Raw genomic sequence first — 48,696 nt, 5'->3', positions numbered from 1 at the left:
GGATGGCGGACCTGCTGGCTGCGGAAGAGCGCGGCGAGGTTCCCGCGGCCGAGGATCTCGGCGCGCTACGTGATCGGTTCGATCCGCTGGGTGGGCGCACGGCGACGCGGCGACGAGGACGACGAGCGCGCGGTCGATCCACTCGGACGGGTCGCCCGAGACCAGTGAGCCGACGACCGCGATCAGCAGGGCCACGACCAGGACGCCGGGGACGAGGGGGCGCGCGACGCGGTCGGCGAGGCGCTGCGAGGCGCCCTTGCGCTCCTGCGCCTCCTCGACGATCCGCACGACCCGGGCCAGCGAGTTCTCTCCGGCGTGCGCGGTGACCTCCACCTCGAGCACCCCGGACCCGTTGATCGCGGCGGCGAAGACGTCGTCGCCCGGCCCGCGCTCGGCGGGCACGGACTCGCCGGTGATCGCGGAGAGGTCCAGCGCCGAGCGGCCCGTCCGGATCGTCCCGTCGGTCGTGATCCGCTCCCCGGGCCGCACGACCAGCACGTCACCGACCCGCAGCTCGACGGGGTCGACGGCCTGCTCGACCCCGTCGCGGCGCACCGTCGCGCGGTCGGGGACGAGGTCCATCAGCGCGCGCAGCCCCTGGCGGGTGCGGGTCATCGCGTAGCTCTCGAGCGCCTCGGAGATCGAGAAGAGGAACGCGAGGGTCGCGGCCTCGGCGAGCTCGCCGAGGAGCACCGCGCCGACCGCCGCGATCATCATCAGCGTCCCGACCGACAGCCGACCGCGCAGCAGCGCCCGGGCGGACTGGGGGATGAACGTCAGCCCGCCGGCGATCAGCGCGAGGACCTCGAGGACCGTGCCGATCGTCCCGGCGCCGGCGGCGTGGAGCACCAGGCCGGCGGCGAGCAGGGTGCCGGAGATCGCGGCGAGCCGGATCTCGCGGACCTCGTGGAGCCGCTGGACCGGCGCGGTCGGGTCCGGGACCTCGATCTCGCACCCGCAGGCGTCGACGATCGTCCGCGTCCCGACGGGCGGTGCACAGCACGCGCACTCGTCCGCGGAGGCCTCCGGCGCGGCCATCTGCAGCTCGAGGAGGGGCCCGGTCCGCTCCGGCGGCGGGCCACCGCAGCACCCGTCGCTCATGCGGTCACCTCGCGCGACACCAGCGCGTCGAGGAGCCGGTCGCCGGCGGGGGTCAGCGCGTACATGACCATCCGCCCGTCGCGCCGGGAGTGCAGGACGCCTGCGGTGCGCATCTTCCGGACGTGGTGGGAGACGACCTTCTCGGGGCGCTCGACGATCCAGGAGAGGTCGCAGACGCAGAGCTCCCCGCCGCCGCGCAGGGCCATCGCGAGCATCACCCGCGTCGGGTCGCCGAGGGCCGCGGCGCCCAGCGCGAGCTGCTCGGCGGCGGCCTGCTCCAGGCGCCCGTGGCGGAGGCCCTCGGCCTTCTCGAGGTCCAGGCAGAGGAGGTCGCAGGCGTCCGACATGCGGACATCCTAACGATCGTACGGACGTACTCCACCCGGCGTCACGGCGACGGGGTCGCGACGACGATCGCCGGCCGGGCGTTCGCGGGCCGCCCGGGCGCCGCCTATCCTTGGGCGATGCCGCATCCCTCCGAGCACTCGTCGGCCGCCCGGCCGCTGAGCGCGACCGAGGCCGAGGGGCTCGCCGCGTCGCTGCAGGCGTTCGCGACCGCCAGCCGCCTGCGGATCCTCTGGGCGCTCCTGGACGGCGAGCGCCCGGTGGACGAGCTCGTGCAGGCCTCCGGGCTGTCGCAGAGCGCGACGTCGCACCAGCTGCGACTGCTCCGCGACGCGAACCTGCTGGCGTCCGAACGCCAGGGCCGGCAGGTCTTCTACCGGCTGCACGACCACCACCTGCCGGACCTGCTCGCGGCCATGCGCCACCACCACGAGCACGTCCTGATCGCCGGCGCCGCCGACGACGGGCCGGTCGTGCCGGAGCCCACGGCCCGCCGCGCCTGACGGGGCCGGCCGGGCGTCAGGCCGGCCCGACGGCGTCCGCGCCGCGGGAGGGCATCCGCTCCGCGACCGTCGGATGCCGCCAGAGACGGGCGGCGATGACCGCGGCCACGGCGGCGACCCCCGCCAGGATCCACGCGACGGCGTCGAGCCCGAGGACGGAGCCGAGCACGCCGGCGACCGGGTAGGTCACCAGCCAGCAGGCGTGGGACAGCGAGAACTGCGCCGCGAACAGCGCCGGGCCGTCGCCGTCGGAGACCGAGCGCTGCACCAGGCGCCCGGACGGCGTCTCGATCAGCGCGAGCCCGATGCCCAGCAGCACCCAGACCGCCAGCAGCGCCCCGTAGCCGGAGAGCGTGGCGGACAGCGCCAGGCCGACGGGCAGCACCGCCCCGCCGGCGAGCAGGGTCGCGCGGTCGCCGAGGAGCCGGAGGGCGCGCGGCATCAGCAGGGCCGCCGCCATCGACCCGACCCCCGCCGCGCCCAGCGCGATCGCGACGTCCACGTCGGAGCTCCGGCCGAAGTGGTCGCGGACGAACACGACGGTGTTGACGATGACCATCGCGCTCGCGGACGCGACCGCGACGTCCAGCGCGAGCAGCGCCCGCAGCCGGGGGACCCGGAGGTAGCGGCGGGTCCCGGAGCTGACGCGCTCCCAGCCCGAGCCCGCCGCCGAGCGGGCCGCGCCGGCGGCCGCGGGCAGCCGGATCGACCCGACCAACGCGGCGGAGCAGAGGAAGGCGATCCCGTTGATCGCGAAGAGCGCGTGGAAGCTCACGACCAGGAGCGCGGCGGCGGCGAGCGCGGGGCTCACGAGGTTCTCGAGCTCGTACGCCACCCGGGACAGCGACAGCGCGCGGGTGTAGCGCTCCTCGTCGGGGAGGACGTCGGGGATCGCGGCCTGGAACGTCGGGGTGAACGCCGCCGAGCACGCGTTCAGCACGAAGATCAGGACGAGGACCTGCCAGACGTGCGTGACGAACGGCATGGCGAACGCGCAGGCCGCCCGCGTGAGGTCGGCCGCGATCAGGAGCCGCCGGCGCTCGACCCGCTGGAACAGCCCCGCCACGACGGGCGCGACGACGACGTAGGCGACCATCTTCAGCGCCAGCGCGACCCCGAGGACGACCCCGGCGTCCCGCTCCGCCAGGTCGTACGCCAGCAGCGACAGCGCGACGGTCGCCAGCCCCGTCCCCAGGAGCGCGACGACCTGCGCCGTGAACAGGCGGCGGTACGTCCGGTCGCGGAGTGGCGATGCCGGGGGTGCGACCGCGACGGACACATGCACAGGATTGCATATGCACGAACGTTGCCGATGGGGCTTGCGCTCGTCCGCCGCGAGGCGCCGCGACCCTCAGTTGTCCGGCGGGGCCGCGGCCTGCCCGAGCGCGAGCGGCGCGAAGGTCGGGACGCTCACGCCCTGCGCCGCGCCGAGGTGCTTGAGGCCGAAGAGGTCCTCGACCGTGCGCAGCAGCGCGTACGGGCTCGCGGCCGTGGCGTCGGTGGTGCCGCCGGCGGTCCACGGGGACACGAGCACCGCGCCCGTCCGCAGCGCGGCGGCGGTCGCGTCCTTCGTGGCGCCCGCGGCGGCCGCCGGGGCCCCGTCGTACGTCACGACGAGCAGGCCCGCCGCGCGGTACGCGGGGGAGGCCAGGATCTTCGGGACGACGCCCGCGAGGAACGCGTCGGCCGCCGCGGCGCCGGTCGTGCCGCAGTCCTCGCGGGAGCCGTCGTGGCAGAGGTCCGGTGCGATCAGCGAGAGGGCGGGCGTGTCGGCGCGGCGGCGCAGGTCGTGGTCCAGGACGTCGAGGCCGACGTCGTTCTTCGCGCAGTCGCCGAGGTCGACGAGCGTGTGGAAGTACGCCACCGGGTTCTTGCGGGTCGCGTACGGGTCGTCGGGCCGGGCGCCTACCGCGGGGTCGGCGCTGAGCGTCGGGTCCGCCTCGCCGGGGCCCGGGCGCCGGCAGGTCCGGCCGTCGCCCATCCCCTGGACGTAGGCGCGCCAGTCGTGGCCGGCGCTCCCGAGCTGGTCGGGCAGCGTCAGCGCGTCGATCGGGTACACGCAGCCGGACGCGTCGATCGTGCCGTCCTGCGCCGCCTTCGTGCCGGCGGGGAAGTCCGCGTAGGTCGGGCACTCCTGCGTCGTCAGCGGGTTGGGGGGCTGGCCGCCCAGCAGCGCGACCCCGTTGGGCAGCGTCGCGGTGCCCAGCAGGCCGTAGCCGCTCAGCAGCACGCCCTTCGGCGCGAGCGTCTTGACGAGGTACGAACCCGCCGCGGCCGGGCCGAACGTGGCGTCGTAGCCGGGGCTGTGGAGGCTGATGACGAAGACGTGCTGCACCTTGCTCCCGACGGGCGGCGCGGTCGACGGGGTCGTCGGCGTGTCGTCGGTCGTCGTGTCGCCGGCGCCGTCCGTCGCGGCGTCGTCCGTGGACGCCGCGGGGTCCGCCGACGCGTCGGCGGTGGCCGAGGCGGTGTCGCCGTCGTCGCCGGACGCGTCGGCCTTCGCGTCGCCGGTCGCCGACGCGTCGTCCCCGGCCGTCGCGCCGGCCGCCGCGGTGGTGGTCCCGTCGGGGGCGATCCCCGCTGCGCGGCGGACCTCGATCGGCGCGCCGCGCAGCAGCGCCGCGGCCTCCGCCTGCGACGGCCCGCCGCCCCCGGCGCCGAGCACGACGCCGAGCGTGGACAGCGACGAGACCGCCACGAGCAGCGCGAGCGGCCACGCCGTGACGCGCACGCCCCGGAGCTCCTGCAGCCGCTCCCGCAGCGCGCGGCGGTCGATCACGCGGCCACCGCGCTGCCGCACTGCCAGCAGAACGCCGCGGCCCGCGCCTGGGCGGCGTCGCAGACCGGGCAGCGGCCGGCGATCCCGGTCTCGCGGCTGTGCAGGAGCCGCTCGACCTGGCCGAGCTCGGCGTCGACGCGCTGCAGCTCCGCGGCCTTGGCGGTCAGGACGTCCATCCGGACGGCGTCGCGGATCGCCATCTCGTAGAAGAGCCCGCCGAGGTGCGACTGCAGGACCGCGTAGCGCTCGACCAGCCGGTCGCGGGTGGCGATCAGCTCCGGGTCGACGACGGCGGCCTCGGGCTCGTCGGCCGGCGGCGCGGCGGGGCGCCCGGTGAGGCGACCGAGCAGGCTCACGGCTGGCCCGCCGACTGCGGGGTGGCCGGGGGCCCGGCGTCGGGGTCCGGCTGGACCTCGATGACGTCCGGCAGGTTGCGCTGGGACTCCACGTAGCTCTTGCCCGTCTCCTGGTTCAGCTTCCGCACGACGGCCTTGTCGCGTGCCTTGGTCGTGGCCGTCGAGACGTGGTGCTCGACGCTGTGCGCCTTGCCGCCCGCGCCACTGCCGACGACGGCCTCCGAGCGCTTCTTCGCCTCCGCGTCGGCCTTGGGATCCGCCTTCGCGTCCTGCTTCGCGCCCGCGGCCGCATCGGCGCCCGCGGCGGTCGTCGCGGTCCCGCCGGCGCCCGCCCCGCCGCCGACGTTGACCACGGTCGGCTGCTGCTTGCGCAGCGCGGCGGCCAGGTCCCCGTCGTCGCCGGAGCGCCCGGCGATCACGCCGATCCCGACCGCCAGCGGCAGCGCGGCGAGCACGGCGGCGGTGCCGATCCCGACGCCCTTCCGGCGCGGTGCCGCGGCGACCGGCCGCCGGCGCTGGGACGCGGCGGCGAGGTAGCGCGCCGCCGGGTCCTCGGCCGCGCGGTTGGGCGCGCCGCAGACGATGCAGTAGCGCTGCCCGGCCTGCAGCGGCGACTCGCAGTCGGCGCAGGCGTGGAGGGCGGGGACGGGGCCCGCGGTGTCGGTCGGTGGCATCAGGAGAACAGGGTCGGGGCGGTGACGACGCGGACGACGGCGCCGCGCGCGTCGCCGATGAGCGGGATCGACGCGCGGGCGCTCGCGTCGCTGCCGAGATGGTCGAGCGGCAGGCGGCCGACGGCGACGACGCGGCCGCCGCGGCGCGCGACGGCGTAGAGCTCGAGGCCGTACTGCGGGACGTCGGTGTGGCTGCGGACCGCGACGGGCACGGCACCGGCGGACGCGGCGCCGCGGGTCACGACGTCGATCCGCGGGACGGTCCCGGCGCGCGTCGGGGGCCGTTCGGCCGGGCCGACGACGGCGAAGGCCGTGCCCCGGAGGCGCCGCGCGCGGGGGAGGACGTAGACCCACGTCGCGATCCCGCGCGGGGCCGCGGCCGGGGCGTGGGTCTGCCAGTACGGCAGCGAGGGGCGCGCGTTCAGCACGACGCGCCGACCCTGCGGCGTGCGGACGCCGACGGCGATCGGCAGGTCGTTCAGCGGCGCCGTCCCGCGGTTGCGCAGGCGCACGACCACGGCGGCGACCAGCCCGTCCCGGCGCAGCACCGAGACGTCGCGGACCTCGACCCGCGGGTCCGCCCGCACAACGGTCACGGCACGGCGCGACAGGAGCGTCCGGTCGACGACGACCTTCGACCGGATGCTCTTGGTCTGCGTCGACACGCAGCCGGTCAGCGACGCGCCGCCGAGCACGGCGACGCCGGCGAGCACCAGGGCCCGGGCCGGCGATCGGCCGGGGTCAGCCGAACGCGCCACTGACGTACTCCCTCGTGCGCTGCTCGCGTGGGCGCCGGAAGATCTGCGCGGCCGGGCCGTACTCGACGAGCTCGCCGAGGTACATGAACGCCACGTGGTCGGCGATCCGGTGCGCCTGCTGCAGGTTGTGCGTGACGATCACGACGGCGACCTCGTCGCGCAGGCGCACGATCAGGTCCTCGATGACCGCCGTGGACCGCGGGTCCAGCGCGGAGCACGGCTCGTCGAGCAGCAGCACCTCGGGCCGGGCGGCGAGCGCGCGGGCGATGCAGAGCCGCTGCTGCTGGCCGCCGGAGAGCCGCAGGGCCGGGTGGTCGAGCTTGTCCTGGACCTCGTCCCAGAGCCCGGCGCGGGTCAGCGCGTCCTGCACCTGGACGCGCAGCTCCTTCTTGGGCGGCTTCCGCGACCCCTGCTCGCGCAGGACGTAGGCCACGTTGTCGAACACGCTCATCGGGAACGGGTTGGGCTGCTGGAAGACCATCGTCACGCGCCGCCGCAGGAGCGTCGGCTCGAGCGTCGTGATGTCGGTGTCGTCCAGCGCGATCCGGCCGGTCAGCGACGTCGCGCGGTTGAGCTCGGTCAGGCGGTTCAGCGACCGCAGCAGCGTCGTCTTGCCGCAGCCCGACGGGCCGATCAGCCCGAGCACCTCGCCCTGGCGGACCGGCAGCGACACGTTCCGGACGGCGGGGATCCCGGAGTAGGCGATCGACACGTCCTCGATCGCCATGCGGTCGATCGCGAAGCTCGACGCGCTGACCCGCCGCCGCGGCGCGGAGACGAGGCCGAGCTCGGCGGGCTCGCCGCCGGCGGGGGTGCCGACCGGAGCCGGCGCGTCGACCGGGGCGGGCGCGACGGACGGGGCCGCGTCGCCGACGACGCGGGCGGCGTCGCCGGGCGCCAGGCGCCGGACGGGGGGAGGGGTCGTGTCGGTCATGAGAGCTTCCGGGCGCGGCGCCTGACGACGTCGACACCGACGTTGAGCAGGAGCACGATGATCAGGAGGACGAACGCCGCGGCGTAGGCCTTCTCGGGCTGGTTGCCCTCGCCGGTCGGGGCGTTGGAGTAGACGTAGCTCGTCAGCGTCGAGCCGGTGCCGCTGAGCACGTTGTAGCCGCCGGGTCCGTCGCCGCTGTCCATCTGCAGCGTTGCGCCGAGCAGGATCACGATGATCGCGGTGTCGCCGATCGTCCGGCCGATGCCGAGCATCGTGCCGGTGACGATCGACGGTCGCGCGGTCGGCAGCAGGATCCGCCGGATCGTCGCGGCCTTCGTCTTGCCGACGCCGTAGGACGCCTCGCGGACGTGGCCGGGGATCGCCTGCAGGCCCTCGCGGGTGGCGCCGACGATCAGCGGCAGCGCGACGAGCGAGAGCATCGCGCCGGCGGCGAAGAACGACCGGCCGAAGACGACGCCGTCGTCGGTCGTGCGGCTGAGGAACCCGAGCGCGGGGTGCGAGAACAGCAGCGTCCCGAAGAGCGCCAGCACGATGCTCGGGGTGCCCGCGATCATCTCGACGCCGGACTCGACGGAGCGCGCCAGCGGGTAGGGCCGGCCGTACTCGCTGAGCCACACGGCGACGGCGATTCCGACGGGCAGCGCGATCGCGATGGCGATCCCGGACACGAGGAACGTGCCGATCAGCGGGTCGAGGAAGCCGCCGGTGTCGGCCTGGGTGAAGCCCGCGGTCGGGCGGGAGAACAGCAGCTCCGGCCGGACGTAGCGCGCGCCCTGGACGAGCATGAAGCCGACGATCGCGACGGTCACGGCGCAGAACGCCAGGCCGAGCGCCCAGCAGATCGCCAGGCCGATCCGGTCGGTCAGGCGCCAGGTCGAGCTGGACTCCCGCGCGTCGCGGTGGGCGGCGCGCGGGGGCTCGCCCGGCCCGGGCGCGTCGCCGGCGGACGGCGGGACCGGCGGTGCGACGGTGCTCACGAGCGCACCCCGTACTTCTTCATCGGCTGCTTGGCGAGGTGCCCGGCGAGCGACAGGAGCGCCGCGGACACGAGCAGCACCGAGGCGATCGCGAACAGCGTCGACGACATCGGCGGGTTCGAGAGGTCCTCGGAGTTGGAGATGATCGTCGCCGCCAGGGGTCGCGACGGCTCGACGAAGAAGAGCAGCCCGTCGAGCGGGTTGGGCGCGAAGCCGACGGACCCGGAGACCATCGCGAGCATCACGGCCTCGCCGAGGGCGCGGGCCGTCGCCAGGACGGTCCCGGCCACCAGGGCGGGGCGCGCGGTGCGCACGGCGATCTTCCAGAACGTCCGCCAGCGGTTGACGCCGAGGGCGAGCGAGCCCTCGAGCCAGGTCTGGGGCACCGAGCGCAGGCCCTCGGAGAAGATCGCGATCATCAGCGGCGCGATCATCACGGTGAGGATCAGGACGGCCGCCAGGAGGCTGAACCCGGTCAGCGGGATCTGGAACGCGACGGACGCCTTCTGCCCCTCCGAGATGAGGTGGTTGCCGATGAACGGCGTGATCACGAGGACGCCGATCAGCCCGTAGACGACGGACGGGACGCTCGCGAGCAGCCGGATCAGCGGGTCCAGCACGGCCCGCATCCGCGGCGGCGCGAACTCGACCGCGAACACCGCGACGAACAGCGACGTGACGAACGCGATGACGACCGCGCCCCCGGTGATGAGGATCGTGCTCCAGATCAGCGGCCAGGCGTGGAAGGTCCACGTGAAGTCGCTGTCCTTCGTGCCGGACTGGCCGGACAGGGAGATCTGCCGGATCTGCTCGTCGACGTCGCCGCCGGGGCCGAACCACGCCAGCCCGTTGTGCTGGAAGGACGGCCACGCGCGGTGGAGGACCACCACGAGCATGCCGGCGATCACGACGAGCACCCCGCAGACCAGGGCGCCGAGCAGGATGCCGACGCGCCGGTCCGACCAGCGGGGTGGTCGCTCCTCGTGATGAGGGGCGACGGAGACCACTACTTCTTCTTGTTGAAGGCGGGGACGGCGCCCGACTTCGTCAGGACCTTGCCGGCGGCCGCGCTCGTGCGGACCCAGTCCACGAACTTCTGGACGTTCTTGTTCGGGTTCGTCGTCGGGAGGACGAAGAAGATGAAGCGCGTCAGCGGGTAGGTCTGGTTGCCGATCGTCTTCGCGGACGGGGCGATGCCGTTGATCTTCAGCACGCGCTCCTTCTTCGTGACCCAGGCCAGGCCGTGGTAGCCGATGGCGGCCTGGTCCTTGGCGACCGCGTTGGCGACGAGGCCGTCGGAGAGGAACGGCGTGACGCGCGAGGCCGGGGCCGCGCCGCCGAGCACCGCGGTGTTGAAGAACTGGTACTGACCGCCGTTGCTGTCGCGGCCGAAGGCCGAGATCGTGCTGGTCAGGCCCGAGCCCGCGACGGAGGACCAGTTGGTCGCCACGCCGGAGTAGATGTCCTTCAGCTGCGGGAGCCCGATGGACGTCAGCTTGTTGGCGGGGTTGGTCGCGACGACCATGCCGTCGAGGAAGCCCTTGACGTACGTCGTGCCGGCGTCGCTGGGGAGCGGCGTGCGGGCCTGGCCGGCGAACTGGCTCTTGCCCTGCTGCACGTCCTTGACCCCGACGTTCCCACCATTTGCTGTGTACACGAAGCGCACGTTGGGGTGCTCGGTGCGGTAGGCCTTGAACAGGGAGAGGAAGTACGGCTGGGCGGCGACGGAGCCTGAGCCGATCAGCGTGACCTTCTTGGCCTTGGCGGCCGAGGCCTGGGAGGGGACGACGGCGAGCGTGGCGGTGACGGCCAGCGCGGCCAGTGTACGAGGCTTCATTGTGGGGTGCATCCTTTTCGATTCGGGTCGGTGCGAGCCGACGGCGGATGCATAGTAGGGAAATCGAATGGGAATTGCCCAAATACAAAAACCAGGGTGCGAAAACGCGAACTCTGAGACACGGAAAACGTGAACCGGAATGGGAAATCCGGCTCAGCGAATATACGACATACGAGCGTTTACGCGCCATCTTGTTTAAAACAGGGAATTTCATGTCAGGCTTCACGTAATCGTGCCGCGCACGATCGGCGGGCACCGTCCGCCGCGTTCGATCCACAACGGAGTCCCCGTGCCCAAGACCCCGGCCGCCCTCGCGGCCCTCGCCCTCACCGTCGGTGCCGTCGTGCTGACCCAGGCTCCAGCCGCGTCCGCCGACTGCGCTCCCGGCTACGTGACGACGAAGACGAGCTGCGTCAAGATCCCGCTCCCGTCGGGCACGGACGTGACGCGATCAGTGGCCGCGGACGTCCAGCCGTTCCTCGACGCCGTCGGCGGCCAGCGCTTCCTGCACGCCGGCAACCGCCTCGTCCGCATCGGGTCGACGGCGCCCGGCACGTACGCGGTGCGGGTCACGGCGTCGACCACCGTGCCGACGCTCGTCTTCACGGCCGACCGCGTCGTCACGGGCACGACGAGCAAGTCCGTCGGCCTGCGGATCAAGCTGACGCCCGAGGGTCGCGCCTACCTGCGCCGCCGCACGGCGCAGAAGGTCCGGCAGGTCACCCTCGGCATCGACGTCACCTACCAGGCGCCGACCCCGCCGGCGACGGCCGCCGGCCCCGGCGTGGCCCCGGCGCCGGTCACCACGACGGTCGACGTGGACCTCGACCTGGGCTGAGTCGCGGCCTTCCGCGGGGGCCGCCCGGGGCCGGGCGGGCCCCCCGGGAGGGCGACCTGCGCGCCCCCCACGCGGTCCCCCAGTCGGTGGATGGTCCCCGGGGGCCGGCGCCTCTTCGGCCGCGCGGACGACGACGAGCGGGCCGAGGAGCGTGCCCGGCGACGCCGGTCAGATCGCCTTGCCGGGGTTCATCGTCCCGGCGGGGTCCCACGCGTCCTTGATCGCGCGGCCCAGGGCGCGGGCGTCGCCGAGCTCCGCGTCGAGGTGGTCGACCTTCAAGAGGCCGATCCCGTGCTCGCCCGACACGGTGCCGCCGAGCTCCAGCGCGAGCGCGACGATCGCGTCGAACGCCGCCCGGGCACGGCGGACCTGGTCGGTGTCGCGCTGGTCGTAGACGACGGTCGGGTGCATGTTGCCGTCGCCGGCGTGCCCGAACGTGCCGATCAGGACGCCGTGCTCGCGCGCGATCTCCTGCACGCCGGTCAGGAGGCGCGGGATCCGGGGGACCGGCACGGCGACGTCGTCCAGGAGCGTCGCGCCCCGGCGCTCCAGCGCGGGGTAGGCGAGCTGGCGGGCGACCGTCACCATCCGGCCCTCGTCCGGGTCGTCGGTGACGACCGACAGCGTCGCGCCGGCGGCGTCGCAGAGCTCCTGGATCAGCGCGATCTCGCGCGCCCCGGCCTCGTGGCCCGCGTCGGAGCGCGCGAAGAGGACGGCCTCGACGTCCTCCTCGTAGCCCAGCGGCTCGAGCGCCTGGACGGCCGCGAGGGTCGTGCGGTCCAGCAGCTCGAGCATCGACGGGCGGGCGCGCCGGACGATCGCGACGACCGCGTCGCCGGCGGCCTCGACGGACGGGAACGTCGCCGCGAGAGTGCTGCTCGGCGGCGGCGCGGGCAGCAGCCGCAGGGTCGCCTCGGTGACGATCCCGAGCGTGCCCTCGGACCCGCAGACCAGCCCGGCGAGGTCGTAGCCCGCCACGCCCTTGCGGGTCCGGTGACCGACGCGCACGGTCCGGCCGTCCGCGAGCACGACCTCGCAGGTCAGGAGGGCGTCGCGCGTCACGCCGTACTTGACGCAACAGAGCCCGCCGGCGTTCGTCGCGATGTTGCCGCCGATGGTGGAGAACTCGCGGCTGGCGGGATCGGGCGCGTAGAACAGCCCGGCCGCGCGCGCCGCGTCGCCGAGGACGGCGTTGACGACGCCCGGCTGGACCGTGGCGGTCAGTCCCTCGGCGTCGAGCTCGACGATCTCGGTCATGCGCTCCAGCGAGACCACGACGCAGCCGTCGATCGCGTTGGCCCCGCCGCTGAGCCCCGAGCCGGCGCCGCGGGGCACGACCGGGACGCCGTGCCGCGCCGCCGCACGCACGGCGGCCTGCACCTGCCCGGTGCTGGTCGGCCGGACGAGCGCGGCGGGCACGCCCGCGGGCAGCAGCCCCGGCGCGGCCTGGTCGCGGCGGTACGCCTCCAGCACGTCGGCGTCGACGACGACGTCACCGGCCGCGGCCAGATCGTCGAGCAGGGCGGTCGGAGGCGACACGGAGGAGCTCATCGCGCGGTCCGCAGGTAGAGGTCGCGGACGTGGTCCCGGACGAGCCGCTCCGCGTCCTCGGCCCGCCCGTCGTCGACCGCGTCGAGGATCGCCGCGTGCTCGCGGCGCAGGCGCGCCAGCTCGTCGTCCGGGTCCGGCAGCCGGTGCAGCGCGACGCGCAGGTGCTCGGACACCGATGCACGGACGGCGAGCATCACGAGCCGCAGCGCGCCGTTGCCCGACGCGTCCGCGAGCGCCAGGTGGAACGCGACGTCGGCGACCTCGAAGCGGTCGACGTCGTCGCCCGCCTCGTCCATCGCCCGCAGCGCCGTGCGCGCCGCCGACAGGTCCGGGGGCGGGCTCCGGACGGCCGCGGCGGCGCACGCGGCGCCCTCCAGCGCCCGCCGCAGCTCGATCAGGTCGCCGAGCGGCACCTGGCCGAGCTTCAGCAGCGCGGTGAAGGCGTCCCCGACGGGGCCGGCGGAGAGGACGTCCGCCGCGGTGACGCGCAGCGGGGCGGTCGGGCCGGCCGCGACGACCAGGCCCTGCGCCTGCAGCGCGCGCAGCGCCTCGCGCACGGTGGTGCGGCCGACGCCGAAGCGGGCGCAGAGCTCGCGCTCCGACGGCAGCACGTGCCCGGCGCCCAAGTCGCCGTCGAGGATCGCGGCGCGCAGCTGGCCGGCCACCTGCTCGTAGACCGGTCGGCGCACGACCTCCTGGAACGACATGTCGCGCAGCATAGACCACTTGTCTGCTGGTCAGACAAGCTAGGATGCTTCCGCCATGACCGCCACCTCGTTCGTGCACACCTGCGTCCGCGTCCTGGATCCCGACGCCGCGCTCCGCTTCTACGGGCTCCTGGGCTTTCAGGAGCGCGGCCGGCTGAACTTCGACAGCGCCTACAACGTGTACCTCGGCCTGCCGGGCGGCGAGGACACGCTGGAGCTGACGGTCAACGTCGGGCGGACCGAGCCCTACGACCTCGGCGACGGCTACAACCACATCGCCCTGACGGTTCCGGACATCCACGCGGCCCTCGCCGGGCTCGCCGAGCACGGGCACCACCCGGAGAAGCCGGCGTTCCACCCGGGCGGCCGCGAGGACCTGCCGCTGATCGCCTTCGTCACCGACCCGGACGGGTACCGGATCGAGCTGATCGACGGCGCGACGTTCCCGACCCCGCAGGACGGGCCGCACCCCTCGATCGCGGGCTGACCTCGGCCCGCGCCGACGGTCGGGCCCCGTCGCACCGCGCGGCATGGCCCGCCCGACCGCGCGGCGTGGCGTGGCCCGCCACCGCGGCGCGGCCCGCGAGCGCCGCCTACGTCGCGCTGGGGTCGTAGGCGAACGGGTCGTACGGCAGGTCCGGGTGGCCGCCCGGCGCGTCCAGCGGGTAGGTGCGCAGCTCGGCGGTCTGCTGGTCGAAGGCGACGGCGCGATCGAGCGTGTACTCCTGGTCGGCCGGGATCGACGCGCGCAGCTCCGACAGCTGCCGCGAGACGAAGCCCATCGCGGTCATCGTCTGGATGCGCGTGGCGAACAGCTCGCGGCCGACGTGCAGCGCGTTGTCGCGCAGCGCCTCGGCCAGCGTCGGCGGCAGGTCGTCGATCCCGGCGACGTCCTCCTTCGCCCAGCGCGCGAGCTCGTTCACGGAGCGGTCGACGATCGCCACCCGCGAGTAGAAGCCGTAGAAGAGCTGGTGCAGCGCGTCGGGCCGGTCCGCCGCCGGCAGCCCCTGGGCGAACGACCGCAGGCTCGACTCCAGCGTGGGCGGCTCGCCGGCGTGGGCGGGGGCGGCGTGCTCGTGCGTGGTCGACATGCGCGCGAGCCTCCCAGCGGCCGCGGGCCCGGTCAAAGAACACGGGTTCTCTCCCGTCGCGCCGCCGCGGGCCCGGGGTCCTCCGCGTCGCGACGGACGGTCGTCGCGGCACAGCGGCGGATCGTCGTGTTCGTGCCGTACGTCCGGCTACGTGGCGCGCATCCACTTGCATGACGCACGCGGCTCTGCGTAGGGTGACTTCGTCGCCGCTTACTTCTCGTTTACCCGAGGAGTGATGGGCGCAGATCCCCCCCCGTCCCCCGTTCCCAGGAGGCGCCCTGTGCGTCCTTCACCCCTTGTCGTCGCTGCCGTCTTCGGTGGCGTGTCCGTCGCGGGCGTCGCGTCCGCGGCCGCTCCGCGGCCGTCCTCGTCCGGGCCGCAACCGCCGCGGCTCTCCGTGCAGCTCGGGGAGAACATGAACCGGGCGTTCCGGGAGACCGGGACGCCGAACCCGCCGCGGCGGTCGACGCCGCCGAAGCGCTCGAAGGAGGAGCTCGAGCGGTTCGAACGCTCCCGAACCGCGTACCGGGGCCGTACGACCGCCGCCGCGGTGCGGAAGCAGATCGGGACGCGGTCGCCGGCGCTGGTGTCGACAGGTGCTGTGGTGCCGAAGGCGAGCGAGATCGACGAGGTGATCGGCCAGAACGCGATCCGGGTCCGCGGCAAGGACGGCAGGGCGGAGGGCGTGATGCTCTCGAGCCTGCCGCTGGCCCAGAACACGGGCGACGACCCCAACGACCCGAAGTGGAAGGTCGCCGACCTCGCGTTCGACGAGAACGCCGGCCGTTTCCAGGTCAAGCGGCCGCTCGTTCCGGTCTCTGCCCCCAAGACTGCGGGCGGGTCGCTGCTGATCGGCAACCTGGCGGTGCGCCTGGCGCCCAAGGGATCAGGGGCCGAGGGTGTCGCGTCGGGTGAGAACGTGGTCTACCCGGACGAGTCGCGGGATCGAGATCTGCTCGTCAGGGCGTTGCCGATCGGGGCCTCCATTGCGGCCAGCCTCAGAAGTCCGCTTGCTGACCGGTCGATCTCGATGCCCCTGGATCTGCAGAAGGGCGAGAAGCTCGTCAAGGACGCGGGCGGGTCGGCGAAGATCGTGGACGACCAGGACCGGACGGTGGGTGCGGTCTCGATCGCGACCGCCAGGGACGCGGACGGCCAGTCGGTCCCGATGACCACGAAGGTCGACGAAGCGGCGTCGACGATCACCTACACCGTCGACCCGGATCCGGACGAGACGGCTTGGCCAATCAACCTGGATCCGGACCTGTTTTACGATGTGAACTGGCGGACGGGGTCGACGAACTACGACGGCTGGTTCAACCTCAGCACCCCCAGGGGCAACGCGGCGCAGCCGTTTCAGTACTTCCAGAGCGCGGAGAACCTGCCGACCTCGCAAGGCGGCCTGGGGATCTTCACCCCGGCGAGCACGAACTACCAGCAGATCCAGCCCGGCGTCTTCGGCGAGGCCGGCGCGTGGGGCCGCTTCGCCCCGGGTGACCCGGACGCGCCGGGCACGATCGAGGCCGGGACGGGCCGCAAGCTGTCCAGCGAGCACGCGATCTGGTACCGCTTCGACGCCGGCTCGCTGGTCTTCGGGTACGTGCCGACGGTCTGGTACCACGCCTCCAACTACCTGCGGCCGCGGATCGGGTTCCTCGACCGCGACGGCAACGCCGACACGAGCTCGCACTGGCAGGAGCAGACCGGCACGAACACGTGGGGTGCGGAGAACCCCGGGTACGTCAACGATCTGGGCAACGGCACCAACGGCGCGTCGGGCCGGATCTACCTCACCAACCCCGACAATCCGGACTCCGGGTCGATCGCGTCCAAGACCGACAACATCATCGGTGTCGGCCTCGTCGACCAGGTCGGCGACGCCGGCGGCTGGTGGCCGGACCGCCCGTCGACGTCACTGGCGATGGGCTGGTACCGCGCCTACGCCGTCGACGCGGTCGACCCGACCCTCACGGTCACCGGCCTGCCGACCGGCTGGGTCGACGCGCTGCCCAGCGTCAAGGTCAGCTCCGTCGACCACGGCGTCGGCGTCCAGCGAATCGGGCTGCGCGACGACTTCGGCAACGTCCTCTCCCAGGTCAACGAGGACTGCCCACTGACCGCGAACAAGGTCTGCACCTGGAACGTCGACAACCAGGACCTCCCGATCCCCGACCTCGGCGAAGGGATCCGCACCGGCAACATCGTCGCGCTGGACGCCGGGGGCCGCTACAAGGCCCAGAACGTCCAGATCCAGCTCGACAGCAGCGCGCCGGACCTCACGCTCGCGGGGGATCTCTTCACCCAGCGCGACACCGAGATCGGCCCGACCGAACCCCGGGCGCTGACGATCAACACCGCCGACGGCAACCCCTCCGGGGCACCGGCAGAGCAACGATCCGGCGTCCAACGTGTTGAGGTCTATGTGGACGACGATCTCGTGCATAGCGTCGACCAGACCGTCGCCGGCGACAGCCAGCCGCTGAACACGAGCTGGACCCCGCCCGCCGGGACCTTCACCGCCGGCGACTACGTGGTCCGGGTCGTCACGACCGACCGTCTCGGTCACGAGAAGGACGCCCAGTTCACCGTCCACGCACCATGCTGCGGCCAGCCGCTCACGGATCAGGACATCGACGCCGGCGCCCGCGCGTATCGCTTTGGTGACTTCAACGGCGACGGCGCCGCGGACGTCGTGCTCGTCGACACGTCTTCCGGCGCAGCGACCGTGCGCCTGGGAACCGGTGACGGCACCTTCGGACCCGCAGCAGGGTGGGGAACGCTCGGCGACGCGGTGCAGCGGACTGCAGTCGGCGACTACAACGGTGACGGGCGTGCCGATCTGGTCGGCCAGACATCATCCGGAACGCTGCTGCGCGTGGACTCCAACGGGACGGCGTTTGTTGCACCTCCGGACGTCACGGCCAGTTCCACCGAGTCGAACTGGCCTGCATCCCGTTCGCTGCAGATGGCCGACATCGACGGTGACGGTTTCACCGACCTGTGGGGCGTCGACGCCTCCACCCGAGTGCTGTGGGTTGCGGAGGGCACGGACCTCGGCTTCCTGCCCGCTCGGGATCTCCTGACGATCCCGGGAACGCGCGACGTCGACGTCGCGGATCTCGACGGCGATGGCGCCGGAGACCTGTTGACCTACGAACCCTCCGACGGCGTCGTCCGGTTCCGACCGGCGCTCGAGGACGAGATCGGCTTCGACGCGTCGCAGACGTGGGGCACCGGGCCGCAGGACGCGCAGCTGACCTTCGGAGACGTCAACCGCGATCGCCTCGAGGACATCGTCTTCCGCGTCGCGCAGAGCGGCGAGCCCGACCGGGTGTTCGCTCGGGCCAGCAGCATCGAGGGTGGTTTCGCCCCCGGCGACATCGAGTTGGGCACGATCGCCCAGCCGTTCGCGATCACATCGCACGACCTCGATGCCGACGGGCGCAGCGACGTCGTCGGAACACGGTTGAACGGCACGACGCTGGAAGTGCGCTCGACCGCGTCGCGTGCACCGGGACTCGAGCAGGACCTGCCATTCCCCGACGACCTCCCCGAGGACGAGGATGATACGGACAGTGCACCGTCAGCCCGCGCGACGGCGGCAGCCGCCAACGATGGCGTGACCCTCACGCCGGCGGAGATCAGTGCTCAAGACGATCGCAACCTGCTGTGGAAGCGCGACATCGGCGCCACACCGGTCAGCGACGTGCTCGACCAGCTGAAGCATTTGGGAGTCACCAAACTGCGGATCTTCGTGTGGTGGGGCCAGGTCGACCGGCTGCACCCGGACGCGATGACGACGCCCGTCGTCGAGGGCGACCCTCCGACTCAGACGCCAACTGACCGCATCACGCTGTCCACCTATCCGGACGGAACGACCCCCAAGCCTTACCCGACCGTGCCCGCCGGGATCGCATTCGACGACACGCAGCTGAACCCGGCCGGCGCGCCTTCCGGCGCTGCGGCCAAGCGGGTCGAGCAGCGTTGGCTGTGGGGCCCCTACGACGACCTGATCAAACTCGCGCACCAGCGAGACATGACGGTACACGTCACGCTGTCGGGCGCCACTTGGTCGTCCTACACCGAATGCGACAGCGCCGCGCTGCAGACTCTCGGGACCTATGCACCCCGCGGATGCGTCGGCAGCGGAGCCGGCGGTGGCCAGTTCGCGCAGAGCGCCGAGCACTACCGCCCGACGGGATGGAACCCGCGGCCGCAGGACTACCGACATTTCGTGCAGGAGGCTGTTTCGCACTTCAAGACACTGCCGGACGGCGCAGGCGCGGCTGTGACCTCGGTGGGACTGTGGAACGAGCCCAACGCCACGCTAAAGGGGAAGCCGTCGCGGTACCTCGCTATCACGGACGAAGAGCCCGGCGGTGCGCTGCGAATCCATCCGAGTCTCTCGAACAGTAGCCCGTCGTTCATGCGCACATCAGACGAGACCGTGGCGGTTGACGGCCTAGGACGCAACAGCGCAGAGCGCTACGGCGAACTCTACGCGGCCGGGTACGCGGGAGCGAAGGCGGCAAGCCCGCAGATCAAGGTCGCGTTCGGCGAAGTCACGCCGAAGACCAACTCGTTCAACGGCGGCTCCGGGAAGACAACCCCACACAACTGGGTACGCCAGGCCCTGAATCGCGCGAAGGCTCGCTGGACCGCGGAGGGCAACCCCGGTGCCGTCCCGATCACGGACGCGTTCGCGGTGCACCCGTACCAGCCCAAGAAGGCGCCGTGGGAAGCGTCGCCTGACGACCCCTACGGTGTGAACGGGGTGACCGGAAAGGTCCGAACCAACGGCAACATGTCGTTGCGCCGACGCCTCGACCGCTACGCGAAGGACCTGAAGATCCTCTCGTCGCGCTCGACGGCCGCCGGGACTGCAGGAAGCCGTCCGCCGATCTGGGCCACGGAGTTTGGATACTACAACTACAATCCGAACAGCGCCAAGGGTGTCGGAACTGACTCGCATGCCGAGATCGAGCGAGTGCGCTGGATCCGCGATGCCCCGAGCGCGGGATCGAAGAAGCGCGGCACCCTGCAAAGCCTCATCACAGACGGCAAGGTCCGCATGGTCAACTTTTGGAACGTGATCGAGCGGCCCCCAGCCATGCGCGGAGCGCCGCCGCTGGCAAGCCGAGGGTCGGACCAGGACACCGGATTCCTCGGGTCGGTCCCCCGCACGATGAGTCCGGGAGTCGAGAACGCGGAGTGGGCCTATCCCGGACCGGTGCTCGCGGTACGCGGTTCGCGAGGCTACGGACGCCAGGCGGGTTCGCTGAGCCTCAATCATCCACAGTCTCGGTTGCTTGGATGCGAGATCCGCAAGTGGATCACCGACAAGGCACACCGAAACGCGAAGGCCTACACCGCTGCTGCGACGCCGATGGCAGGCCAGCGGGCGTGCCCGAAACTGGGAGGCTGACCGGTGAACATCAGGGGCTGCCGCAGCGTGGTTGTTGCCGGGTTGGCGGCCGGGGCTGCCATGGGAGTCGCGTCCCCGGTGCAGGCACGGTCTGGGTTCGTCCTGAACGACGCCGTCGGGCCTGATTCCTACGGGCCCAGGGTGGCGCTCGCTGAGGGACGAGTGTGGACTACGCGGGTGGTCTGGCGCTCGAGTGTCGGGGCGACTGCGGAAGTGCGCTCGCGATCTCTCGCGGGAGGTCGTGGCCGCGTGTGGCGAGTCGCTCCGCCAGCACCTCCGACTCCCGAGGGCACAGACACCGCGTCCTGGAGCTACGTCACGACCGATGGCCCGATAGTCGGCGACGGCAGGCTCTTCCTGCGGACGACGCGGTGCGCATTTCGCGACAGCGGCTCTCCGTGCGCCCCTGACGGGCAGCTGGTGCTCGATACGCGGACCGGTCACACGGTTGAGAGCGGAGCAGCGCCCACCGGACGAGTGCAGGGGCCGCGACCGGTGCGGGCTGTGCCTGGGCCGATCGTTGGCGATCGCCGGACGGTGACGCGGTTGGAGGACGCGGTGTCGGGACGGGTGCTGCCCTGGGTCCCGCCCGCAGCGCAGGTACAAGCCGCGGGACGCTACGTCGCAGAGGGTCCCGGGCTCGCGCGCAGTGGCGACTTCTCGGGGGTTCGCGACGTCATCGAGGTGCGCGAGCTGTCCTCGGGGCGGGTGCGCTACCGGGTGTCGGTGGGCCGGATCGCCGGGGCGCTGACGGTCGGGCGCAGCCGCGACCGCGACGTCGTCGAGCAGCTGACGCTGCGGCCAGACGGATCGTTGGGCGTGTGGGGAACGCTGGCGCGCGCTGGTCGGGCGCGCGCCGTGTACGTGGATCCGCGTGGGCGGGTCCGCTACGCGTCGCGACCCGTAGACCGGGCGAAGGTCGTCGCGACGCTGCCCACGTCCCGCCGAACGGTGGTCCGCCTCGACGCGCGCCGGTGCCGCGGGGTATGGGTCACCGACGCGACAGGCAAGCGCGGGCATCGCTTGGATCGCGAGGCCGCCGGGCGGCTGCGTCCTCCGCCGACCCTGCCGGAGCTCTTCAACGGCCGCACCGCGACGTGGGACGGCGGCTCGCTAACCGAGCCTGACAACCGCGCAGTGCGGTCGCGTGACGTGCTCGTGCGCACCCGCTTGGATCGCGAACGACTGTCCTCACGGCATGCCCCGCGATGCCCGTGAGGCTCTCGTCCAACGAACGTGTGAAGCGGCGCAGCGCGCCAGTCGACAGTGGCAACCTGGTCGACGGAGCTATGGCCGGGGCCCGGCCACCGGTTCGACGGGCTACAACCACCCCCGGTCCCGAGGCCGGGTACGCCCGGTACGGCGGGCTGCAATGGCCCCAGACGCGCGTCCTGGGCTGGGCGATCTGGCAGTACGGTGGCGCGTCTCCGAAGACCGCGCCCAATGGTGAGACCTGCACCAAGAAGACCAGCACGGACTACAAGTGACCATGAGCATGCACCGGATGTGGGGTGTGGCGACCGGTGTGATGGTCGGGGCGCTCGCTATCGGGGTCGGCGGCGCATCGGCGGCGTCGTGGCGCGCGTCGATCGATACGCCGTTTCCGGCGTTCGCGTCGAACACCTCTGGTTCCGATTCGCCGCACACGGTGGTCGCTGACGGGCACGTGTGGTGGCTGAGCTACGGCGGGCGATACCGCTCGCCGACGTATCCGGTGATGTTGCGCTCGCGGTCGCTGGGCAGCGGGACGACCCGAAAGCTGCGACTCGACACGGTCGCGCTAACGCATCCCGCTCCCGCGGTCGATGCCGTCGGGAGGACGACCGAGTTTCCGCAGCCCAGCGTTCAGCAGTTCAAGGTTCGAGACGGCCGCGTCTACGTGATCGGCGGCTGGGGGCCCGGCCCAGGCACCGACGGGCCCGGGGCGGACCAGACGTTCTACGCGGCGTTCTCGACGGAGACCGGCAAGCCCGTTCTCGATCAGCCGATCCGGGTGTCGGAAGGTGGTGGGTTCGGGCGGCGCTTCATCGACGGCGACCCGGCCGTCCTGGCGCTGGAGACCTCCAGTGCGGTGGCGTCCGGACCGTCGCTGGATCCTGCCATGTTCGCGGCGCTGCCGGTCGATGCTGCTGACGTCCGAGAGGTCGCCGGACGGTTCGCGTTGTCCCTCGCACCGACTGACCGGCACGACGATACGCAGATCCGGGGCACTGGGACCGCGACGGTCAGGGATCTGAGGACCGGAAAGACGCGCTACCGGGTTACGGCCCGGACGATCGCCGACGCCGCCGGTGGGGAGCTCAAGCGTCAGAGTCGGCTTGAACCCCGACGGCTCCCTGAGCACCACGGTCAACGCACGCGGCGCTCGGCCGTTGCGGGCCGTGGTCGTCGACTCGTCTGGGCGGGTCCGGCGGGTCGGCCGGCCGCTTCGTCGCGTGGGCTCGATCGCGGCGGTCCGCAACGGGCATCTGTGGCAAGCGAAGCGCCGGTGACGTTGCCCGCGCCGACGACGCCGTCCGCTTGCAGGCGAGGACCCGAACACCTTGCAATGTGGAGGCTGAGCACATGGGCACGATGACGCGGTCGCGATCGGCTGTCGTGGTCGTGGCGCTGTCTTGGGCGGCCCTGGTGGGCGCTCCGGACGCGGTCGCGAACTCGTGGTCTGTCGGCCTGCAGGGGAGCGCGTTGACGCTGCCGGAGTCCGGCGGGGGCGTGTTCGTCGACCGTGGTCGCGTGTGGTGGTTGACGAGCTCTGTGGTTCGTCGGCCCGGCGGCACCACGGAGGTCGGGATGCGGTACGAGCTGCGATCTCGTCCGCTTCGCGGAGGTCCGACGCGCCGGACCGGGCTGGCGGTCACCGCGCCCGCTGACGCTGCGTACCCGCGTTTCGTGGCGTCGCAGGTCGTCGTCAGCGACGGCGGTGCAGCGATCAGCGGGCAGTGGTCAGAGCCCCTCGACCCGGGATCCGGTGCGGTACCGCGTCGCTTGCCCACGGCCCAGTTGCTTGTCTTCGACGCCACCTCCGGGGCGCCGCGCAGCACCGCAGAGTACGACTCCACCAGCTCCGGCCTGGTCTTCGGCCCGACGCCCGTGTTCGGTCGCCGTCAGACCGCGGACGGCGCGGCGTCGTTGGTCAATCCGATCACCGGGCAGGCACTCGCATCGAACGTCCCGGGCCGCAGCGCCTTCGCAGCCGGCCACCGGCTCCTGGACTTCTCCACCACCAAGGGTATCCCGGCACGGGAATGGTCCAAGGGCGCGGGGACGCTCACCGTCACCGACCTGAAGACCGGTCGGCAGCGCTACCGGCTCACCGCAACGCAGGCCCTTCGTGGTGCCGATGCCCCACGCCGCACGACCACGGATCCGCGGCTCCAGGTCGACGGCTCGCTCGCGCTGCTCCTCACACCTGCATCGAGGACCGGCACCTACCGGCCGGCGTGGGTGGACTCGCGTGGACGGAGCCGCCACGCCAACGTCTGGATCCACGATGTCCAGGGCATCTCGACGACCGCGGCGCACCATCGTGTCCTGGTGAGCGTCTCGCGGTCGGTGCGCGGAAGAGCAGGAGCGCGGTCTTGCAGCGCACTGTGGCTGGGAACCCCCAGCGGAAAGCGTTGGCGCAGACTCGATGACCGACGGACGCGGTTCGATGGCTCGCTCGATGTCGTGTCCTGGGAGAACGATCGGCTGGTCATCCGCCTCACGACCGCGCGCCGACCGGCGGACCGGGTACGCGTCATCGACCGTCCGGGAAGCCTGGACCTGTCGCGCACGGCTCGTCCCACGTGCTGAACCCGAACGACGACGGAAGCCCGAACCCGAGCAGCCTCAGGATCCCTGAGCCGCGACCGGACGACCCGAACACGCCCGACGTCAACGAGTCGACTTGCAACCAGCCGTGATGCTCCGGCGAACCCTCTGGATCGTCGTCGTCACGGTCACCGCGTCGAGCGTGCTGGCGGCTTCGTCCTCGGCGTCGATGAGCATCGACAGCGCGAGCTCGTCCCGCCCGCTGACGGCTCGCTGCGGATCGACGTGGATCACCGACCCGACGGGCAAGAAGAGCGGCCGTCGCCTCTCGTCGCCGACGCAAGGCCGCGCACGGCACGGCCTTCCGGTGGACTGGGACGGACGCACGGCCGTGTGGACCTACCCGACCCCGGAAAGCGCGGTCCGCGGCAACACGATGGGCCTGGACCGCCATCTCAACGAGCTGCGGTTGTCATCGCGAGACCTGCCGCGTTGCGCTGCTTCCGAGTGACGACCCGGCGCTGAACCATCCGGAATCCCTGTTCGCGAATCCGGCCAGCGATCCGTCGGCGTGGCCGGATGGCGTGCCGGCGGCCCTCCCCGACACCGCGTGCCCGTGAACGGTGCATGATGCGTAGCGTGCGAGTGCTCCTCCAGCCGCGGCGGCGACGGGTCGTGGTCGCGATGGCAGCCGGCCTGTTGACGGTGCTGGTGCCGTCGGTCGCGTCGGGAGCGCCGCGCGCCCGGGGGTTCGAGATCCCGGCCCCCACCGGATGGCACGTGGCCGACGAGCCGCAGCAGGTCGCGGGCCGGGTGACCGTCTCCGACGGCCGCGTCTGGATCGCGCGGGTCAAGGGCAAGCGGGAGTCCGTCGCGACCGGCGGCGGAATCCTCGAGGTCATCTCCCGCCGCCTCACCGGCGGCGGAGAGCGCCGTTGGCAGCAGAAGCTCCCCGTCGATGGTGACCCGAGCGTGCTCGCTGACGTGGTGGTGGACGCGATCGCCGAGAGCAAAGGGCGACTGTACGTTGAGGTCTTCCGCTGCGCACCGCCGCACGAGACCGATAGCCCCGACCTCGATCCCGGCACGCCCTGTGAGGGCACCGGGCCACGGATGTTCACGTTCGATGCCGCGACCGGAGCCCCGCTGGCCGCTACCCCTCCCGATGGGACGCATCGCGTGGTGCCCGTACAGGGCGGCGGGACGTTGCTGAACCTGTTGCCGCCGTTCGACCCGACCGCGACCGATCGAATTGGCACGTTGACCGATCCCCTCACGGGCCAGGCGCTTCCCGGCCCGAGCCGCGCGAGCCTGCGACTGCCCCCCACGGCGGCCGGCCCCTTCTACACGACGTGGCCGATGTCGGGCGATACGACAGACTTCGCCGTAGTCGATACCAGATCAGGCGCCATCGATCATCGGGTGTCTGTGGCGTCGTACTACGCCAAGACCGGTGTGCGGTGGGCACCTGATTCGGACATGGAGGTCCTCTCGACCCTGCAGCCGGACGGGTCGATCGCGCTGGCCGCGCAGCCGGTCGAGCTGCCGTTGTTTCATCGCGGCCTCTACGCGGCGTTTGTTGACCGCTCCGGACACGCGCGCCGGATCGGCGGGAAGTTCCGGGCGGCCTACCGGGTCTCGGCGATCGCGGCGGCCAGCCGAGCGATCGTCGCGTCGGAGGGCGGCACGGTACGGCGCAAGGGCCGCACCGTTCGACCGTGCTCGGGGGTCTGGCTGAGTACCTTGTCCGGCTCGCGGGGCGCAGAGATCAGCGGCACCGGGAAGCTCGAGGTGTCCGGCGCCCCGTACTACTGGGATGGCACGACGGGGGTCTGGGAGCGCCGCCGCGGCAAGGGCCGCTACGACATCGTCGTACGCCGCCTGTCCGGCACGACGCTCCACCGGGCCGATCGTCCCCGATGCACCACGCGCTGAGGACTGTGCGGTCGAGAGCGAGGCGCTGATGGAGCCCGACGATGGCCGGAAGCGTCGTCTGCCCGTGTGCGCCTCGATTCTCGCCTCGATCTCCGCAATGCGGCGCCCCATGCCTGACAACACACTGAACCACCCGACGAATCGGTGCGTGGCCTGCAAGGCGGTAGCGACTTGGAGTTTCCGCTTGGCATCAGCCGCGCGTCTCGACCGACGGGGCCCTCCCGAACTGCCTATGACGCAGCGGAACCTCAGCGTTGGTCGTCGTCTGCTGTCCGCACTCGTTGCGGCGGCCGCGCTGCTCGTCGGCCTCGTGACGACCTCGCCGGCCGGGGCGTGGACCAGTTCGTCGTATCTCGGCGGCGTGGTGCACGACGGCCGGGTCTGGAATGCGACGATCCCGGACGGCGACGGTCAGCCCATCCTGCTGCGATCTCGTCCGATCGACGGCGGGCCCGGTCGTCTGCTGCGGATTCCACTCCCGCCGCAGCCGACCGACGGCCAGCATGCTCCGTACCCGTACGTCGAGCTCCCGCGGTTTCGCGGAACGACGGCCTTTCTCCAGGTGCGCTGGTGCGACAACGCCCCGGAGCGCTCCTGCACCGGTGCGGTCATCGAGACCGTCGACGCCACCACGGGGGCGGTGACCGGCGTGATCCAGGGCGAGATGGCGGCCACCCACGACACGACCGCCTACCTCTACGGGGCCGTGACACCCAACGGGCGCACGTTCCTGCTCGATCCGTTGGACGGCACCCGTGCTGGGGTCCTGCCGAGCCACAGCGCGGCGACCGCCGTTGTTCGTGGTCGGTTCGTGCTGACGACCTCCGGCGGCGACCGGTGGGTCGACGAGAGCTACCGACGCGGCTCCGGCGCCAGCACGGTTCAGGTGTTCGATCTCAGCACCGGCAGCCGGCGGTTCGCCGTCTCCGCCCGCCGGATCGCTACCGCCGCGGGACCGCATGCCCAGATCACCGGGCTGGATCTCATGGATGACGGCTCCATCGGCGTGCGAACCACGCGCACCCGCAAGAGCGCCACCCTGCGACCGGTCTACGTCACGCCTCCCGGCCGCGTTCGAGCGCTGCGCCACCCGGTACGTGGCGCCGCGTACGTCCTTACCGCCCCGAGTCGTCATCGCGTCCTCGTCGGCGTCGATGACGAGCGCTCCTCGACCACGAGCTGCTCCGCAACATGGCTGACGGACGACCGCGGAACGCGCGCCCGACGGCTCTTCTTCGCCCTCGGCGCGGCGAGCGACTTCCCGGCCTCCTGGGACGGCGACAACGCGACATGGCCGGCATTCGCACGCCGTACCGACGGTCACCTCACCACCCGCTTCCGGCTAGAGCCCGACCTCCGTACCCGTCACCTCAACGCCACGACCCTCCCCGCATGCACCGCCCGACGCTGACCCGAGGAGGACGTCAGGCCGCACGGTGGGCCGCCCGGCAGAAGTCTGAACCCGGCCCTCGTGCGACGCAGTCACGTCGCGTCTGGTGGTGTCGGTCGGGTTCGTGTTCGGTGAGTCGTGCCTGATCGGTGTACGTGGTCGTGTGGTGACCTGCGCGGAAGCAGCGCGACCGGACGAGCCGGCGACGCCCGATGGACGGGCGCCCCGTCAGGCCGGGGCGGCCAGCCGCTGCCGCAGGCGGCGGACCCGCGCGACGGCGAGGGGCCGGCGCCGGTCCAGCGGGGAGAGTCGTCCGAGGAAGCGGCTCCAGGCGATCAGGTCGCCCTCGCCCCCGGACCCGTCGACCCAGGCCCACAGCGCGTCGACGCCGTCGGACTGCAGGACGGACTCGCGCACCCACGCGAGCAGGTCCTCGCGGACGCGCACGACACCCGGCGCCTCGGACTGCGGCAGCAGGCCCTCGCCGTAGCGCTCCGCGGCCTCGCGGACCGCGCCGGTGGCGAGCAGGTCGTGCACGGTCCGCAGGTCGCACGAGCAGGCGGCCGTCAGCCGGTAGGGCTCGGACGTCAGCCACGGGCCGAGCAGCTTGCGCAGGCGGGAGACCTCGACGCGGACGGTCCCGGGCTTCGCGCCGTCGCCGTAGAGCCCGGCGCCGAGCCGCTCGACGTTCAGGCCGTCGGGGCTGGCGGCGAGGAGCGCGAGGATCTCGGCCTGGCGCGGGCGCAGCGGGACCTCGACGCCGGCGGCGACCGCGCTCGGCCCGGTCGGGCTGAGGAGGTCGAGCCGCAGCGGGCCGGGGCCGGCGGGCGCGCCGCGCCGCCGCGGCGCGGGCCCGGCCGACGGACCGACGACGAACGCGCCGCCGTGGTGGAGGCTCTCCACGTCGGTCGCGGAGGCCCCGGCGACGGCGAACCGGCCGTCCTCGTCCGTCCGCTCGACGCGCAACGCGTCGCGTCTCCACGCGGCGTTGGCGGTGATGATCCGTCCGTGGGGCGAGACGAGGGCCCGGGCGCCGCGGCCGGTGGACACGCGGTCGCCGTAGCGCTCGACGAGCCGCGCGTCGTCCTCCTGCATCGACGAGCGCAGCTGCATCTCGACGGCGCGGGCCGTCGCGACGGCGACCGACAGCGCGTGGGGGTGGACGGTGCTCATCCGGCTGGTCAGGTCGATCACGCCGAGCAGCGCGCCGCTGTCGGGGTCGTGCACCGGGCAGGCGGAGCACGTCCAGGTCTGGACCTGCTCGTGGAAGTGCTCGGCGGCGAAGACCTGGACGCCGTGGTCGGCGGCCAGCGCGGTGCCGACCGCGTTGGTGCCGGCCCCGGCCTCGCTCCACAGCGTCCCGGGCGCGAAGTTCATCGCCTCGGCGGCCCGCCGGACCGTGACGGGGCCGTCGACCCAGAGCAGCATGCCGCGGGCGTCGGCGACGACGACGAGGTGCGACCCGTCCATGATCGGGCTGAGGCACTCCTCGATCAGCGGGCGGACGGCCTGCAGCGGGTGGGAGCTCCAGCGCGCCGCGGTCTCGTCCTCGTCCGCGACGACGGGGGCGACGGCGTCGCCCTGGTGCGCGACGCCGGCATCCTGGCAGCGACCCCACGACGCGGCGATCGGCGCCCGCACGCTGAGCGGATCCGACGGCGGCCCGTCGGACTCGACGAAGCCCTCCCACGCCGTGCGCAGGAGTCGTGCCCGCGACTTCGGCGGGGTCCTCTCGTCCACTGCCAGCCAGGGGTTGGCCATGTCCTGCCTCCTCGGGGCCACCGTAACGCCGTCCACGCGTGCCGACAAGGGAGAACCGGACGACCGACACACATACCCGCGCCGCGGCCCGCGCATGCGACGACGGTCCGCGATGTAGCGCGGGTGCAACAGGGCGCGGGATAGACCGAGGTCACACGCGACGCGGCCGGGCTCCCCCCAGGGCCCGCGGCGGCTCCCTCGCCGACGCGTCGTGCCCCACCCCTGGACGGACGGAACCATGGATCGCACGCATCCCGCGCCGGAGGCCGGCGCACCCATCACGGAGCGCAATGGCGGCACCCTCACCACGGCCCGGAGCGCGCTCCAGGTGCTGGCGCTGTTGCAGGAGCGACCCGACGGCGTGAAGGCGGAGGAGGTCGCCTCCGTGATCGGCAAGAGCCTGTCGACCGCGTACTACCTCCTGCGCGCGCTCTGCGAGGAGGGCTTCGCCGCGCACGACGACCGCGGAGGCCTCTACCGGGCGGAGTTCCGGCCGCCGCCCGGATCCGGGTCCGCGGACGGGGTTCCCGCCCGCGAGCTCTCGCTGGCCGCGCTGGCCGACGAGCTCTTCGCGCGCACCCACAAGCGCTCCTACGTCGGGGTGCTGGACGGCGGCGCGATCGAGATCGTCGAGGTCCGAGGCCGCCAGGGCCTGCCGCGGCTGCCCGGGATGGGCGACCGGATCTCCGACGCCGCCCACGCGTCGGCGATGGGCAAGGTCGTCCTGTCGCTGATGCGCGACGTCGCCGTGGACCGCTACGTGCAACGCGGCCTGAAGGTCGTGGCGCCGGCGACGATCACCGACCCGGCGGTCCTGCGCGCCCAGCTCGCGCAGGCGCACCGGGACGGGTACGCCACCGACGTCGAGGAGCTCGCCTCCGACTTCTGTTGCGTCGCCGCGCCGGTCTTCAACCGCGGCGGCGGGCTGCGCGCGATCGCGGGCATCTCGATGTCCCGGCGGGCGTTCGACGAGTCGCTCGACGTGCTCTCGCGGGCCGTTCGCGAGGTCGCCGGGACGAAGCTCGCGCTGCCGGCCCGCCCGGCGCGTCCCCGGACGTCGTCCGAGACCCGCTCGAACGCCGGTCGCGTTCCAAGCATGGTGGGAAAGACCAGCGTTTCTTGACCCTGGAGACGCCCCCGGCGTACGTTCATCTCATCGGAAACACCCACCCCGGCGAGGCGCCGGGACGGGCCATCCGCCGGCGGTTCCCGAAGGACGAGCGGGCATCGCCGAGGCACACGAGGACCCTCATCCACCGCACCCGAAGCCGGCGCCCCCTGGGCGCGGCCGACGGCCCCTTCCTGCACCGCAACGAGGAGCAACCCAGTGAGCCGCGCGAGCATCACCAAGGCGCACGAGAAGATCCAGGAGCTCTCCTGGGATCCGACGTTCGTCACCCCCGTCGAGAAGTACGCCACCGACTACACGTTCGAGAAGGCGCCGAAGAAGGACCCGCTCAAGCAGGTCCTGCGCTCCTACTTCCCGATGGAGGAGGAGAAGGACAACCGCGTGTTCGGCGCGATGGACGGCGCGATCCGCGGCAACATGTTCCGCCAGGTCCAGGAGCGCTGGATGGAGTGGCAGAAGCTCTTCCTGGCGATCATCCCCTTCCCGGAGATCTCGGCCGCCCGCGCCATGCCGCTGGCCATCGGCGCGGTGCCCAACCCCGAGCTCCACAACGGCCTCGCGATCCAGATGATCGACGAGGTCCGCCACAGCACGATTCAGATGAACTTGAAGCGGCTGTACATGAACCACTACATCGATCCCGCCGGCTTCGACATCACCGAGAAGGCGTTCTCCAACTGCTACGCCGGCACCATCGGCCGCCAGTTCGGCGAGGGCTTCATCACCGGCGACGCGATCACCGCGGCGAACATGTACCTGACGATCGTGGCGGAGACGGCGTTCACGAACGTGCTCTTCGTGGCGATGCCCGGCGAGGCCGCCGCCAACGGCGACTACCTGCTGCCGACGGTCTTCCACTCGGTGCAGTCCGACGAGTCGCGGCACATCAGCAACGGCTACTCGATCATCCTCATGGCGCTCGCCGACGAGCGCAACCGCGAGCTGCTCGAGCGCGACCTCCGCTACGCCTGGTGGAACAACCACGCCGTGGTGGACGCCGCCATCGGCACGTTCATCGAGTACGGCACGAAGGACCGCCGCAAGGAGCGCGACTCCTACGCCGAGATGTGGCGCAAGTGGATCTACGACGACTACTACCGCTCGTACCTGCTGCCGCTCGAGAAGTACGGCCTGACGATCCCGCACGACCTCGTCGAGGAGTCCTGGAACCGCATCTGGAACAAGGGCTACGTCCACGAGACGGCGCAGTTCTTCTCGACCGGGTGGCCGCTGAACTTCTGGCGGATCGACGGGATGGACGACACCGACTTCGAGTGGTTCGAGCACAAGTACCCGGGCTGGTACGACAAGTACGGCGTCTGGTGGGAGCGCTACACCGAGATGTCGAAGAAGGCGGCCGGCGGCGCGCCGATCACCTTCAACGCCGGTGCCGACTACGAGTACCCGCACCGCTGTTGGTCCTGCATGGTCCCGTGCCTCATCCGCGAGGACGCGATCATGGACGAGGTCGACGGGCAGGTCCGGACCTACTGCTCCGAGGGCTGCCACTGGACCGACACCGTCGCGTTCCGCCCCGAGTACCACGGCCGGCCGACGCCGTCCATGGGCAAGCTCTCGGGCAAGCGCGAGTGGGAGACGATGTACGACGGGGTCGACCTCGCCGAGGTCGTGCAGGACCTGGGCTACGTCCGCGACGACGGGAAGACCACCATCCCGCAGCCGCACCTGGACCTGGACCCGGACAAGATGTGGACGCTGGACGACCTCCGCGGCTACACCGTCGGCAGCCCGAACGTCGCGCTCAACGGCCTCAGCCCCGAGGACCGCGAGACCGCGATGCAGAAGTACCGCCGCGGCGGCCCCGGCGGCCGGCCGGCCCGCGAGCCGATCGCGGCCGACTGACCCACCGCAGTCCGCGCGCCGGCGATCACCCGATCGCCGGCGCCCCGCGGGACGCCCGCCGCCTCACCGGCCGCGTCCCGACCACCGCACGACACGCCCCGCAGGGGGCGGGGGAGCCCCATGGGCGACAAGCACACGATCCGGCTCCAGCCGGTCGACATCGAGTTCGAGGTCGACGAGGACGAGACGATCCTCGACGGCGCCTTCCGCCAGGGCCTGATGCTCATGCACGGGTGCAAGGAGGGCCAGTGCGCGGCCTGCAAGTCGTTCGTCCTCGAGGGCGAGGTCGACATGGACAAGTACTCGACGTTCGCGCTGCCGGACTTCGAGGAGGAGGAGGGGTGGACCCTGCTCTGCAAGGCCCACGCGGTCTCCGACGTCGACATCGAGCTCGTCAACTACGACGAGGAGGTCCTGCGCAGCGGGATCCCGACGAAGGAGGTCGTCGCGACGGTCGCCGCCCTGGAGCCGCTGACGTCCGACATCTGGCGCCTCGTGCTGGACCTCGACCCCGCCGACGAGTTCGTCTACAAGCCCGGCCAGTACGTCGACATCGTCGTGCCCGGCACCGACGACGTCCGCAGCTTCTCGATGGCCAGCGTGCCGTCGACGCCGAACCGCCTCGAGTTCATGATCCGCCACTACCCCGGCGGGAAGTTCGCCGGCGGCTTCGCGGACGGCACGCTCCACGCCGGCACCACGTTGAAGGTCAAGGGCCCGTTCGGCAGCTTCACGCTGCGCGACCGCCCCGAGCGCCGGCTTCTCTTCATCGGCGGCGGCGCCGGTATGGCGCCGATCGTCTCCCTCCTGCGGGCCCGGCGCGAGACGGGCTGCACCAGGCGGTCGGTCTTCTACTACGGGGCCCGCGGGACCGCGGATCTCTTCCAGGTCGACGAGCTCGAGGGCCTGCAGCAGCAGCTCGCGGACTTCGCGTTCGTCCCCGTCCTCTCCGACGCCGACCCGGGGCCGGGCTGGACCGGCGAGACCGGATTCGTCACCGACGTCGTGCAGCGCCTCGAGGGCGACCTCGCCGACGTCGACGCCTACCTCTGCGGCCCGCCGCCGATGGTCGACGCCGCGATGGAGCTCCTGCTCGCGCAGGGCCTCGCGGAGGACCACATCTACTTCGACAAGTTCACCACCAGCGCCGAGACGGAAGGCAGTTCCCTATGAGCACGACAGAAGCGACGCCCGAGGCCACCGAGGCCCCCGCGGGCCGCAACGTCCCTCGCCCGGTCTTCACGGACGCGGAGGCCGGGGCCAAGGAGTTCCCGTCCTCGACGAGCCGGAAGTACAGCTACTTCGAGCCGCGCAAGCGCAAGGCGTCGGTGTACGAGGACGTCACGGTCGACGTCCAGCCCGACAACGACCGCCACCTGCTGCAGGGCTGGATCTACGCCTTCGCCGACGGCTCCTCGGGCTACCCGAAGGAGTGGACGTCGCTGCAGTCGAGCAACTGGCACCGGTTCCTCGACCCGAACGAGGAGTGGGAGCAGACGATCTTCCGCAACGCGTCGAGCATCGTCCGCCAGGTCCAGGCCAGCGTCGCCAACGCGTCGGCCGCCGGCTCGTTCGACACCTGGGCCAAGAGCTGGACCCGTGTCGTCGAGCAGCACGTCGGCGCCTGGGCGCACGCCGAGCACGGGCTCGGGCTCTACGTCTACACCCCGGCGCAGCGCGACGGGCCGACGAACATGATCAACAACGCGCTGTCGGTCGCGGCGACGCACAAGCTGCGCTTCGCGCAGGACCTGATCCTCTACAACCTCGACCTCACCGACAAGGTCGACGGCTTCGACGGCCAGGCGCACATCGCCACGTGGCAGTCCGACCCCGTCTGGGCGGGCGTCCGCGAGCTGGTCGAGAACATCACCGCCACGAGGGACTGGGCAGAGCAGTTCTTCGCCACCGCCCTGGTCTTCGAGCCGCTGGTCGGGGAGCTCTTCCGCAGCCACTTCGTGATGCAGGTCGCGGCGATCCACGGCGACTTCGTGACCCCGACGGTGATCGGCGGCGGCGAGGCCGACGCGGCCCGCGAGCAGCGCGGCGCCCGGCACCTCTTCGAGCTCCTGGTCAAGGACGCCGAGCACGGCGACGCGAACGTCGCCCTGCTGAACGAGTGGACGGCCAAGTGGGCCCCGCAGGCCGAGAACGCCGCGCGCCTGCTGCAGCCGATCTGGTCGCAGATCCCCGAGAAGACCCTGCGCTTCGAGGACTCCTACGACCGGGCGCGCGCCCGGTTCTCCAGCCAACTCTCCGACCTCGGGCTCGCGACGCCCGAAGGAGCCTGAGCCATGAGCAGCACCGAGCAGTTCCGGGTCGACCGGACGATCTCCGACAAGGTCGGCGTGACCCTGATGAACAACCAGGTCGGCCACGTCGTGGCACAGATCATGGAGCCCAAGAAGGGCATCACGATCACCGAGCTGCCCTCGATGATCCGCGTCGACGGGATCGAGACGATCGAGTTCGTCTACGCCGAGATCGCCGAGGCGCTCGGCTGGGAGGACTTCGGCAACGACGACTTCGAGGAGATCATGTCGACCCACTACGGGCGCATGATCGTGCTCGACGACAAGATCCTCATGCTCTCGAGCCCCGAGGCCGCCGCCCAGTACACGGGCTTCGACCTGCCGGTCGTCGACTGAGCGGGGCGCCGGCCGCCGTCGTCCCCACCGCGGGGACGGCCCCGGCCGGCGACCGCCGAGACCCCCTTCGCGGGCCGCGCCGACGGCCGGCCCGCCGACACCGCGGCCGGACGCCCGTCGCGTCCGCCGCAACCCGCCGCCGGGCTCTCCCGGCCCGGCGCCGCAGCACCCGTTCCGCAGGCACACACCCCCTCACAGGAGCAGCACCATGTACGAGAAGGATGGCGAGCAGTACTTCATCGTCGACAGCCACCTCCACTTCTGGGACGCCAGCCCGGACAACTGGATCCCCGGCCAGGAGGAGTACGCCAAGGGCTGGATCTCCTGCTTCCACGACTACCAGTCGCTCGGGCCGCCGGAGACGCACGACACGATCGAGAAGTTCCGCCTGCAGACGGTGGAGGACTTCGAGCAGGACGTCTTCGTCGACGGCAAGGTCGACTTCGGGGTGCTCGAGTCGACGTACCTGAAGGACTGGTACGCCAAGGGCTTCAACGCGATCGAGCAGAACGCGGTGCTGCTGGAGCGGTTCCCGGGCAAGCTGCGCGTCAACGGGCGCTTCGACCCGCGCGACGGCGAGGCCGGCCTGCAGCAGCTCGAGCAGGACGCCGAGACCTACGACCTGAAGGGCGTCAAGCTCTACACCGCCGAGTGGAAGGGCTCCTCGCGCGGCTGGAAGCTCGACGACCCGGCCGCCGTGCCGTTCTTCGAGAAGCTCGTCGAGCTCGGGATCCACAACGTCCACGTCCACAAGGGCCCGACGATCTGGCCGCTGGACAAGGACGCGTTCGACGTCGCCGACGTCGACCACGTGGCGACGAGCTTCCCGACGCTGAACTTCATCGTCGAGCACGTCGGACTGCCGCGGATCGAGGACTTCTGCTTCATGGCGACGCAGGAGCCCAACGTCTACGCGGGCCTCTCCGTCGTCACCGGCGGCCTGATGCACGCCCGGCCGCGGTTCTTCGCGAAGGTCATGGGCGAGCTGCTGTTCTGGGTCGGCGAGGACAAGATGCTCTTCGGGTCCGACTACGGGATCTGGACCCCGAAGTGGCAGATCGAGGGCCTGCTGGACTGGGACTACCCGGACGACACGTTCTCGGACTTCCCGCGCTGGACCGACGCCTCCAAGCGCAAGGTCCTCGGGCTGAACGCCGCGCGGCTCTACGACATCGAGGTCCCCGCGCACCTGCAGCTCGCGCCGGACCAGGGCACGCCGGCGGCCCAGGACGACGCCAAGCTCGTCAGCGGCGGCGTGCTGTGAGCACCGCCGCCCGGGTGCTCGAGGCGCTGGGGGAGGTGTACGACCCCGAGCTCGACGAGCCGATCACGGACCTGCGCTTCGTCACGTCCTGCGACGTCTCGCCCGACGGCGACGTCGACGTCCGGCTGCGCCTGCCGACGCCGCAGTGCGCGCCGAACTTCGCGTTCCTGATGGTCTCCGACGCGCGCACCGCGATCGTCCGCGTGCCGGGCGTGCGGACCGTCCAGGTCGTGCTGGAGGACCACTACACGGGCCGCGAGATCAACGACGCCGTCAGCAGCGACGGCGGCTTCGAGGAGGCCTTCCCGGGCGAGACCACGGGACAGGTCGATGCGCTGCGGTCGCTGTTCCACCGCAAGGCGCTCGTCGCCCGGCAGTGGCGGATCTACGAGCGGCTCGTCGCCGCCGGCGAGCGGCCCGGCGAGGTCGCCTCGTGGCTCCTGGCCGAGCTCCCCGCCGGCGACCGCGACGTGCAGCGCTGCGACGAGCTGCGCCGCGCGCTCGGGATCGACGTCCGCCCGGAGTCCCCGGCCTTCGTCCGCCCCGACGGCTCGCCCGTCGCCGGCGACCTGGACCGCTGGCGCCGCGCCGGTCGGCTGATCAACACGAGCCTCGAGACCAACGGCGGCATGTGCCGCTCGCTGCTGCAGAACCGGCACGGCCTGGCGCCCGAGGAGGTGCACGCATGATCGCCGCGCGGCTGCACCAGTACCACGAGGCACTGCAGGTCGAGTCGATCGCGGAGCCGAAGGCGACCGAGCCGCACGACGTGATCGTGCGGGTCGGCGGCGCCGGGCTCTGCCGGACGGACCTGCACGTGCAGGAGGGCCAGTGGGCGGCCAACTCGCAGGTCGAGCTGCCGTACGTGCTCGGGCACGAGAACGCCGGCTGGGTCCACGAGATCGGCTCCGCCGTCACGAACGTGGCGGTCGGCGACACCGTGATCCTGCACCCGCTCGTCACCTGCGGCCTCTGCCGCGCGTGCCGGGCCGGCGACGACGTGCACTGCGAGAACAACGTCTTCCCGGGGATCTCGGTCGACGGCGGCTTCGCCGACCTGATCAAGACCAACGCCCGGGCGGTCGTGAAGCTCGACCCGATCCTGCACCCGAAGGACATCGCCGCCCTGGCGGACGCCGGCCTGACCGCGTACCACGCGATCAAGAAGGCGGCGAAGCTGCTGCATCCCGGCACCCGCGCGGTCGTCATCGGCGCGGGCGGCCTCGGCCACATCGGCATCCAGGTCCTGAAGGCCCTGACGCCGGCGGAGATCATCGTGCTGGACCCCTCCGACGACGCGCTCGCGCTCGCCGGGGAGCTCGGCGCGGACCGCACCGTGAAGGTGCAGAAGCCCGGCCGTGGTGCGGACCACGGCGTGCATCGCGACACGATCATGGAGCTCACCGACGGGCACGGCGCCGAGGCGGTCATCGACTTCGTCGGCGAGCGCGGCGCCATCCAGGACGGCATCGCCGTGCTGCGCAACGCCGGGTCGTACTTCGTGATCGGCTACGGGGAGGACCTCGTCGTCCCCACCATCGACGTGATCTCCCGCGAGATCAACTTCGTCGGCAACCTCGTCGGGTCCTACAACGACCTGTCCGAGCTGATGACGCTGACCGCCCAGGGCAAGGTCAGCCTGCACACCACCGCGTACCCGCTGGACGCCGTCAACGACGCGCTCGCGGACCTCGACAACGGACGCCTGCACGGCCGGGGCATCCTGATCCCCGCCGGAGCCGGCGAGTAAAGGCACAGGGCACACACCATGGGCAAGGTCCTCTTCTACAACCACGACGCACGCCGGCTGTTGCAGGCCGGCGTCGACGAGCTCGCCGACGCGGTCAAGGTGACCCTCGGGCCGAAGGGACGCAACGTCGTCCTGGAGCGCCTGGCCGGCGCGCCCGTCATCACCAACGACGGCGTCTCGATCGCCCGCGAGATCGAGCTGACGAACCCCTACAAGAACATGGGGGCGCAGCTCGTCCGCGAGGTCGCCAACAAGACCTCGGACATGACCGGCGACGGCACGACGACCGCCACCCTGCTGGCGCAGGCGCTGGTGCGCGAGGGCATGCGGACGATCGAGGACGGCGCCAACCCGATGCTGCTGCGGCGCGGCATCGAGACCGCCGTCGAGCGGGTCGTCGCGGCGCTCGTCGAGAGCGCGCGGCCCATTGCCGACGCCGACGCGCTCGAGCACGTCGCGACGATCGCCGCGAAGGAGGACGGCCGCGTCGGCGCCGCGATCGCCCAGGCGCTGGACCGCGTCGGCACCGACGGCGTCGTCACCGTCGAGGAGCAGGCGCTGCCGCGCATCGACGTCGACTTCGCCGAGGGAGTCCAGATCGAGAACGGCTTCATCTCGCCGTACTTCGCCAAGGACCAGCTCCGCATGGAGACGGTGCTCGAGAACCCGCTGATCCTCCTGACGACGAAGCCGATCTCGGCCGTCCAGGAGCTGATGCCGGTGATCCAGGCCGCGCAGGGCGGCAGCCCGCGGCCGCTCTTGATCGTCGCCGAGAAGGTCGACGGGTCCGCGCTCGGGATGCTCGTGCAGAGCACCACGCACGGGACGCTCGAGGCCGCCGCGATCCGGGCGCCGGGCTTCGGTCACCGCCGCATCCAGCACCTGACCGACCTGGCGGCGTTCGTCGGCGGCAGCGTGCTCTGCGACGAGACCGGGCTGTCGATCGAGAACATCGAGCGCTCCTGGTTCGGCACCGCCCGCCGGGTGATCATCGGCGCGGACTCCACGACGGTGATCGAGGGCGGCGGGACGCCCGAGGCCCTCGCGATCCGCCTGACGCAGATCCGCAACGAGGTCGCGCGCGCCGACGAGGACTCCACCGACTGGGAGGTCGCGAAGGAGCGGCTGGCGAAGCTCGCCAGCAAGCTCGCCGTGATCCGCGTCGGCGCCGCCACCGACGTCGAGCTGCGCGAGAAGCGCCACCGCACCATGGGCGCCCTGGCCGCGACCCGCGCGGCGGTCGCCGAGGGCATCGTCCCCGGCGGCGGCACCGCGCTCCTGCGCGCGGCCGACGCGATCGACGGGCACGGGCTCGACGGCGACTACGCCATCGGCGCGGGCATCGTCCAGAGCGTGCTGCACGAGCCGCTCTACTGGGTCGCCACGAACGCCGGCTACGACGGCACCGCCGTCGTCGACCGGGTCCGCGGCATGCCCGACGGCCACGGACTCGACGCGATGACCGGCGAGTTCGGCGACCTGATCGAGCGCGGGGTCATCGACCCCGTGAAGGTCGTCCGCCTGACCCTGCAGCACGCGGCCTCGGTCGCCGCGCTGCTCCTGACCACGGAGGCGATCGTCGCCGAGCAGCTGCTCGCGCAGCCCGGGGCGATCATCGCCCCCGGCTTCGGCGATCTGGCGGAGGGACTGGAGCGGCCCTCGTCCCCGGTGTGAGCACCCGAACCGACCGGGCGGCGCACGGCGTCGCCCGCACGCAGGACCAGCGCGTGGCGACGACCGTCGTCCGCGCCGAGCACCCGGACCGGGTGACGACGGGCGCCGCCCGCCGTCGCCCGGCCCGGCGAACGAGCTCCGCTCGTCGTCGCCCGCGCCGTGCGGGAGGCGACCCCCGGAGTGCAGGACCCGTACCGCACGTCGTCGGCCGCACCGCGGCCGGCGACCCGCGGGCCCCGGCGCATCCCGTGCCGGGGAGACCAGAGAGAGGGAGGAGCCATGCCGGCCCCCACCGCCACAGCACCCGTCGTCCCGGACGACGCGATCTCCATCCAACACGAGCCCGGACCGGTCACCGTCGTCCAGACGTCCCCGATGGACGCCGGCGACCCGTCGATCCTCGGCCTGCCGATCTTCGCCGCCGCCTCGATCGCCCTGGGCCTCACGCTCGTCGGCGTCGTCTCCGACGCGGCGGCCGGCACGCCGATCGCGATCATCTTCGCGGCCACCGGCATCGGCCTGCTGATCTCCACCGTCTGGGCGATCCGCGTCGGCCAGACCATGGTCGCGGGGGTCTTCGGCCTCTTCGCCGGCTTCTGGCTCAGCTACGCCGCGCTCGTCCTCGGGCTGACGCACAACTGGTATCTCGTGCCGGCCGGCGACGTCGCCGACACCCAGCTGATCTTCCAGATCACCTGGGCCGTCGTCTTCGCCGCCCTGACGTTCGCGAGCGTCCGGCTGCCGTCGGGCTTCACGCTCGTCTTCGGGCTCGTCGTCCTGTCGCTGCTGTTCCTGATCATCGGGAACCTCACGACGTCGACGTTCCCCGTGCGGCTCGCCGGCATCACCGCCCTGGCGTTCGCCGGCGTCGGTGTCTACCTGTTCCTCGCCGCGGCCTCCGCCGCGACGGGTGGACGTCCCTACTCGATCGGCCGGCCCCTGGCCCGCTGAGTCCGGGCCCGCTGCGGCGGGCCCGGGTGCGTCCGCAGCACCCGCGCCCCGGCGCGGGCGTGGCGGGCACCGCCGCCCGATCGGGCCGGCCCGCCCGCCCCCGAACCGCCAGTGTGCCGGCGGATTCCGGGGGTGGGCGGGCCGTCGTGCGTGGGGGAGGCGGAGCGTCGGGCCGGGCAAGGCTCCGGCCGGGGCGCCTCCGGCTTCGGCCGCGGTGCCGCCGGCACGTCTGGCGGCCACACGGACCGGGTCCGGGCCGTGGGCCGGCGCGGGCCCACCCGGGGGCGGGCTGAGCGGCGGGGGCGCGACGCGCCCGTGTCCCGTCGGGTGCTTCCGAGGTCGAGCGGTCCGGGGCGGCCGCCCCCGGGCGGCGGCCGCTCCCCGTCACGTCCGCGGCGCGCCAGCGAGGAGCTCGGGCGGGAGGACGGAGTCCGGCGACCCGGCCACCCGGATCCCGACCAGGCGGCCGTAGTGGTCGAGGTCGAGGGTGAGCGCGTCGAGGGTCGGCACGCGGTCGGCGGCCTCGAGCTCGTCCAGAGCCACGGACTCCCGCACGATCGAGGACGCGCCCGGCATCAGGTGCACGTACGCGCCGCCGTCGTCGGTGAGGGTGACGGCGATCTCGACCATGGCCGACGATCCCACGTTGCGGCGGGCGGCGGCGGAGAACCGGGGTTTCGCGGGTGTGGCTCCTGGTCGGGTTCTCCCGGTACGGGCCGAGGAGTCCGACCAGGTTCGAGGTGGCTGGGTGCGGGGGGGGGGGTGTTTCTCGTCGGGTTCTCCCGTCACGGGCGGGGAACACCGACCCGGAGTGGATCGGCCGGGCGCGGACGCGTTCGCGCCGCGCCGACGGGCAGACCTGACCAGGAGCCGGGACGGGCGGGCATCCTGGCCCGGTGCGACGCGGTGCGACGCGGTGCGACGCGGTGCGACGCGGTGCGACCCGGTCGAGCCGCGGTGCGACGCGGTCGAGCCGCGGTGCGACGCGGTCGAGCCGCGGGCCGACGACGCGGAAGGGGCGGCGGATCGCGCCGAGACGGGGGCGCGCGGCGCGGTCTGCGACGGGCGACGCTCCGACGCCGTCGAGTGCCGCGCAAGCGATCTGGCGGGCCCCAGACGCCGTAGCGCTGGAACCCGCCAGGGGGACCGGGAGCCGCCTGCCCCAGAGGCGCCGGGGCGGCGAACGGGCGGTCGCGGTGACCCGATGCCGTCGTCCCTTCGAGGGAGACACGGGCCGTGCGAGCACCATACGCCTGCAGGTCCGGCGGGTGGGAATCGTTCACCGTGGACCGTCCGGGGTCCGAGCCCGACCCGTCGGGGCGGGGCAGGGTCGTCCCGGAACAGAGGCCGGAGTCGGCGCCACGTCCGGTCCCCAGCCCGCGAGTCGCCCCCGACACGTGGGGAGAACCCGGCACGGAGTCGTGGGCCGGCGTTCGCGTCCGCTTCGGCCCGAGTTGTCCCCGGTATGTGGGGAGAACCCGGCACGGAGTCGTGGGCCGGCGTTCGCGTCCGTTCGAAAGAGAGGCAGCGCGCAGCCGAGGGACGATTCGGGCGGGGCCGCCCGCTGCCTGGCCGCGGGCGCGCGCCGAGGCGACGGCGCCGCTGTGCGGAGGGTCCTCACCTTCCGCCGGAATCTCGCCTCCCGCTCCGATGCGGTTCCCGCCGGCGAAGCCGCTCCCGCTCCGGCGCGGCGCCCGGCGGCGAAGCCGCCTCCCGCCGCAGAACGAGGGCCGCCTCCCGCCCCAGAACGAACGGCGCCTCCCCGCACCAGACGCACCTCCCGCCGGTGAATACGGCTCCCGCCCGACGCGGACGCGCCTCCCGCGCCCCGCGGTCAGCGGCGTCGGTCGCGCGTCACGCGCTCGACGTCGACGGCCGCGGCGATCGCCGCGATCAGGACCGCGAAGCCGGCGGCGGGCCGGACGAAGTGGACCGAGGTGAAGAGGGAGAAGAGGACCGCGAGGACGAGGACGACGAGGCCGGCCCATCGCCAGTACGGCGAGATCCGGTCGCGGAGGCGGGTGTCCTCTCGTGGATCTCGGGACATCGGACCATTCTCCTGATCACGGGGCCGGACCGCGCGGGTACGGGCGATCCGGGCCGTGCTCGCGTCAGGACGCCACCTCGGCGGGCCGGCTCGCGCCCTGCTCCGGCCCCCCCGACATCCGCCTGCGAGCCGCCGGCCGCCCCGGGTGCACGTCCCCCCGCCGGTCGCCCTGGCGCTCGACGGCAGGCCCGCCCCAGCGGTCGCCCTGGCACCTGACCGCACGCCCGCCCCGCCGGTCGCCCTGGATCCGGGGCCGAACCCGCCGGGGAGCCGTTGGCCCGGAGGTCTCACACGGCCGTCCGCGCGTGTGGTCCAATGCGTGAGCAGCGACGGGCGCATTCGGCGCCGTCGCCGGGCCCGCCCAGGCGGCGGGACCGGGGCCGGCGCCACCGCGGACCTCCTCGGCCGTCGCGGTGCGCAACAGCAGGCGCGGTGCCTCGACGACGGGCCCCTCCGTCCTCGTGGACAGCTCGCCACCCGGAGACCCACGACGAGGACGGCGTATGCGGCACCAGGTTCCCGACCGCGAACGGACCGATCCCGGAGCGCCCGGCAGGCGCACGCCGGGCGGCGCCCTCGAGAGTCTGCGACGGCTCGACCTCGCCGGTCGTACGCGTCGGCGCGTCGGCTGATGTCCCACGCCCACGGGCGCTACCTGCACATCGCCCGGCTCGGCGACACCGTCGCCTGGGCGCTGTGCGCGCGGACGCCGGGCGACGTCGACCGGGGCACCGGGTGGGGCGGTGCGCTGCACGCTGCGGCCCGGGCGAGCGACCACGACCCCGAGATCGTGCGCATCGCCGACGAGGTGTTCCGGCTCGCCCCGCAGCTCGACGGGCTCGCGGCGGTCCAGCGCTACGTCGACGCGACGGAGCCGGGTCTCACCGGGTCCGCGGCGAAGGCGTTCGTCCGCGGCATGCGCGCCCACCTGGAGGAGGACGGGTAGTCCGGACCGGCGTCGGCTCCCGACCCGACCGATCGACCTGACCGGTAGTCCGGATCCCGGCCGACCCCGCCCCGGATCCGGTGGGCCCCGTTCATGCCGGCCCGGCGACCACGCCGGGCCCGCGAACACGCCGAGCCCGCGATCACGCCGGCCCGCGATCAGGCCGGCCCGCTGACGACGCCGGCCCCGCGGCCCGGGGCTCCGCCATCACGCGAACCGCCCACGCACGCGGGCCCCGGATCCGGCCCGCCCCAGTGCGAAACCGCGCCGGCCCGCCCCGGACGCCCCGCCCCGGACGCGCCCCGCCCCAGTGCGAAACCGCCCCGCAAACTAGTAAGGCAACCTGTACAGTTGAGACTGTGCATATGGAGCCGCCCACCGCCGCGCCCGAGCCCGCGGTCACCGCCGCCCAGGCCCTCCGCGTCTTCACGGGGCGGCTGCGGCGGCGCATGCAGGACGCGTCGGCGGTCGGCGAGCTGACGTCGGCGCAGGCGTCCGCGCTGGCCCGGCTCGTCGCGAGCGAACCGTCGTCGACCAGCGGTCTCGCCGGGCTCGAGCGCGTGCGCCCGCAGTCGATGGCGGCGACGGTCGCCGCGCTGGAGCAGCAGGGCCTGATCCGCCGCGAGGCCGATCCCGACGACGGTCGCCGGCAGCTCATCCTCCTGACGCCGACGGGCCGCGCCTACGCGGAGGGGGCCCGGGACTCGCGCGAGGAGTGGCTGACCAAGACCCTCTCCGAGCGGCTCACCGAGGCCGAGCTGGCGCGGGTCAACGAGGCGATGGCGCTGCTCGCCCGGATCGTCGAGCCGTGAGCTCCGCGACCGCAGAGGCGGCGGCCCCGGCGCCGTCGCTCCCGGAGCGGCTCCGCCGGCGGCTGCGCTCCGGCGACGACGACGGGTTCGACCGCCGGCTGCTCCCGCCGCTGATCGCGGGGGCGGTGCTCAACCCGATCAACTCGACGATCGTCGCGGTCGCGCTGGTCCCGATCGGCGTGGCGTTCGGGCAGCCCGCGTCGGCGACGGCGTGGCTGATCTCGGCGCTCTACCTGGCCACGGCGGTCGGCCAGCCCGTGGTCGGCCGGCTGATCGACATGTACGGCCCGCGGCGGCTGTTCCTGCCCGCCACCGCCCTGGTCGGGCTCGCCGGCGTGATCGGCACGCTGGCGCCGAACCTCGGCGTGCTGATCGTCGCGCGGGTGATCCTCGGCTTCGGCACCTGCGCGGGCTACCCCGCGGCGATGCGGCTGATCCGCGACGAGAGCGTGCGGACCGGGAAGGACAGCCCGGCGTTCGTCCTGACGGTGCTCGCGATCTCGACCCAGACGATCGCCGTGATCGGCCCGTCGCTCGGCGGCCTGCTGATCGGCATCGGCGGCTGGCGCACGACGTTCGCGCTCAACGTCCCGCTCGCGCTGTTCGCCTTCGTCCTCGGAGCGCGGCGCTTCCCGAAGGCCGCGCCGCCCGCCGTGCCCCGGTCGCGGGCCGCACGCAACCGCCTCGTCGACCTCGACCTGCTCGGCATGGGGGTGTTCGCGGGCTCGCTCGTGGCGCTGCTCCTGTTCCTCATGCACCCGCGCGCCGAGGACTGGTACCTGCTCGTCCTCACGGCCGTCGCGGCCACGGGGTTCGTCGCCCGCGAGCTGTCGCACCGCGACCCGTTCATCGACCTGCGGGTCCTCGGCGGCAACACGCCGTTGCTGATCACGTACCTCCGGGCCCTCCTGGCCTACGTCGTCTCGTACACGGTGATCTACGGCTACACCCAGTGGCTCGAGGACGGCCGCGGCCTGTCCGCCGGCCAGGCGGGCCTGGCGCTCCTGCCGCTGTCGCTCACCGGGATCGTCGTCTCGGTCGTGGCCGGGCGCCGCGAGAACGTGCGCGGCAAGCTCGTCGTCGCCGGGATCGCGCAGATCGCCGGCTGCGGGCTGCTCCTGGCGCTGCAGCCCTCGGCCGCGATCTGGCTCCTGATCGCCGTCACGATCGTCTTCGGGATCCCGTCGGGCCTCAACAGCCTGTCGCTGCAGAACGCGGTCTACCGCCAGGCGGACCCGGCGACCATCGGCGCGTCCGCCGGGCTGCTCCGGACCTTCGGCTACCTCGGCGCGATCGTGTCCTCGGCCGCCCAGGGCGCGTTCTACGGCGACTCGGCGGACACCGCGGGCCTGCACGAGCTCGCGTTCCTGCTGATCGGCGTCGGCGTCGTCTTCCTCCTGATCACGGTGCTCGACCGCACGCTGGCCGCCAGCACCGCCCACGCCGAAGCGGATCCGGACCGTGCCTGACCCGCGCTTCGCCGGCGCCGACGACGCCGGACTCCCGCGCGGCGCAGACGCCACCGACATCGACACCCGACCCGCGCCCGGCGCGGGGCCCACCCACAGCGACGAGGACCTGACCCGTGCCTGATCCCTTCACCCTCGATCCCGGGAGCACCGCGCTCCTGGTGATGGACTACCAGCCCCTGATCGTCGACCAGCTGCCCGACGGCGAGCAGCTGCTCGAGCGCGCGGCGACCGCCGTCGACGCGGTCCGCGGCCGCGGGGGACACGTCGGCTGGGTCCGTGTCGCGTTCACCGACGCCGACTTCGACGCGATCCCGGAGACGAGCACGTTCGCCCGGTTCGCCGGCGGCGACGGCCGGTCCGCGCTGCACGCGGATGCGCCCGGCACGCAGATCCACGACCGGCTGGACCCGCGGCCGGAGGACGCCGCGGTCCGCAAGGTCCGGGTCGGCGCGTTCACGACCACCGACCTGCACGACCAGCTGCGCGCCCGGGGCGTCACGACGCTCGTGATCGCCGGGCTGAGCACCAGCGGCGTCGTGCTCAGCACCGTGCGCGAGGCGATGGACCGCGACTACCGGACCGTCGTCCTGCGCGACGCGTGCGGCGACCCCAAGCCGGGCGTCCACGACGTCCTGACGGACGAGATCCTCGCGGCGCACGGCCTCGTCACGACGGTCGACGGGCTCGACGCGCTCTGGGCCTGACCCGCCCCCGGAACGACGAAGCCCCCGTCGACGACGGGGGCTCGGGTGCTGCGTCGGCGGCCGGGCCCGAGGGCCCGGCCGCGGGGGCCGATCAGGCCACGTCGTAGCGGTCCAGGTCCATGACCTTGGCCCACGCCTTGACGAAGTCCTGGACGAAGCGCTCGTTGAAGTCGTCCGAGGCGTAGACCTCGGCGACGGCGCGCAGCTCGGAGTTCGAGCCGAACAGCAGGTCGACCCGGCTGCCCGTCCACTTCAGCTCGCCCGTCGCGTCGTCGCGGGCCTCGAACGTGCCCGCGTCGCCGGCGGTCGGCGTCCACGTGGTGCCGAGGTCCAGCAGGTTGCGGAAGAACGCGTTGTCGAGCTGCCCGGGGGTGTCCGTGAGGACGCCCTGCGTGGAGTGCCCGGCGTTGGCGCCCAGGACGCGGAGGCCGCCGACGAGGACCGTGGTCTCGGGCACGCTCAGCGTCAGCAGGTTCGCGCGGTCGATCAGCAGGTACTCGGCCGTGAGGCGCTGCTTCGCGCCGAGGTAGTTGCGGAACCCGTCCGCGGTCGGCTCGAGCGGCTCGAAGGACTCGACGTCCGTCTGCTCCTGGGTCGCGTCGCCGCGGCCCGGGGTGAACGGCACCGAGACGTCGAAGCCGGCGGCCTTCGCGGCCTGCTCGACCGCGGCGGACCCGGCCAGCACGATCAGGTCGGCGAGCGAGACCTGCTTGCCGCCGTCGTTCTTGTCGTTGAACGACTGCTGGATGCCTTCGAGGGTCGTCAGGACCTCGGCGAGCTGAGCCGGGTCGTTGACCTCCCAGTCCTTCTGCGGCGCGAGGCGGATGCGCGCGCCGTTGGCGCCGCCGCGCTTGTCGCTGCCGCGGAACGTCGACGCCGACGCCCAGGCGACGGAGACCAGCTGCGAGACCGACAGGCCGGACTCGAGGATCTCGGTCTTCAGCGCCGCGATGTCGTCGGCACCGACGAGCGGGTGCTCGACGGCCGGGATGCGGTCCTGCCAGAGCAGCTCCTCCTCCGGGACCTCGGGGCCGAGGTAGCGCTGGATCGGGCCCATGTCGCGGTGGGTGAGCTTGAACCAGGCGCGGGCGAACGCGTCGGAGAACGCGGCCTGGTCGTCCTTGAAGCGGCGCGAGATCTTCTCGTACTCCGGGTCGACGCGCAGGGCGAGGTCGGACGTGAGCATGCGGGGCTCGCGCTTGCCGTCGCCGAACGCCTCCGGGACGAGGTCGGCGCCGCCGTTGTTCACCGGGCGCCACTGGTTCGCGCCGGCCGGGGACTTGTCGAGCTCCCACTCGTACGCGAAGAGGATGTGGAAGAACTCGTTGTCCCACCGGGTCGGGTGGTACGTCCACGTGACCTCGAGGCCGCTGGTGATCGCGTCCGGTCCGGCGCCGGAGCCGTAGGAGCTCTTCCAGCCGAGGCCCTGCTGCTCGAGCGGGGCGGCCTCGGGCTCCGGGCCGACGTGCTCGTCGGGGTTCGCGGCGCCGTGGGTCTTGCCGAACGTGTGGCCGCCGGCGATCAGCGCGACGGTCTCCTCGTCGTTCATCGCCATCCGGCTGAACGTCTCGCGGATGTCGCGGGCCGAGCCGAGCGGGTCCGGGTTGCCCTCCGGGCCCTCCGGGTTGACGTAGATCAGGCCCATCTGCACGGCGCCGAACGGCTCGTCGAGCTCGCGGTCGCCCGTGTAGCGCTCGCTGCCTCCCCGGTCGCCGCCCAGCCACTCCGTCTCCGGGCCCCAGTAGACGTCCTCGTCGGGCTCCCACACGTCGGGGCGGCCGCCGGCGAAGCCGAAGGTCTTCAGGCCCATCGTCTCGAGCGCGACGTTGCCGGTGAGGACGATGAGGTCCGCCCACGACAGGCTCTGGCCGTACTTCTGCTTGACGGGCCAGACGAGGCGGCGGGCCTTGTCGAGGCTCGCGTTGTCGGGCCACGAGTTCAGCGGGGCGAAGCGCTGCTGGCCGGCGCCGGCGCCGCCGCGGCCGTCGCTGATCCGGTAGGTGCCGGCGCTGTGCCACGCCATGCGGATCATGAACGGGCCGTAGTTGCCGAAGTCCGCGGGCCACCAGTCCTTGGAGTCCGTGAGCACGGCCGCGATGTCGGCCTTGACCGCGTCGAGGTCGAGCTTCTGGAACGCCGCGGCGTAGTCGAAGTCGTCGCCCAGCGGGTTCGCGACGGCGGGGTTCTTCGCCAGGATCTTGAGGTTCAGGCGATCCGGCCACCAGCCGCGGTTGCCGCCACCCTGGGTCGGGTGCGGCGCGCGGTCGTGGGCGACCGGGCACTTCAGCGCCGCGTCCTCGGTCGCGTCGTTCATCTCTCCGACGACGGCGTCAGGCTTCTCGGACATGGGGACCCTTTCGAGGGATCAGGGGGTGGTGGTCAGGGACTGCGTGGACGAGCACGCGGGGCAGAGGCCGCGGTACACGACCTCCGCCTCGTCGATCACGTAGCCGTGATCGTCGGCCGGCGTGAGGCACGGTGCGGCACCGACGGCGCAGTCGACGTCGGCGATGGCACCGCACGACCGGCAGACGAGGTGATGATGGTTGTCACCGACGCGCGACTCGTACCGCGCCACCGATCCGGCCGGCTGGATGCACCGGACGAGGCGGGCGGTGGTGAGGGCCCGCAGGACGTCGTAGACGGCCTGGTGGGAGACCTCGCCGAGGTCCTCGCGGACGCGGGCGAAGAGCGCGTTCG

At 72.7% G+C, this 48,696-nt stretch carries 44 protein-coding genes; 24 read left to right on the top strand and 20 right to left on the bottom strand.

Going from position 1 to position 48,696, the window contains the following annotated elements:
• Positions 1 to 1,101 (bottom strand): HAD-IC family P-type ATPase (locus AB0L40_RS06175; protein WP_364350777.1); only part of this gene is annotated, 1,101 nt, incomplete at its 3' end.
• The gene (locus AB0L40_RS06170) at positions 1,098 to 1,448 is read right to left on the bottom strand and encodes a metalloregulator ArsR/SmtB family transcription factor (RefSeq protein WP_364350774.1); all 351 of its coding nucleotides are present in this window, start codon (positions 1,446 to 1,448) and stop codon (positions 1,098 to 1,100) included. The genes AB0L40_RS06175 and AB0L40_RS06170, both read right to left, overlap by 4 nt.
• Positions 1,449 to 1,565: 117 nt before the next feature.
• On the opposite strand from AB0L40_RS06170, the gene AB0L40_RS06165 reads away from it, so the two are divergent.
• On the top strand, positions 1,566 to 1,949 hold the full coding sequence (locus AB0L40_RS06165) for a metalloregulator ArsR/SmtB family transcription factor (RefSeq protein ID WP_364350771.1): 384 nt from the start codon (positions 1,566 to 1,568) through the stop codon (positions 1,947 to 1,949).
• Between the two features lie 16 nt (positions 1,950 to 1,965).
• Here the strand turns inward: AB0L40_RS06165 and AB0L40_RS06160 are convergent, their stop codons facing one another.
• The 9 genes from AB0L40_RS06160 to AB0L40_RS06120 form a co-directional block, all read right to left on the bottom strand.
• Positions 1,966 to 3,228: an MFS transporter gene (locus AB0L40_RS06160; protein WP_364350768.1), complete on the bottom strand. Its 1,263-nt coding sequence runs from the start codon at positions 3,226 to 3,228 to the stop codon at positions 1,966 to 1,968.
• A 72-nt stretch (positions 3,229 to 3,300) separates the two neighbouring features.
• Positions 3,301 to 4,728 carry an alkaline phosphatase family protein gene (locus AB0L40_RS06155; protein ID WP_364350765.1) on the bottom strand — a complete coding sequence of 476 codons (1,428 nt, stop codon included), beginning with the start codon at positions 4,726 to 4,728 and terminating at the stop codon, positions 3,301 to 3,303.
• The gene (locus AB0L40_RS06150; RefSeq protein WP_364350763.1) at positions 4,725 to 5,084 is read right to left on the bottom strand and encodes a hypothetical protein; all 360 of its coding nucleotides are present in this window, start codon (positions 5,082 to 5,084) and stop codon (positions 4,725 to 4,727) included. The genes AB0L40_RS06155 and AB0L40_RS06150 overlap by 4 nt, the downstream gene beginning before the upstream one ends.
• Positions 5,081 to 5,758, bottom strand: coding sequence for a hypothetical protein (locus AB0L40_RS06145; protein WP_364350760.1), 678 nt, complete (start codon positions 5,756 to 5,758; stop codon positions 5,081 to 5,083). The genes AB0L40_RS06150 and AB0L40_RS06145 overlap by 4 nt, the downstream gene beginning before the upstream one ends.
• Positions 5,758 to 6,516, bottom strand: a complete 759-nt coding sequence (locus AB0L40_RS06140) for a hypothetical protein (RefSeq protein WP_364350757.1) — start codon at positions 6,514 to 6,516, stop codon at positions 5,758 to 5,760. The genes AB0L40_RS06145 and AB0L40_RS06140 overlap by 1 nt, the downstream gene beginning before the upstream one ends.
• A complete protein-coding gene (locus AB0L40_RS06135; RefSeq protein ID WP_364350783.1) occupies positions 6,500 to 7,243 on the bottom strand; it encodes a phosphate ABC transporter ATP-binding protein in 744 nt (247 codons plus the stop codon). Before AB0L40_RS06135 ends, AB0L40_RS06140 begins: the two co-directional genes overlap by 17 nt.
• Positions 7,244 to 7,446: 203 nt before the next feature.
• On the bottom strand, positions 7,447 to 8,448 hold the full coding sequence (gene pstA / locus AB0L40_RS06130; RefSeq protein WP_364350754.1) for a phosphate ABC transporter permease PstA: 1,002 nt from the start codon (positions 8,446 to 8,448) through the stop codon (positions 7,447 to 7,449).
• A complete protein-coding gene (gene pstC / locus AB0L40_RS06125; RefSeq protein ID WP_364350751.1) occupies positions 8,445 to 9,455 on the bottom strand; it encodes a phosphate ABC transporter permease subunit PstC in 1,011 nt (336 codons plus the stop codon). The genes pstA and pstC overlap by 4 nt, the downstream gene beginning before the upstream one ends.
• The gene (locus tag AB0L40_RS06120; protein ID WP_364350748.1) at positions 9,455 to 10,285 is read right to left on the bottom strand and encodes a substrate-binding domain-containing protein; all 831 of its coding nucleotides are present in this window, start codon (positions 10,283 to 10,285) and stop codon (positions 9,455 to 9,457) included. The genes pstC and AB0L40_RS06120 overlap by 1 nt, the downstream gene beginning before the upstream one ends.
• Before the next feature lie 289 nt (positions 10,286 to 10,574).
• Between AB0L40_RS06120 and AB0L40_RS06115 the strand changes: the two genes are divergently transcribed.
• Positions 10,575 to 11,123 (top strand): hypothetical protein, encoded by a 549-nt coding sequence (locus AB0L40_RS06115; protein ID WP_364350745.1) that lies wholly within the window; start codon positions 10,575 to 10,577, stop codon positions 11,121 to 11,123.
• Positions 11,124 to 11,291: 168 nt separating this feature from the next.
• Here the strand turns inward: AB0L40_RS06115 and AB0L40_RS06110 are convergent, their stop codons facing one another.
• Together AB0L40_RS06110 and AB0L40_RS06105 are read right to left on the bottom strand one after the other, a co-directional pair.
• Positions 11,292 to 12,662 carry an FAD-linked oxidase C-terminal domain-containing protein gene (locus AB0L40_RS06110; protein ID WP_364350742.1) on the bottom strand — a complete coding sequence of 457 codons (1,371 nt, stop codon included), beginning with the start codon at positions 12,660 to 12,662 and terminating at the stop codon, positions 11,292 to 11,294.
• A gap of 8 nt (positions 12,663 to 12,670) precedes the next feature.
• On the bottom strand, positions 12,671 to 13,381 hold the full coding sequence (locus AB0L40_RS06105; protein ID WP_364350739.1) for a FadR/GntR family transcriptional regulator: 711 nt from the start codon (positions 13,379 to 13,381) through the stop codon (positions 12,671 to 12,673).
• A 55-nt stretch (positions 13,382 to 13,436) separates the two neighbouring features.
• Between AB0L40_RS06105 and AB0L40_RS06100 the strand changes: the two genes are divergently transcribed.
• The gene (locus tag AB0L40_RS06100) at positions 13,437 to 13,868 is read left to right on the top strand and encodes a VOC family protein (RefSeq protein WP_364350736.1); all 432 of its coding nucleotides are present in this window, start codon (positions 13,437 to 13,439) and stop codon (positions 13,866 to 13,868) included.
• Positions 13,869 to 13,974: 106 nt separating this feature from the next.
• On the opposite strand, the gene AB0L40_RS06095 is transcribed toward AB0L40_RS06100, so the two are convergent.
• A complete protein-coding gene (locus tag AB0L40_RS06095) occupies positions 13,975 to 14,472 on the bottom strand; it encodes a hypothetical protein (protein ID WP_364350733.1) in 498 nt (165 codons plus the stop codon).
• Positions 14,473 to 14,869: 397 nt separating this feature from the next.
• Between AB0L40_RS06095 and AB0L40_RS06090 the strand changes: the two genes are divergently transcribed.
• From AB0L40_RS06090 to AB0L40_RS06075, 4 genes are all read left to right on the top strand, one after another.
• Positions 14,870 to 19,897, top strand: a complete 5,028-nt coding sequence (locus AB0L40_RS06090) for a VCBS repeat-containing protein (protein WP_364350730.1) — start codon at positions 14,870 to 14,872, stop codon at positions 19,895 to 19,897.
• Between the two features lie 546 nt (positions 19,898 to 20,443).
• On the top strand, positions 20,444 to 21,115 hold the full coding sequence (locus tag AB0L40_RS06085) for a hypothetical protein (protein WP_364350728.1): 672 nt from the start codon (positions 20,444 to 20,446) through the stop codon (positions 21,113 to 21,115).
• Positions 21,116 to 21,386: 271 nt separating this feature from the next.
• Positions 21,387 to 22,475 (top strand): hypothetical protein, encoded by a 1,089-nt coding sequence (locus AB0L40_RS06080; RefSeq protein ID WP_364350725.1) that lies wholly within the window; start codon positions 21,387 to 21,389, stop codon positions 22,473 to 22,475.
• Entirely contained in the window at positions 22,463 to 23,692 is a 1,230-nt protein-coding gene (locus tag AB0L40_RS06075) for a hypothetical protein (RefSeq protein WP_364350722.1), read from the top strand. The genes AB0L40_RS06080 and AB0L40_RS06075 overlap by 13 nt, the downstream gene beginning before the upstream one ends.
• Before the next feature lie 81 nt (positions 23,693 to 23,773).
• Here AB0L40_RS06075 and AB0L40_RS06070 read toward each other — a convergent pair whose 3' ends face one another.
• Positions 23,774 to 23,944, bottom strand: a complete 171-nt coding sequence (locus tag AB0L40_RS06070) for a hypothetical protein (RefSeq protein WP_364350719.1) — start codon at positions 23,942 to 23,944, stop codon at positions 23,774 to 23,776.
• A gap of 345 nt (positions 23,945 to 24,289) precedes the next feature.
• Here AB0L40_RS06070 and AB0L40_RS06065 point away from each other — a divergent pair, with 345 nt between their 5' ends.
• The gene (locus tag AB0L40_RS06065) at positions 24,290 to 25,585 is read left to right on the top strand and encodes a hypothetical protein (protein WP_364350716.1); all 1,296 of its coding nucleotides are present in this window, start codon (positions 24,290 to 24,292) and stop codon (positions 25,583 to 25,585) included.
• 28 nt (positions 25,586 to 25,613) lie between these two features.
• Positions 25,614 to 26,996 carry a hypothetical protein gene (locus tag AB0L40_RS06060; protein ID WP_364350713.1) on the top strand — a complete coding sequence of 461 codons (1,383 nt, stop codon included), beginning with the start codon at positions 25,614 to 25,616 and terminating at the stop codon, positions 26,994 to 26,996.
• A 207-nt stretch (positions 26,997 to 27,203) separates the two neighbouring features.
• Here the strand turns inward: AB0L40_RS06060 and AB0L40_RS06055 are convergent, their stop codons facing one another.
• Entirely contained in the window at positions 27,204 to 28,736 is a 1,533-nt protein-coding gene (locus tag AB0L40_RS06055; RefSeq protein WP_364350710.1) for a GAF domain-containing protein, read from the bottom strand.
• Between the two features lie 238 nt (positions 28,737 to 28,974).
• On the opposite strand from AB0L40_RS06055, the gene AB0L40_RS06050 reads away from it, so the two are divergent.
• From AB0L40_RS06050 to AB0L40_RS06005, 10 genes are all read left to right on the top strand, one after another.
• On the top strand, positions 28,975 to 29,859 hold the full coding sequence (locus AB0L40_RS06050; RefSeq protein WP_364350707.1) for an IclR family transcriptional regulator C-terminal domain-containing protein: 885 nt from the start codon (positions 28,975 to 28,977) through the stop codon (positions 29,857 to 29,859).
• A 204-nt stretch (positions 29,860 to 30,063) separates the two neighbouring features.
• Positions 30,064 to 31,728 (top strand): methane monooxygenase, encoded by a 1,665-nt coding sequence (locus tag AB0L40_RS06045; RefSeq protein WP_364350705.1) that lies wholly within the window; start codon positions 30,064 to 30,066, stop codon positions 31,726 to 31,728.
• 120 nt (positions 31,729 to 31,848) lie between these two features.
• On the top strand, positions 31,849 to 32,901 hold the full coding sequence (locus AB0L40_RS06040) for a 2Fe-2S iron-sulfur cluster binding domain-containing protein (RefSeq protein ID WP_364350703.1): 1,053 nt from the start codon (positions 31,849 to 31,851) through the stop codon (positions 32,899 to 32,901).
• Positions 32,898 to 34,019, top strand: a complete 1,122-nt coding sequence (locus tag AB0L40_RS06035; RefSeq protein ID WP_364350701.1) for a toluene hydroxylase — start codon at positions 32,898 to 32,900, stop codon at positions 34,017 to 34,019. Before AB0L40_RS06040 ends, AB0L40_RS06035 begins: the two co-directional genes overlap by 4 nt.
• A gap of 3 nt (positions 34,020 to 34,022) precedes the next feature.
• Positions 34,023 to 34,376 carry a propane 2-monooxygenase effector subunit MimD gene (gene mimD, locus AB0L40_RS06030; protein ID WP_364350699.1) on the top strand — a complete coding sequence of 118 codons (354 nt, stop codon included), beginning with the start codon at positions 34,023 to 34,025 and terminating at the stop codon, positions 34,374 to 34,376.
• A 208-nt stretch (positions 34,377 to 34,584) separates the two neighbouring features.
• Positions 34,585 to 35,640, top strand: coding sequence for an amidohydrolase family protein (locus AB0L40_RS06025; RefSeq protein WP_364350697.1), 1,056 nt, complete (start codon positions 34,585 to 34,587; stop codon positions 35,638 to 35,640).
• Positions 35,637 to 36,329: an iron-sulfur cluster assembly protein gene (locus AB0L40_RS06020; protein WP_364350694.1), complete on the top strand. Its 693-nt coding sequence runs from the start codon at positions 35,637 to 35,639 to the stop codon at positions 36,327 to 36,329. Before AB0L40_RS06025 ends, AB0L40_RS06020 begins: the two co-directional genes overlap by 4 nt.
• Positions 36,326 to 37,390, top strand: a complete 1,065-nt coding sequence (locus AB0L40_RS06015) for an NAD(P)-dependent alcohol dehydrogenase (protein WP_364350691.1) — start codon at positions 36,326 to 36,328, stop codon at positions 37,388 to 37,390. The genes AB0L40_RS06020 and AB0L40_RS06015 overlap by 4 nt, the downstream gene beginning before the upstream one ends.
• An 18-nt stretch (positions 37,391 to 37,408) precedes the next feature.
• On the top strand, positions 37,409 to 39,064 hold the full coding sequence (groL, locus tag AB0L40_RS06010) for a chaperonin GroEL (RefSeq protein ID WP_364350688.1): 1,656 nt from the start codon (positions 37,409 to 37,411) through the stop codon (positions 39,062 to 39,064).
• 279 nt (positions 39,065 to 39,343) lie between these two features.
• Entirely contained in the window at positions 39,344 to 40,015 is a 672-nt protein-coding gene (locus tag AB0L40_RS06005; RefSeq protein WP_364350685.1) for a GPR1/FUN34/YaaH family transporter, read from the top strand.
• A gap of 384 nt (positions 40,016 to 40,399) precedes the next feature.
• Here the strand turns inward: AB0L40_RS06005 and AB0L40_RS06000 are convergent, their stop codons facing one another.
• Together AB0L40_RS06000 and AB0L40_RS05995 are read right to left on the bottom strand one after the other, a co-directional pair.
• Positions 40,400 to 40,645: a hypothetical protein gene (locus AB0L40_RS06000; RefSeq protein WP_364350683.1), complete on the bottom strand. Its 246-nt coding sequence runs from the start codon at positions 40,643 to 40,645 to the stop codon at positions 40,400 to 40,402.
• Positions 40,646 to 41,849: 1,204 nt separating this feature from the next.
• A complete protein-coding gene (locus AB0L40_RS05995; protein WP_364350680.1) occupies positions 41,850 to 42,062 on the bottom strand; it encodes a hypothetical protein in 213 nt (70 codons plus the stop codon).
• 631 nt (positions 42,063 to 42,693) lie between these two features.
• On the opposite strand from AB0L40_RS05995, the gene AB0L40_RS05990 reads away from it, so the two are divergent.
• The 5 genes from AB0L40_RS05990 (at position 42,694) to AB0L40_RS05970 (ending at position 45,996) form a co-directional block, all read left to right on the top strand.
• Positions 42,694 to 43,008, top strand: coding sequence for a hypothetical protein (locus tag AB0L40_RS05990; protein ID WP_364350677.1), 315 nt, complete (start codon positions 42,694 to 42,696; stop codon positions 43,006 to 43,008).
• 365 nt (positions 43,009 to 43,373) lie between these two features.
• Positions 43,374 to 43,820 (top strand): MarR family transcriptional regulator, encoded by a 447-nt coding sequence (locus AB0L40_RS05985; RefSeq protein WP_364350674.1) that lies wholly within the window; start codon positions 43,374 to 43,376, stop codon positions 43,818 to 43,820.
• A gap of 62 nt (positions 43,821 to 43,882) precedes the next feature.
• Positions 43,883 to 45,289, top strand: a complete 1,407-nt coding sequence (locus AB0L40_RS05980) for an MFS transporter (RefSeq protein ID WP_364350780.1) — start codon at positions 43,883 to 43,885, stop codon at positions 45,287 to 45,289.
• The gene (locus AB0L40_RS05975; protein ID WP_364350671.1) at positions 45,282 to 45,413 is read left to right on the top strand and encodes a hypothetical protein; all 132 of its coding nucleotides are present in this window, start codon (positions 45,282 to 45,284) and stop codon (positions 45,411 to 45,413) included. Before AB0L40_RS05980 ends, AB0L40_RS05975 begins: the two co-directional genes overlap by 8 nt.
• Positions 45,406 to 45,996, top strand: coding sequence for a cysteine hydrolase (locus AB0L40_RS05970; protein WP_364350668.1), 591 nt, complete (start codon positions 45,406 to 45,408; stop codon positions 45,994 to 45,996). The genes AB0L40_RS05975 and AB0L40_RS05970 overlap by 8 nt, the downstream gene beginning before the upstream one ends.
• A 91-nt stretch (positions 45,997 to 46,087) precedes the next feature.
• On the opposite strand, the gene katG is transcribed toward AB0L40_RS05970, so the two are convergent.
• Both katG and AB0L40_RS05960 read right to left on the bottom strand, forming a co-directional pair.
• Entirely contained in the window at positions 46,088 to 48,343 is a 2,256-nt protein-coding gene (gene katG, locus AB0L40_RS05965; protein WP_364350665.1) for a catalase/peroxidase HPI, read from the bottom strand.
• Between the two features lie 18 nt (positions 48,344 to 48,361).
• A partial coding sequence (locus AB0L40_RS05960) for a transcriptional repressor (protein WP_364350662.1) occupies positions 48,362 to 48,696 on the bottom strand: 335 nt, incomplete at its 5' end.

This window comes from Patulibacter sp. NPDC049589 (genome assembly GCF_040675535.1).
GTDB lineage: Bacteria > Actinomycetota > Thermoleophilia > Solirubrobacterales > Solirubrobacteraceae > Patulibacter.
The sequence above is the reverse complement of the archived record's forward strand: the minus strand, read 5'-3'. Positions and strand labels throughout refer to the sequence as shown.

Excerpts from the sequence above, each read along its gene's own strand:
- AB0L40_RS06170 (WP_364350774.1), bottom strand. The coding sequence starts at position 1,448 with ATGTCGGACGCCTGCGACCTCCTCTGCCTGGACCTCGAGAAGGCCGAG.
- AB0L40_RS06165 (WP_364350771.1), top strand. The coding sequence starts at position 1,566 with ATGCCGCATCCCTCCGAGCACTCGTCGGCCGCCCGGCCGCTGAGCGCG.
- AB0L40_RS06145 (WP_364350760.1), bottom strand. The coding sequence starts at position 5,758 with ATGCCACCGACCGACACCGCGGGCCCCGTCCCCGCCCTCCACGCCTGC.
- AB0L40_RS06135 (WP_364350783.1), bottom strand. The coding sequence starts at position 7,243 with ATGGCGATCGAGGACGTGTCGATCGCCTACTCCGGGATCCCCGCCGTC.
- AB0L40_RS06120 (WP_364350748.1), bottom strand. The coding sequence starts at position 10,285 with ATGAAGCCTCGTACACTGGCCGCGCTGGCCGTCACCGCCACGCTCGCC.
- AB0L40_RS06105 (WP_364350739.1), bottom strand. The coding sequence starts at position 13,381 with ATGTCGTTCCAGGAGGTCGTGCGCCGACCGGTCTACGAGCAGGTGGCC.
- AB0L40_RS06100 (WP_364350736.1), top strand. The coding sequence starts at position 13,437 with ATGACCGCCACCTCGTTCGTGCACACCTGCGTCCGCGTCCTGGATCCC.
- AB0L40_RS06095 (WP_364350733.1), bottom strand. The coding sequence starts at position 14,472 with ATGTCGACCACGCACGAGCACGCCGCCCCCGCCCACGCCGGCGAGCCG.
- AB0L40_RS06080 (WP_364350725.1), top strand. The coding sequence starts at position 21,387 with ATGAGCATGCACCGGATGTGGGGTGTGGCGACCGGTGTGATGGTCGGG.
- AB0L40_RS06075 (WP_364350722.1), top strand. The coding sequence starts at position 22,463 with ATGGGCACGATGACGCGGTCGCGATCGGCTGTCGTGGTCGTGGCGCTG.
- AB0L40_RS06060 (WP_364350713.1), top strand. The coding sequence starts at position 25,614 with ATGGAGCCCGACGATGGCCGGAAGCGTCGTCTGCCCGTGTGCGCCTCG.
- AB0L40_RS06055 (WP_364350710.1), bottom strand. The coding sequence starts at position 28,736 with ATGGCCAACCCCTGGCTGGCAGTGGACGAGAGGACCCCGCCGAAGTCG.
- AB0L40_RS06050 (WP_364350707.1), top strand. The coding sequence starts at position 28,975 with ATGGATCGCACGCATCCCGCGCCGGAGGCCGGCGCACCCATCACGGAG.
- AB0L40_RS06040 (WP_364350703.1), top strand. The coding sequence starts at position 31,849 with ATGGGCGACAAGCACACGATCCGGCTCCAGCCGGTCGACATCGAGTTC.
- AB0L40_RS06035 (WP_364350701.1), top strand. The coding sequence starts at position 32,898 with ATGAGCACGACAGAAGCGACGCCCGAGGCCACCGAGGCCCCCGCGGGC.
- mimD (WP_364350699.1), top strand. The coding sequence starts at position 34,023 with ATGAGCAGCACCGAGCAGTTCCGGGTCGACCGGACGATCTCCGACAAG.
- AB0L40_RS06025 (WP_364350697.1), top strand. The coding sequence starts at position 34,585 with ATGTACGAGAAGGATGGCGAGCAGTACTTCATCGTCGACAGCCACCTC.
- AB0L40_RS06015 (WP_364350691.1), top strand. The coding sequence starts at position 36,326 with ATGATCGCCGCGCGGCTGCACCAGTACCACGAGGCACTGCAGGTCGAG.
- groL (WP_364350688.1), top strand. The coding sequence starts at position 37,409 with ATGGGCAAGGTCCTCTTCTACAACCACGACGCACGCCGGCTGTTGCAG.
- AB0L40_RS06005 (WP_364350685.1), top strand. The coding sequence starts at position 39,344 with ATGCCGGCCCCCACCGCCACAGCACCCGTCGTCCCGGACGACGCGATC.
- AB0L40_RS06000 (WP_364350683.1), bottom strand. The coding sequence starts at position 40,645 with ATGGTCGAGATCGCCGTCACCCTCACCGACGACGGCGGCGCGTACGTG.
- AB0L40_RS05995 (WP_364350680.1), bottom strand. The coding sequence starts at position 42,062 with ATGTCCCGAGATCCACGAGAGGACACCCGCCTCCGCGACCGGATCTCG.
- AB0L40_RS05990 (WP_364350677.1), top strand. The coding sequence starts at position 42,694 with ATGTCCCACGCCCACGGGCGCTACCTGCACATCGCCCGGCTCGGCGAC.
- AB0L40_RS05985 (WP_364350674.1), top strand. The coding sequence starts at position 43,374 with ATGGAGCCGCCCACCGCCGCGCCCGAGCCCGCGGTCACCGCCGCCCAG.
- katG (WP_364350665.1), bottom strand. The coding sequence starts at position 48,343 with ATGTCCGAGAAGCCTGACGCCGTCGTCGGAGAGATGAACGACGCGACC.